Here is a 51,757-nt window from a genome sequence, read left to right on the forward strand (position 1 = left end):
CCCCGTCCCCACACACTAAACCCCCCGCCAACGACGGGAAAATCGGTCATCGGTACAGCGTCTCGGCGCGAACCGGTCGACCGCCTTCGTCATCGGCACTCCGACGGCGACCGGCCTCGTCGCGACGCGACGCACAGGCGCCGGTCGCCGTGGTCATGGTGCACGTGGGGACGGGCAATGGACGAGGCCCAGACCCGCCATTGCCACCCGAACATCCCATACGCATTCGCCCGCTAGATCGCTACGCTCTTGTTTGGGAGCGCTCCCGGGCGTCCTGTGGAGGGCCCCACTCACGAGGAGACAGCATGTCCGTACTGACTCGGCGGCATCTGCTGCACCGCGCCGCGTTGTCCGCCAGCGCCGTCCCGGCCGCCCGCCTGTCGACGAGCGCAGCCGTGACCGCCGCCACCGCTGGCACGGCGGCCACCGGATGCGACGGCGAGTCCGAGGCCGACGACGAGCGCCTTCCGGCACCCGAGTCGCAGCTCGGCCTCCGCTTTCCGGACAACTTCGGATGGGGCGCCGCCACCTCGGCGTACCAGATCGAGGGCGCGGCCAAGGACGACGGTCGGGGCGAGTCGGTCTGGGACACCTTCAGCCACACTCCGGGACGGGTCCGGGGTGGCGACACCGGCGACATCGCCGCCGATCACTACCACCGGTACGTCGAAGACCTGGACCTGATGAAGGATCTCGGACTGGGCAGCTACCGGTTCTCCATCTCCTGGCCCCGGATCCAGGCCGACGGCACCGGCGCCCCGAACCAGCGCGGCCTGGACTTCTACCGGCGCCTGGTGGACGGGCTGAACGAACGCGGCATCGCCCCGATGGCCACCCTCTTCCACTGGGACCTGCCCCAGTCGCTGCAGGACATCGGCGGCTGGGAGTCGCGAGACGTCGCCTACCGCTTCGCCGACTACGCGGAGGCCGTCTTCGAGGCACTCGGCGACCGCGTGCCCGTCTGGCTGACCATCAACGAGCCCAAGACGGTGGTGCAGAACGGCTACCTGCAGGGACACCACGCCCCCGGGCTCCAGGATCCGGGCGCCGCCTACCTGGTCGCGCACCACCTGCAACTGGCGCACGGCCTTGCCGTACGCGCACTGCGCGCCACCGACAGCACCAGCCGGATCGGCCCGGCGCTCAACCTGCACCCCTGCTACCCGGCCGACGACGCCCCGGGGGTCACCGAGGCCACCCGGCTCTACGACGGCTACGAGAACCGGCTCTACCTCGACTCGATCTTCAAGGGCGCCTACCCCGCCGACGTGCTCGACGATCTCGGTCCGGACGACCGGATGGTCCGGGGCATCCGGGACGGCGACCTGAAGATCATCTCCTCCCCGGTGGACCTGCTCGCGGTGCAGTACTACACCCCGCTGTACATCAGCGCGGCCGGCGAGACCGTACGGAAGTGGCCGACCTCCGAGGCGAGCTGGCAGCAGATCTTCCCCGACGGGATGTACGACATCCTCACCCGGGTCACCCGGGACTACGGCACCGTGCCGCTGACCATCACCGAGAACGGTCTGCCCACCCCCGACGTCCTCGACGCCGACGGCACCGTCGCCGACCCGGCGCGGATCGCCTTCCTGCGCGACCACCTCGCGGCCCTGCACCGGTCCATCGCCGACGGGGTGCCGGTGGAGAGCTACCACGTCTGGTCGCTGATGGACAACTTCGAGTGGAACGAGGGTTACGAGCAGCGATGGGGACTGATCTACATTGACTTCCCGACCCAGCGTCGCATCCCCAAGCGCAGCGCCGACTGGTACCGCCGGGTGATCGCCGCCAACACCCTCTGACCCCGTCGGCGTACCGGCCGCCACTCGGGCGCGTACCGCAGCCGTCCGAGGCGCAACCACCGAAGACGGGGGGGTCCATGGAGATCTACAGTTCGACCAGAAGACACGTCACAGAACCGGAACTCCGGTCCCTGGTCCGCCGTGGTTTCGGCGACCGGGCCGAGATCGACCGATGGCAGGAACTGACCGGCGGCACCTACAACGCCGCGTACGCCGTCACCCTGGTCGACGGCACCGACCTCGTACTCAAGGTCGCGCCGCCGCCGGATCTGAAGTTGCTCAGCCACGAGGTCGACCTGATGCGCACGGAGGTGGACTTCTACCGCCGCGCCGGCCGGGCCGGTGCCGCCGTACCGGACGTGGTCTACTTCGACTTCGGCCGGGACCTGATCGGCACCGACTTCGTGTTCCTGAGCCGGGTGCCCGGGACCGACCTGCGCGGAACCCGGGACGACCTGACCCCGGCGCAGCTCGCCGCCGTACGCGGGGAGATCGCCGCGATCGCGGCCCGGCTGCACACGGTCACCGGCCCCGCGTACGGATATCCGCTACGGGGCAGCCGCAGTTGGCAACCCTCCTGGCGGGCGGCGTTCGGCGCCATGGTCGACGACATCCTCGCCGACGCCACCCGGCTCGGCAGCGCGCTGCCCGCACCACCGGAGCGGATCGGCGCGCTGCTACGCCGGCACGCGGACGCGCTCGACGAGGTGCGCCGGCCCGCGCTGGTCCACTTCGACCTGTGGGACGGCAACGTCTTCATCGCCGCCGACGCCGCCGGCACGGTCCGGGTGACCGGCCTGATCGACGGTGAGCGGGCGTTCTTCGGCGATCCGCTGGCCGAACTGGTCTCGATGACCATGTTCCGGAACCTGGACGACGAACCGGAGATCCTCGCCGGCTACGCGTCGGCCGGGCACGGCGGGCTCGAACTGACCGACACCGCCCGATGCCGGCTGACCCTCTACACGATCTACCTCTATCTGATCATGGCGATCGAGGGCGCCACCCGGGGCTGGGACGGCCCGGAACGGTCGAAGCGCGAGCAGTGGCTTCTCGGGCTGCTCGACACGGAACTCGGTCGGCTCGACCAGGTGCGGCGCGGATGAGCCGGACCGGCTCCGCTGTCCCGCTGACCGACCACCGTCGGTCAGCGGGGCAGCGCCTGCTGGAGTTCGGCACGCAGTGCGGGGGTCAGCATCTCGCCGGCCGCCTTGGCCAGCTTCGCCATCTCGTAGCCGACCACGCCGATGTCGGCGTCGATGGCGGCGAGGGTCGCAAGGATCGAACCGTCCCTGATCTGCATCACCAGGAAGTATCCCCGGCCCATCTCGACCACCGTCTGCTTCACGATGTCGCCGTCGAACATCTCGGCGGCTCCGGTGGTGATGCTGCACAGTCCCGACGTGACCGCCGCGAGTTTGTCCGCGTGGTCCCGGGGCAGGTGCTCGGAGACGGCCACCAGCAGTCCGTCGGCGGAGACGACGATCGCGTGGGCCACTCCGGGTACCCGTTCGGTGAAGCCGCTCACCAGCCAGTTCAGATCCCGTGCCTCTTGACTGAGCGTGCTCAATACTGCTCCTCTTCGCTGCGCGCGCCGGCCGGCGCCATGGGTATCACAATCGTGTCCTCGGCCTCGGCCCGCCGGACGCCGCCGTAGTACCGCGACAGCGTCCCGGCCACCTGCTCCGGATCCGGCTCCTCGCGCTGAACCGGGGTCCTCGGCCGGACCGGTTCGGACTTCACCGGCAACTGTGCCATCGGCACCCGGATCGGCAGCCCACTGGGCTTGATCCCGCCGGTCACCGGCACCGCGGGCGGGGCGTTTCCGGTGGGCAGTGGAACATGTGGCCTGGCCGGCGAGGACGCCGATCCGGACCGGCCGTGTCGGGACCACCAGGTGCTGCCGGGCTCCGGACCGCCCTCGGCGGCCCTTCCCAGCACGTCCTCGGCCCGGGTCGGGGTCTCCCGCCGGACCGTACGCCGAGCCTGCGCCGCCTCGCCCGGCGCACCGCCGCCCGGCCGTCCACCGGCCGGCAGGTGCGTCCCGTTCGTACCGGCCACCGCACCGGCGACAACCGTGAGCATCCGGCGCCCGCGCCCGTCCACCGGTTCCGGAGCCGGTGCCGCCGCCAGCAGGTTCGCCGGCAGCCAGACCGTCGCCAGCAGTCCACCGACGTCGGTGGCGCGCAACCGCACCCGTACGCCCTGCCGGGCGGCCAGGTGGCTGACCACGAACAGGCCCATCCGCTCCGACGCCGACACGTCGGCGGCCGGCGGTACGGCCAGCACCTCGTTGGCCTCGACGAGCGCGGTCGGGCTCATTCCGAGACCCTCGTCGAGGATCTCCACCAGCACGCCGCCGTCCGGCTGGCCGGTGGCCACGGTCTGGACCACCGTGTCGGGTCTGGAGAACGAGGAGGCGTTCTCCAGCAACTCGGCGAGCAGGTGCACCAGGTCGGCAACGGCGTGCCCGACGATGTACAACTCGTCGGCGACGTTGTGCCGGATCCGCTGATACTGCTCGATCTCGGCGACAGCGGCGAGCATCACCGTGGAGAGCAGCACCGGGCGGTTCCACCGCCGGGTGGCCTCGGTGCCGGCCAGCACCAGCAGGCTGTCGTCGTTCCGGCGCATGCGGGCGGCGAGATGGTCCAGTTTGAACAGGTTCTCGAGCTGGTCGGGATCGCCCTCGTCCTGCTCGAGCTCGTCCAGCAGCTCAAGCTGACGCTCGACCAGCACCTGACTCCGCCGGGCGAGGTTGACGAACATCGCGTTGACGTGCCGGCGCATGACCGCCTGCTCCAGCGCCACCGTGACGGCGCTGCGGTGCACCGCCACGAAGGCCTCGGCCACCTCGCCGATCTCGTCCATCGACCGTACGTCCGCCGGGGGCACGTCGAACTCGGACGACACCGGATCCACCGTACGCAGCCGCTCCAGTGTCTCCGGCAGCTCGACCTGGGCGACCCGCAGCGCCTGGCTCCGCAACATCCGCAGCGAACTGGCGATGGACCGGCCGATCGCGATCGAGGTGAACAGCGCGGCGACCAGTACGGCCAGCACACCACCGGCGGTGAGCACCGTACGGCGGAGCTGCTCGCCGCTACGGGTCTCCGCCAGCTCGACCGCGTCGCCGACCGCACCCGCCTCGATCTGCCGGAGCAGATCCTGGCGCTGCTGGCTGATCGTCCACCAGGACTTCGGCTCCAGCACGGCGGCGATGCGGCCGCCGGACGCGAACGTGGTCTCCTCCATCCGGACGGCGGCCACGAAGTTCGGATTGCCGGCGGCGCTGGTGTACCGCTCGATCTGCCGGTCGGTCGCCGACAGCCGGAAGTCGGCGAGCCCGCTGAGCTGCTGAGTTCGCAGGTCGGTGAGCGCGACCAGGTCGCTCGGGTCGTACCGTCCGGCCCGTGCGGCGGCGTAGAGATGACCCCGGATCTTCGAGTTGACCTCTTTCACCTGGGCGAACTCGACGTACCGCAGCACCGCGTCGGTCAGGTCGGCACGGTCCGTACCCGGCGACGGCTCGGCCAGCAGCACCAGCAGCACCTCGATGACGCGGTCGTACTCGCTGAGCACCGGATTGGGGGTCAGTCCGGCGGCCGGCACCGCGGACCGGACCTCGGGCAACCGATTGAGCGCGTCGTCGACGCGGTCGTAGGAGATCCGCCAGGACGCCTCGCCGCGCGCCAACGGCTCCGCCGTCGCCCGGAACTGGTTGACCGCCCGGTCGACGACCGGGTACACCGCCTTGAGCGCCGGCAGGACCTGCCCCGGCTCCAGCTGTCCCGCCGGTACCGAGGCGAGCGCCGACAGCTCGCCGGCGGTCTGGTCGCGTTCGCGCTGCAACTCGTGGATCAGTGCCGTGATCTCGCGGCCCACCCCGACCTGGTCGGCGAACTCGCCGAGCTGGCCCGCCTGGCCGACCAGTGCACCGGTCTGCGCCCCGGCCAGCACCAGGAAGGCGATCGACGGAACGACCAGGACGGCGCCCAGCTTGGTACGCATCCGCCAGTCCCGGAGCCGGAACGCGGAACGGCGCCGGTGCGGTACGACCCGGACGTCGAGACGGCGCCGGCGGTGACGCGAGACGGCGCCGTGTGACGGTTCCGGGGCAACAGCCACCACGCCTCCTACCGTCCTCGATGCCGGGCGCGCCAAGGAGCGGAGCTATTTCAAATCAGGCCCGGTCCTGCTGTCAATGATCTAGTGGGCAGAACAGCTCACGAAGGATACTGCGGGCGATCCGATCTTGTCGCTGTCGCCGACTCGTCCTCATCCGTCCGGACGATGCGTTCAAGTCCGGTCGCTCCGTCGAGTCGGCCGATCGCCACCAAAGCCGCACCGACCGCACCGATCTCCGGATTTCGGACGTGGTGTACCTCGCGCGGGGCCAGCTCGACCGCGAAGGTCCGCCGCCACCACCCGGACGCCGCGACCGCACCGCCACCGAGTACCACCTGGACCGAGGCGTCCAGGGTGGACTCGATCGCGGCGACACCCACCGCCACCTGGACGCAGAGCGCGCCCATCAGGCCGGCCAGGATGTCCACCGAGGTCGTGTTGAACCCCAGTCCGGCCAGCATGCCGGAGCCGGCCGGAGCCAGTCCGGGCGGTCGGTCACCACCGAGCCGAGGGTCGGCCGGCACCCCACTGCCGGGCGGTATCCGGGCCAGTGCCTGGTCCAGCTCCGGCCCGTCGGGCAGCCGCATCTCCCGCCGGGCCCACGCGTACAGGCTGCCGCCGCCGGAGAAGGCGGTTCCGGTGACCACGTGGTCGTGGTCCACCCGGTACCGCCAGAGCTCCTCGGGCAGCGGGGGCAGCTCCGCTCCGGCCTCGACGCGCTGCACCAGCCGGACGGCCGCCGAGGTGCCGACCGTTACCGCCGCCCGGCGGGTGTCGAAGCATCCGGAGCCCACGTTGGAGGCGGCACCGTCACCGGAGGGCGGTGCCCACCGGGCGGTACGCAGCGCGGGCCAGCGGCGGGCGAAGTCGGCCCGCAACCGGCCGGACCAGGATGGTGCGGCCAGCGCCGGCAGCTCTCCCGGGCGGACACCGGCCAGTTCGCACGCCTCCGGATCCCAGTCCAGGGTGCGCAGGTCGAGCAGGCCCGTACCGGACGCCTGGGAGATCGACATGACCTCCTCGTCGAGCAGCATGCCGAAGATGTACTCGACCAGGCCGGCGAAACGCATCCGGCCGTCACCCGCGCGCTCCCGCAGCCACGGCAGCCGGACCGACCAGTAGAACCGGTGCCACCAGGTCCCGGTCCGCCGATGGAAGGCGTCGGCATCCTGGGGGCCCCGGACCCCGGCCGGCGCCACGGGTCGGGTGTCCAACCAGGTCAGCACGGGCCCCAGCGGGCCACCGCCGGGATCGAGGGGCACCACCGAGTGCCACTGGGCGGAGGCGACGACCAGTTCGACTCCGTCGAGGTGCCGGGCCCCGGCCAACTCGTCCAGGCACTCGATGAGGGCACCGAGGTAGGCCCGCGCGTCCAGGGTCGCCTCGCCGGTGTCGCCGATGACGACGTCGGCCGGACGCCGGGCCAGCGCACCGGGCAGCGGCCGGGCGGCGGCGTCCAGCACCAGGCCACGCACCGACGACGTACCCAGGTCGAGAGCGAGAATCCTCATCGACGAAAACCGTACCCGTTCGGCGTGCCGCCGAAGCCAAGGTGGCGCGGAGCGGCCGGAAGTGGTGTCGACATACACCGAACCGCCCATCTGATGGACGGTTCGGCGACACGGGTGCCGGGCTGGGCTCCACTGCCCTAGACTTTCCGCCATGCTCGCGCGACTTCAATCCTGGTGGCCCGCCATTCCGGCGGCCGACCTCCGCGCGTAGCTCTTCCACGCGGCCGCCCCACGCGGCGGCCGCCAGCCTTTCCTCCAGTCTTCCGGCCACCGCACCGGACGGCCCCGGCTGTGAGGGACGACTGATGAACCTGCTGCACCACCTGATCGCCACCGTCGTGGCCGGCGCCGATCCGGGCCCGTTCGCCCTGGTCCGCCGGGACGGCGCCGCTGCCCTCGACGTCTTCACCGGCTTACCGCGTACGGTGTCGAGGCTCGCCGACATTCCCCTCCCGCCGGGTCCGGCCGGGCCACGGACGCTCGCCCTGGTGCCGTACCGGCAGATCACCGAGCGCGGCTTCGCGTGCGTCGACGACGCCGCCCCGCTGGAGTGTCTGGTGCTGTCCGGGCACGTCCGGGTCCCGCTCACGGAGGTGCTCGCCGCGCTGCCCCGGACACCGACACCCGTCCGGGACGCCGCCTTCGACCTCTCCGACGAGACGTACGCGGAGATCGTCGAGCGGGTGCTGCGCGACGAGATCGGCCGGGGCGAGGGTGCGAACTTCGTGATCTCCCGCTCGTTCGTGGGCACGCTGGCCGGGCCCGCCCTGCCGGCGGCGCTGGCCGCGCTGCGTCGGCTGCTGCACGGCGAGCGGGGCGCGTACTGGACGTTCCTGGTGTACACCGGCACCCGGATCCTGGTCGGCGCCTCCCCGGAACGCCACGTCAGCGTCGAGGACGGCCTGGTCATGATGAACCCGATCAGCGGCACCCTCCGGCATCCGGACGGCGCGGCGGACCGGGAGTCCCTGCTCCGGTTCCTCGCCGATCCGAAGGAGATCGACGAGCTGTACATGGTGCTCGACGAGGAGCTGAAGATGATGGCGACCGTGGCCGAGCAGGGCGGCCAGGTGATCGGCCCGTACCTGAAGGAGATGGCGCACCTCACCCACACCGAGTACCTGCTCGCCGGACGGGGTTCGCTGGACGTTCGGGAGGTGCTCCGGGAAACCATGTTCGCCCCCACCCTCACCGGCAGCCCGATGGAGAACGCCTGCCGGGTGATCGCCCGGCACGAGCGGCGCGGCCGGGGCTACTACGGAGGCGTACTGGCACTGCTGGGTCGGGACGACGCCGGCCGGCAGACGCTGGACGCGCCGATCCTGATCCGTACCGCCGAGATCTCCCCGGCCGGAGCGCTGCGGGTGCCGGTCGGCGCGACCCTGGTACGCCACTCCACCGCGGCCGGCGAGGTGGCCGAGACGCATGCCAAGGCGGCCGGGGTGCTGGCGGCGCTGGGGTTGCGGTCAGCCTCGGCCCCGCCGGTCACCGGACCGGCGGACACCGGACCGGCGGGCGCCGCGCCGGACACCGGACCGGCGCCGTTCGGGGCCGGACCGGCGGCGGAGCTCCGTCTGGCCGAGGATCCGGCGGTACGCGCGGCACTCGCCGCCCGCAACCACCGGCTCGCGCCGTTCTGGCTGGAGGAACGGACGCCGGGCGCCGGGGTCCTGCCGGAGCTCGTCGGGCGGCGGGTGCTGGTCGTCGACGGCGAGGACACCTTCACCGGGATGCTCACGCACCAGTTGCGGGCGCTCGGACTGACCGTCCGGACCCGGCCCTGGGGCGACGCGCTCGACCACGGGCGGTTCGATCCGACCGACGCCGATCTGACCGTGCTGGGTCCGGGACCTGGCGACCCGGAGAGTCCGACCGACCCGAAGATGACCGCTCTGCGCGGCGTGGCCGAACGCCTGCTGGCGGCCGGGCACCCCACCCTCGGGGTCTGCCTCGGCCATCAACTGCTGGCCGGGCGGCTCGGCCTGTCCCTGCACCGCCGGTCCGCGCCCTACCAGGGGCTGAGCCGGGAGATCGAGATCTTCGGCGCCGTCCGGCGGGTCGGCTACTACTCCAGCTACACCGCGCTGGCCGACGCCGACGAGGTGGTCACGGGGTACGGGTCGGTACGGCTGGCCCGGGACGCGGCGGACGGCGCGGTGCACGCACTACGCGGGCCGACGTACGCCGGGGTGCAGTTCCATCCCGAGTCGGTGCTGAGCCAGGACGGCATGGCGGTGCTGACCGATCTGATGAGGTGGCTGCTGCCGACCCCGACCGTGCCGACCCGCCGTGGCACGCCTGAGCCGCATACTTCTCGGCATCCCGGGTAGCCATTGGAGTAAGCCGGCGGTCCGGGTGGGTCGAGAGCCCCTGCCCGGGCCACCGGTGCAGACTGACCGCCCCATGATCGGCCGTTCCGGTTCGCACTCGACGCCCGTGCGACCATGGGCGGACCGGCCGGGAACGCCATCGTCAACCGCTGACAGGCGCGTACGGCCCCGCACTCTGGAGGTCGGCCGCGGTGTCTGAGCACGTTCCGGTGCCCCGCCCGGAATCCGGAACCGACCATGGCGCCCAGGCTCGCCTCCCGGACGCGGGCGAGGCGGAACCCGGCGACTGGCAGGCCGGCTACCGGTTCTGGGACGCCTACTTCGGGCTGGTCGTCCTGGCCGTCGCCGGGTTCGCGGTGGCCAGCAGCCCGCAGCCGATGCCACAGCGGCTCGCCGTCCTGCTCCCGCTCGCCGGGCTCACCGGCTGGTACCTCGGCTACGGTCGCCGGCTCATGCGTGACGAGGTCGAGGACTGGCGCGGGTACGGCTACCTCGCCGGCGCCCTCGTACTGTATGTACCGGCGGTACTGCTCAACGGATCGGCGTCGTTCGTGCTGTTCGCGCTCTGTCCGCAGGCGTACATGCTGGCCGGGTCGGTACCGGCGACGGTGGCGGTGGTGGTGTTCAACTCCGTACATCTGACGGTCCTGCTGGCCCGCGGCGTCGACCCGGTCGAGGTCGCGACGCATCCGCTCCCGGTCGCGGCACTGACGGTCGTCTTCTCCGCGACGTTCGGTAGCTCGATCCGGCGGGTGGTCGCGCAGAACGCGGAGCGGGCCCGCCTGATCCGCGAGTTGGACCGGTCCCGGGGCGAGGTGGCGCGGCTGTCCCACGAGGCCGGCATCCTCGCCGAACGGCAGCGGCTGGCGGGCGAGATCCACGACACCGTCGCCCAGGGTCTGACCAGCGTGGTGCTGCTGGTCCAGGCCGCCGACGCCGGCCTCGACGACGACCCCGAAGCGGCGCACCGGCATCTGGCGCTGGCCGCGCGTACCGCCCGGGAGAACCTGGCCGAGACCCGCGAACTCATCGCGGCGCTGACCCCGGCGGCGCTGACGGACTCGTCGCTGGCCGACGCCCTCGCCCGGCTGGTCGCCCGGTTCGGCGCCGAGACGGGCATCGCGGCGGAGTTCCGTCGGGACGGCACGCCGGTGCCGCTGTCGACCCGGACCGAGGTGGTGCTGCTCCGCGCCGCGCAGGAGTCGTTGGCCAACGTTCGCAAGCACGCCGAGGCCCGAAGCGCCACGGTGCGGCTGGCCTTCACCCTGGAAACGGTCCTGCTGGAGGTGACCGACGACGGTCGGGGCCTGACCGAGCCGGCCACCACCGACGCACCGGCGCGCGGCTACGGTCTCACCGCGATGCGGACCCGGGTCGACCAGGTGTCCGGCCTGCTCACCCTCGGACCGGCGGTTCCCGGTAGCGCCACCGGACCGGGCACGACGGTACGGGTCGCGGTGCCGATCTGATCAGTTCGGGTCCGCTCCGGCGGTGCGGGTCCGATCACCGGCGCCGTCCGGCGCGGACCTGGTACCGGCCCAGGCGTCGATCTCGGCGAGTGCGCCGCGTAGCCCGGCACCACGGTCGGTCAGTGCGTAGCTGATCCGGATGGGCGGCCCGGTCACGACCTGGCGGCGCAGCAGACCCTCGTCGGCGAGTTGCCGCAGCCGCTCGGTGAGCACCCGCCGGGAGACGCCGGGGACGGCCTCGACGAGATCGGTGAACCGGGCCTCTCCGTGGCTGAGCACGAAGAGCAGTTCGAGGGTCCAGCGCCGGCCGAGCAGCTCCAGCGCCGCGGCGGCGGCCGGTGACGGTGACCGGTCGGCAATGGTGGTTACTTTTTCAAACTTGGTCGCTTCGGCCGTCCCCGAACCGGTTCCGGTGCTGGTCGCTGCGGATCCGTGTCGGTGCCGCTGCTCCGCGAGGAAGACCTCGAGCCCGTCGAGCACCCGCCGGAGGCCGAACTCGAAGTCCTTCACCACCAGCGTCGGCGCGCTCGCGGCCCGGTCGAAGAGCCCGGACAGCAGCGGAAACCGGCCGCTGCACAGCAGCCGGAGCAGCGTCGCCGCCTCGGCCGCCCACCACTGCTCGGCGGTCACGCCGGTCCGCCGTTCGTCCTCGGTCTCGTTCCGGATGTACAGGGCGGCGCCCTGCACGTAGTCGCTGACGGTGAAGTAGATCTGGGTCATCGTCGCCCGGTCCAGCCCGAAGCCGTCGACCGCCCGCAGCACCCACTCGACATTGGCCAGCACGTTCGGCCCGAGCGGCGGCCGGGTGGTGCCCGCGACGATCGACAGCACCCACGGGTGCCGCTGGTACATCGCCCACTCCCGCCGGGCGGAGAACTCGATTCTCGCCCGCCAGCCGGCGGGTCCGGGATCGGGATAGTCGAGCTCGCCGAACACGGTCTCCACCATCAGGTTTACCAGTTGTCTCCGGCCCGGCACATGGCGGTAGAGGGACATCACCCCGGCGTCCAGCGCGGTGGCGACCCGCCGCATCGAGAGTGTCTCCAGACCCTCCGCGTCGGCGAGCCGGACCGCTGTCCGCACGATGCGGTCCGGGCCCAGCCCCGCTCCGGGCCGATTGCTCCGGTCGTCTCCCATCCGCGCCGCCTCCACTTCCGCCGCCGTCGCCGGCGCGCACTTCGCACGCTGGCGCGTACACTGTACCCATCATGTCGAGGTGAGGGGGTGGCGATGACCGGAACCATGACGGTACGACCGGCCGGGCGCGACGACGCCAGGGAGGTCGCCGTGGCACTCGGCCGGGCCGGGCTGGACGAGACGGTCTTCAGCTGGGTGGTGCCGGACGAGCAGGCCCGACGTGCCCGGGTCGAGGCGTGGACCGACCATGCCCTGGGCTGGGTGTCCGGCGTGCTCGACACCGGCGAGATCCTGGTGGCGCAGCAGGACGGCGGGGAGATCCTCGGCCTGTCGGTGTGGGAGTTCTTCCCCGGCGGTCCGGCTCGGCCCGATCCCGCTGCCGCCGCCGAGCAGGCCGCGTTCGTCGCGCGGGCCTACGGCGAGTACGCGCCCCGGATGGCCCTGGTCGCCGAGGTGACCCGGGCCCGCCACCCGGACCGGGAACCGTACTGGTACCTACAGCAGATGGCGGTCGTACCCGCGTCGCGCGGCCAGGGCCTCGGCGCCGCGATGCTGCGCCACCAGGTCGCCAAGGCGGACGCCGCGGGGATCGGGGCGTACCTGGAGGCGAGTTCGCCCCGCAACCGCGCGTTGTACGCACGGCACGGGTTCCGGGCCCGGGGCGAGCCGATCTGGTTGCCGGACGGCGGGCCGGGCATCCAACCGATGTGGCGCGAACCCCGAGGCGACCCGTCGACGGCGCCGTCGACGCCGCCGGTCGGTTAGGCCCACCGGTCAGTAGGCCCACCGGTCAGTTCGTCGGTGCACCCTCGAAGCCCTCCCGGCCGGACGGGCGGGTGCTGGCCAGCCAGATGCCGAAGATCATCGCCAGTACGGCGGGCACCTCGACCAGCAGCCGGAGGCCGCCGAACGACAGCGTCTCGTGGAAGGCGGTGACACCGATGACGACGCTGCTGACCGGGTCCACCAGGGTGATCGCCGTCAACGGCGCGGCGAGCGGGCCGTTCTGGAAGGCGTTCTGGTTCAGCGCCACCGCCGCGATCCCGATCACGGCCAGCGCGTAGAGATGCCAGTCGGTCAGGGCCGAGAGCGGGTCGCTGAACACCCGTTCGGCGAAGGTCTTCAGCACGGAGGCCGTGCCGGCGTAGAGCACGCCGGTGGCAACCCCGAGCAGGGTGCCGCGGAGGGCGCCCCGGGCCCGGTGGGCGAGGACCAGGCAGATCCCGATCAGCGAACCGCCGATCAGCGCGACCCCGAGCCAGCCCATCATTGAGGGCTCGGAGACACCCGCCCTGGGCTGCGCGGCGGCGAGGAAGGCGCCCAGACCGAACACGCAGGAGGCCACCGCCGTGACGTCCCGGGGGTGCGGTCGGCGGTGGTCGAGCGCCGCCTCCAGAGGGATCGCCAGGAACATTCCGCTGATCAGCAGGGGCTGGACGAGGGTGAGCGGCCCGAACCGGAGGGCGAGGGCCTGTAGGGCGGTACCGGTGAAGTCGGGGAGCTTGGCGAGCAGCCAACGCTTGCGCCGGAGCATTCGCAGGAACAGCCGGGGATCGGCCGTACCGTGCGGTGGTTCCCGGCGTACGGCACGCTGTTGCAGTGCGGCCCCGAGCGCGAAGCAGCTCGCGGAGGCGAGCGCGAGCAGCACCGCGGCGATCGTCACGCCCGGGTCCCATCGCCGCCGCTGCGGGACATAACGGGTAACGTGCGCACAAAATAACGCTACGTGATCTCCGCTCCCGCCAACGGCGGTTCGCGGTGGGACCTGATCCCCGGGGGTGACAGATGCCCGGGTCGCGATTGCCGCGGCAGGCGGCCCTCGCGACCCGGGCCCCGGTCATCCGGATCAGGTACGGGCGGAGAAACGGTCAGGACGCCAGCGCCCCGGCCGCCCGCCCCTCGTGCAGGGTGAGGTTCCGGCCGTTCGACGGGTCGAAGAGATGGATCTTCTCCAGGTTGAACCAGATCCGCCGGCTCTCCCCCTCGGCGACCGTGGACTCCGCCGACAGCCTGGTGACCAGGCTGGACCCGGAACCCGTGAGGTCCTCGGTGCCGACATCGGCGGCGAGTTCCTCCAACTCCGCCGCGCTGGCCCGCTCACCCTCGACGGTGAGGTACACGTACTTGTCCGAACCCATCGACTCAACGATCTCGACCGGCGCCTCGAACTCCGTCCCCCGGGCCCGGGTCTCGTCGTCGATCAGCGACGCGTCCTCGAAGTGCTCGGGACGGATACCGAGGATCAACTCACGAGGCGCGTCCTCCGCCGTCAACTCCCGGCGGATCCGGTCACCGAGCGGCACGTCGCCCACCGCCGTGCGCAGCTTCCCGTCCTCGACCGCCGCGTGCAGGAAATTCATCGACGGCGAGCCGATGAACCCCGCGACGAAGAGGTTGGCCGGGTTGTCGTACAACTCCTGGGGCGGGCCGACCTGCTGCACGGCACCGCCCCGCATGATCACCACCCGGTCGCCGAGGGTCATCGCCTCGGTCTGGTCGTGGGTGACGTACACCGTCGTGGTGCCGAGTTTCTTCTGCAACCGGGACACCACGGTACGCATCTGCACCCGCAGCTTGGCGTCGAGGTTGGAGAGCGGCTCGTCCATCAGGAACGCCTTCGGGCTGCGTACGATCGCCCGACCCATCGCCACCCGCTGGCGCTGCCCGCCGGAGAGGTTCGCCGGCTTGCGGTCCAGCAGCGCCGTCAGCTCCAGCACCTTCGCCGCCTCGCTGACCTTCTGCTCGATCGTCTCCTTGTCGAGCTTGGCCAGTCGGAGCGGGAAGGCCATGTTCTCCCGTACGGTCATGTTCGGATAGAGCGCGTACGACTGGAACACCATCGCGATGTCCCGGTCCCGGGGCGCCTTGTCGTTGACCCGCTCCCCCGCGATCCGCAACTCGCCCCCGGTGATGTCCTCCAGCCCGGCGATCATGTTCAGCGTGGTCGACTTCCCGCAGCCCGACGGACCGACCAGGATGACGAACTCGCCATCGGCGATCTCCAGGTCGACGTCGCGCACCGCGACCGTTCCGTCCGGGAAGCTCTTGCTCACCTTGTCCAGCACGATGTCAGCCACTGCGATTCACCCCTTGACGGCGCCGGACGTCAGGCCCGACACGATGCGACGCTGGAAGAACAGCACGAACAGAATGATCGGAATCGTGATCACCACGGCCGCGGCACAGATCGCCCCGGTCGGGTCCTCGAACTGCGACTCCCCGGTGAAGAAGGACAGCGCCACCGGCACCGTGCGGGACCGCTCGGTGGAGGTCAGCGAGATCGCGAACAGGAAGTCGTTCCAGCAGAAGATGAAGACCAGGATCGCCGTGGTGAAGACCCCGGGTGCGGCCAGCGGCGCGATCACCCGACGGAACGCCTGCCCCTGGGTGGCCCCGTCCATCTTGGCGGCCTTCTCCAGGTCCCACGGGATCTGTTTGAAGAACGCCGAGAGGGTGTAGATGGCCAGCGGAAGGGCGAACGTGATGTACGGCAGGATCAGGCCCGGCCAGGTGTCGAAGAGCCCGAGCGACCGCTCGATCTCGAACAGCGGGGAGACCAGCGACACCTGCGGGAACATCGCGATCAACAGGGAGACCCCGACCAGCGCCTTCTTGCCCGGAAAGTCGAGCCGGGCGACCGCGTACGCCGCCATGGTGCCCAGCACCACGGCGATCGTCGTCGCGATCAGCGCGATGCCGATCGAGTTGACCAGGGCCCGGACGAACTGGTCGGTGGAGAAGATCGTCCGGTAGTTGTCGAGGGTCCACTCGCGGGGAATGAAGTTCCCGTCGGTGAGCGTGCCGGTGGTCTTGAACGACAGCGACGCGATCCAGAGCACCGGAACCAGCGCGAAGACCACCACCACGACGTCCAGCAACCCCCACCGCCACTTGGCCGCGGCCGTGGTGTCCATGGCGGCCATCAGATTCTCCTTCCGTTCGCGACTGCGGTGCTCCGCCTCGCCACGCTTTCCGCGCTCATCGGCGGCCTCCCTCGTCGGTGCTGCCGGGAGCAGCCGTGCCGAACAGCTTCACGAAGACGAACGCGATGATCGCCACGGCGATGAAGATCAGCACCGACATGGTCGACCCGATCCCCAGGTTCAGCCCTCGGATCAGGTTGTTGTAGGCGAGCATCGACACCGACGAGGTCTGGTTCGCCCCGGCGGTCAGCACGAAGATGTTGTCGAAGACCCGGAACGCGTCCAGGGTGCGGAAGAGCAGCGCGACCAGGATCGCCGGTTTCATCACCGGCAGCATCACCTTCGTGAACCGCTGCCAGGCGGACGCGCCGTCCATCGAGGCCGCCTTGAGCAGGTCCTCCGGCACCAGGGCCAGACCCGCCATCAGCAGCAGCGCCATGAACGGGGTGGTCTTCCAGATCTCCGCCAGCATGATGATCGCCAGTGCGCTCGCCCGCTCGGTCAGCGGCGCCCCCTCGCCGAACAGGGTGGCCAGGTATCCGGTACCGGGCGTCCAGGCGTACCGCCAGGAGAAGGCGGCCACGACGGTGACGATCCCGTACGGGATCAGCGCCGACGTCCGGACCAGCCCGCGCCCGATGATGGTCCGGTGCATCACGATGGCCAGTCCCATCCCCAGCACCAACTCGACCGCGACCGTCACGACGGTGATCAGCATGGTCACGCCGAACGCCGTCCACCAGTACCCGTTGCTCAGCACCGTGACGTAGTTGGACAGCCCGACGAACTCCCGCTGATCCGGAAACTTCAGGTCGAAGCGCTGCAACGACAGCCAGACGGAGTAGAGGATCGGGTACGCGGTGACGGCCAGCATCACCAGGGCGGCCGGGGCGCAGAGCAGCCAACCCAGTTTCCGTTCGGCCCGCTTGCCCTCGCTCAGCGGCACCCGGCCACGGCCCCGGCGGGGCGCCGGCACGCGCCCCTTCGGCCCGGCCGCCTCGGTGCGGTCAACGGTGGTCGTGGAGTCCGTGCTCATGGGAGTACCCCCTTGGACTCGAGCGCGTCCTGTGCCGCCTCGCGCATCCGGTCCGCGGTCCGCTCGGGCTGGATTTTGGACGGCGGGGAGAGCGTCGCCGACAGCACGGTGGAGATGTTCTGGTACGCCGGACTGAGCGGCCGGGTCGCCGCGTCCTTGAGTTCGGCGAGGATCGTGTCCCGCATCGGGTACGCCTCGGCCATCTCCGGCTCGGCGTAGACGCTCTCGATGGTCGGCGGCACCCCGTCGTTGATCGCCGAGAACTTCTGGTGCTCCGGGTTACGCAGACAGGTGGCGGCCTCGAAGGACTCCTCGGGATGCCGGGAGAACCGGCTGACCGCGAGGTTGACGCCGCCGATGGTGACCTTGCTCGGCGTGTTCGGATCCACTCCCGGGAACCGGGCCCATTTGACCTTCTTGGCCAGTTCCGGATCGGCCTCCTGCATGGCCGGATAGACGAAGGGCCAGTTGAGCTGGAAGGCGCCGGCACCGGACTGGAAGTCGAGCCGGGCCTGGTCCTCGATGGTGTTCGAGAACGACGAGGTGGTGATTCCGGCGTTGGCGAAGTCGCGGAGCACCTCCAGGGCCCGGACCGCACCGTCGTCGAAGACGGCCTTCGTGCCCTCGGAGTTCAGGATCTGCCCGCCGGCACTGGCCACCAGGGTGTTGTAGAGGACCACCAGGCCCTCGTACTGGGCACCCATCGTGATCACCCGGTACGGCTGGCCGCGCCCCTTGAGACCGAGCGCAAAGTTGATCATTTCGTCCCAGGTACGGGGCGGCTGGGACACCAGGTCGGTCCGGTACCAGAGCAGTTGCACGTTGGTGTTCTTCGGCGCGGCGTACAGCTTGTCCTCGTACTGGGCGGTTTCGAGCGGTCCGGCCAACGTGCCGCGCTCGGCCTCGGCCCGGCGCTCGCCCGTCCACTCCAGCAGCCAGCCGGCGCTCGCGAACTCCTGGGTCCAGGTCACGTCGAGGCCCAGCACGTCCATGCCCGAGTCCTCGGCGGCCAGCCGGCGCACCAGTTGCACCCGCTGTTCGTCAGCGGCCCGGGGCAGGACCCGGTACTTGATCTCGTACCGTCCGCCCGCCTGGGCGTTGCAGTCGTCGACGACCTTCTGCAGGTTCTGTTCCGGGGAGTAGTAGAGGTTGATGGTGGGGATTCCGCCGTCCTCGCCGGAACCGCAGGCGGCCATCGGGGCCAGCAGGGCCAGCGCGACCGCACCGGCCGCGAGCCGGATCCGGCCGCTCCGAGCCGGGCCGCCCCGGTGCGGATCAGTCATGTCGGCACCCCGCCGTCGGATCCGGAGCCGGCCCGGCCAGAAGTGTCCCGGCCGGATCCGGGCCGGCCGGGGCCCACCGGCCCACCACCGTCCCCCCCACGTCGACCTCGGAGCATCGGAAGCACTGCTCGGACCGCGCCGACCGTACGTCGCGCACCCGGTGACCGCTCATCACGCCGCCTTCCTCTCCCACGACGACCGGAACGCCATCGTCCCGGCACACGGCGAAAGCACCCCGCCTCCGGCCGTAACCGAACTGCCGACCGGGCGTGGGTGTCCTGCGCCTCCCACTGCCCCGTCGGCCACGAGGCGAAACCTCGGCCCCCGCCCGGGGTGTCCGCCAGGTGCCCGGATGGCCGGTTTGACGGCCGATGCCCCCGCCCGCCGAGGGCTCGTCGGCACGGACGGCCACCATCGGGCTCCACAGTGGTATTCCCCCGGCACCGCCGCCTCCGCTAGCGTGGGTCGCACCTCCGGCGCCAGCAGGTCGCCGTCGACGCCGACACGCTCCCGGACCAGCGCATGCCGCCCGATCGGCACCCGCGTCGATCGCCGAAACGCGCCCCGTCCCGCGATCCTTTCGGCAGGATCGTCTGCAAGAGGAGGTGCCGTCGTGCAGCACACCAGGGCGCTCACGTTGTCCTTCGAGGTTCCCGGACCGCCACCGGTCAGGACCGAAGCACTATCGATCTTCGCGGCCGGGCACCGGCAGGCCGCCCGGGTCCGGACGCTGCTGGAGGCCGCCTGCGATGCGGCACAGCGCACCGGCTGGACCGCCCTGACCGAACCTGTCGATCTCGAGGTCGTGCTGCGCTGCCCGCCGGGCCGCCGGACGGCCGACGCGGCGACGCTGCTCGGCGGAATCGGCGCGGTGCTCCAGGACAAGAAGCGCGCCGCCGACATCGGCCTGGCCCACCTGGGCGTGCTCGCCGACGTCGTGCTCTACGTCGACGACCGGCAGATCCAACGAATCTCGTACCGGGAGGAGCCGGCCGAGGACATGTCCTACCTGGTCCGGGTGAGCACGCTGGCGACGCCGGCCTGAACGCCGGGCGGCGACGGTTTCATCACCACCGACGGCTGGGTAACGCGGAGCCGCGACGGAGGGAGCAGCAATGTCGGAACCACACATCACCCTCGATCCCAGCGGGCTCGGCCAGGCGCAGCAGCACCTGCGGGGGCCGCTGGAGGAACAGCTCAACTCGGCGCTGCGGGTGGCGGCCGAGCGGGTCCGGGCGGAGTACGCCGACGAACCGGTGGAAGAGGTGTGCCAGCGGCTGCTCGACGAGACCCGGTCGGGGCTGCACCCCGACATCGCCGAGGGATTCAACCCGGACATGGAGGAGTTCTGCCGGGTGGCGGTGGCGATCGTCCGGCGGGACAAGGCCGGGGACCGTTGACCACACCCGACGGGCGGCAGCACCGGTGGCCGCCCCGACCGAGGTTGCCCATTGGCTGATGGTGGTCGGCCTCCGTACACTCAGTGCGCCGTTCCGGCCGACCGTGTTCGTCTGGCGTCCTCTGCCGGGATCCGGTCGATCTCTACGGGAGGCCATGTGCCCGCGCTGCCGTCCAGTGTGCCCGCCGCGGTGCTCGACACCACCTCGATCGCGCTGCTGACCGCGACCGAGCAAGGCGAGGTGACCTGGCACAACCGGGCGGCGCAGCGACTCGGCCACCTGATCGGCGCCGACGTCGGTTCCCTGCCGTTCGCGACGGCGACCCCGGACGGCCCGCCGGTCGAGTTGCGTTGCCCGACGGTCGAGGGCACGACCCGATACCTGCGGGTGACCTGCCGTCGGCTGTCCCCGCTGCGCGGCGAGGATCCGGCGACGCCGGTCCGGCTGGTCTACGAGTTGACGGACGTGACCGAGCAGCGGGCCGACCGGCGCCGCGCCGACGACTACGCCTGGCGGCTGACGCACATCGAGCAGCTTGCCCGGGTCGGCACCTGGGAGTGGCACCTGCCGACCGACGAGGTGGTGTGGTCGCCGACCCTGAAGTCCATGATCGGGCTGGGTCCGGACACCGCTCTGGACTACCCGACCTACCGGACGCTGATCCATCCGGACGACGTCCGCATGATCGAGGCGACCCTCGTCCAGGCCATCCGGGGCGGCACGTCGTTCACGTACACCCACCGGATGTTCCTGGCGCACAGCCGGGAGATGCGGATCCTGGAGTGCTACGGCGAGGTTTTCACCGACGAGTCCGGCAAGCCGCTCCGGATGCTCGGCACCGCACACGACATCACCGAGATCCGGCAGGTCCAGGACGAGCTGGCGTACCTCGCCGAGCATGATCCGCTGACCGGCCTGCCGAACCGCCGGGCCCTCACCGCCCGGATGAGCGAACTGACCTCGATCGCGGCCCCGACATCGGCCGCCCTGCTCCTGATCGACATCGACAACTTCAAGGACATCAACGACCTGCGTGGTCACGTCGTCGGCGACGAGGTCCTCCGGCTGCTGGCCCGGCTGCTGACCGAACACCTGCCGCCCGGTGCCGTGCTCGGCCGGCTCGGCGGCGACGAGTTCGCCGTCCTGTTGCCGTCCTGCGACGCAGACCGGGCGCTCGCGATCGGCGCCGGAATCTGCGACCTGGTCGCACACACCCCGTTCGCGGTACGCGGAGAGCCGCTGCGGGTGACCCTGAGCATCGGGGCCGCTCCGCTGGACACCTCCGACGGCGACACGCTGCTGCTCGCCCACGCCGATCTCGCGCTCTACCAGGCCAAGGGCGAGGGCCGGAACCGGGCCCGGCTGTTCGCACCGGAGCAGCAGCGCCTGGCCGCCCAGCGGGTCGACCTGGTGTCCCGGGTCCGGAAGGCGCTCGACACCGGCCAGTTGCAACTCGACGCGCAGCCGATCATCGACCTCGCCGACCACCGGGTACGCAGCTACGAACTCCTGATGCGGGTCCGCGACGACCAGCGCCGGCAGATCGGCCCCGGCGACTTCCTGCCCGCCCTGGAGCAGGGCGACATGATCTACGAGTTGGACCGCTGGGTGGTGGAGACCGCCACCCACGCGCTCGCCGCGGCGCGCAGTGCCGGTGTCGACCTCCGGTTCGACGTGAACATCTCCAGCCGGTCGCTGGAGGACCCCAGCTTCGGCGACTGGGTGGTCGCCACTCTGGCCGCCGCCGCCGTACCCGCCACCCTCCTCGGCCTGGAGATCACCGAGACCACGGCCATCGCCAACCTGGACGCCGCGCGCCGGCTCGCGTCCACGCTCACCTCGGCCGGCTGCGGCTTCAGCCTCGACGACTTCGGCGCCGGCTACGGATCCTTCGTGTACCTCAAGCACCTGCCGTTCAGCACCGTCAAGATCGCGGGCGAGTTCGTCCGGCAGGCCGACCACGGCGGTTCGGATCCCATCCTGATCGACGCCGTGGTCCGCGCCGCGCACGGGCTCGGGATGCGTACCGTCGCCGAACACATCGACCGGCCCGAGCTGGTACCCGTGCTGCGCCGGCTCGGCGTCGACTGTGGGCAGGGGTACCACCTCGGCCGACCGGAGCCGTTGCACCTGCTGATGGAACGGACCACCACCCGGAGTGGCGCCTCCGCGACCATTGCCTGACCCGAACACGGCCACGCCGCCCGGCGCCGCCGCGACGCCGGCTGCGGGCGATTCCTACCGTCCGCAGGATCCGACGTCGAGGTGGAAGTATCTCGCGTTGGCCCAGCGGCAGAGCCGGACGCCGACCACGATGCCCACGATCGTGACAAGCGCCGGCAGATAGCCGCTGGCGACCTGGACGATCGGGATCGCCGGGCATCCGCCGGAGACGGCCCAGCCCGTACCGAACAGCACCGCACCGGGTATCACGCCCGGATGAACACGTCCCGGTGTACGGCGGACCCGGATCAGCGCGAAGACGACCACGATCATCGCCACGCCGCCGCCGAACGCCAGGAGCATGCGCAGGTCCTGGAACGTGAACATCCGGTTCAGCTCGGCGTAGTCACCGAAGCCGATGTTGGCGACGACGAAGCCGAGGGCGAGCCCGGCGATGATATTGGCGACGAGAACCCCACCCCGGGTACGCATCACACCACCTTCCACAGCAGGAACGACACGACGACGGCGGCGCCGAAGAAGACAGCCGTCGCGACCATGCTGTCCGGATGAAGTCGGCCGCAGCCGTTCAGGCCGTGTCCGGAGCTGCATCCCCCGGCGAGACGGGTGCCGAAGCCGACGAGGACACCGCCGACGAACAACACGCCGATCATGTGTGGTGGGCTGTCGGTCACCAGGTCGCGGAAGCCGTCGCCCATGTCCAGCCGGAGGTCGAACCGGCCGGCGGTGACCGCCGCCAGCCATCCACCGAGGAAGATCGACAGGAGCAGGGCCGCCTGGCTGACCAACGGCGCCGGACGCGGGCTCGCGACCGGAGCAGGCTCGCTCGTGGCCGGCCCGCCCTGCGGGCCGGGCGCCGCTGCCGCACCGGACACCGGGTACGGCGGCGTGGGTGCCCCGGTACGGGTTCCGAAGTGCTCGGCGGTGGCCGACGCGAGGGCCTCGGTGAGCAGGCGATCGTCGCCGAACTGGGCCTCCATGCGTTCGACCCGGCGTTCGGCCCGCCACTGCAGGACGCGTTCCCAGGCCGAGGACACCCCGAACGATCGGTCGGTGGTGACGGTGTAGTTGATGGTGACGACGGCGAGCCCCAGCGCGCCCGCCCACCAGGGCCAGTAATTACTCATGCGGGACCTGAGATCCAATCGGCGAAGCGGGTCCACCAGCCACGCCGCCTGCCCGGCGGAGCCGCTGGTGATTCACCCGGGGTCTGTACGACATGCGCGGACCGTGCCGGCTCCACCGGTTGGGCCGTTCCCCGGATCCCCTCGAATCTGGCCTGGGGCGTCGGTGCCCAGGCCTGCCGGGAATCCGGCCCTGGCCAGCGGTTCTGGGTCGGCCGGGCCGGCCCGGCCGGCTCGACATCCGGGGTGGCGCGTTTCAGATGCTGCGCGTGGGCGCCGTTCGGGAGCAGCGTGATCGGCACGACGGCACCCGTGAGCGACAACTCGTATCGGGCACAGCCCCGCCATCCGTCCCCACTGTCACAGTAGTAGTCCCGCCAGCTGCGCAAACTGGCTCTGAGCAGCGGGAACAAGGGGCATCTTTCGGCGTGGGGGCAGCCCATATCGCTCCAGTCTGATCGACATGCGTCACCGAACGGATTGGCGGTCTGGCGTGAGCCCGATCTGGATTATCCAGCGAGCAAGCATAGAACATCGTCAGCATGTTCGCATTCCACCATTGATCATGAAATCACCGGCCTGGGCGTTGTGCACGCGTACGGCGAGCCCGCGGCAGGATCCGTCGTGCGGTGGCGACAGAGACGTACCCGGGTCCGCCGGGAAGCTCGTCAGGCCCGGCGGAAGGGCCGGGCCGAACCGGCGAGCGTGACGACCTCGTCCGCACAGCCCCAGGCCAGGGTGACCCCGGCGCCGCCGTGCCCGTAGTTGTGGACCAGCCGGACCCCGCCGTCGGCCCCCGAGCGGTCCACCGCCAGCCGCGCCCCGCCGTGCCGGGCGGGGCGCAGTCCGGCCAACTGCCCCAGGACCGGCGCCCCGGCCAACTCCGGGACGAGTGCGAGACACCGGGCCAGGATCGCGGCGCCGACCGCCTCGTCCGGGCCGGTATCCGTCTCCCCCGGCTCGAAGGTCCCGCCGAGCACCACGTCCCGACCGCGCGGATGCACGTAGGTGATCCCGGCCGGATTGCCCTCGTCCCGCCACGAGGTGACGAGTCCCGGGTTGGCGACCAGCACGATCCGGCCCCGGACGGGGTGCACGGCGGGATCGTCGGCCAACGTTCCGGCGGCCAGCCCGGTCGCGTTGACCACGACCGGCGCGACGCCGGCCGCCTCGTCGAGGGTCTCCACCCGGTGCCGGCGTACCTCCACCCCGAGTTCGTCGAGCCGGGCGACGAGCCAGTCCAGGTACGGACCCATCTCGACCGTCGGCACGGTGAACCGCCACTGCGCCGCGTACCCGGACGGCGGCTCGGCGGTTCGGAAGTCGGGTACCGCGGCGGACCACCACGGGTCGCCGTCGACCGGGGCGCGGAGCAGCATCCGGGTCGGCCGCATGACCACACCCGGCACTCCGCCGCCGGCCTGGGCGGCCAGTTCGTCGAAGGTCCGGCGGGCCCAGTCCAGCACCCGGGGATCGGGGCTGGTCCGGGTCGGATACCAGACCGCGGCGGCGACCCGGGAGACGGTCCGGGCCGGCTCGTCGGCGGTCAGCACGACCACCCGGGCGCCGGCCTCGGCCAGCCGCACCGCAGAACTGAGGCCGACCACCCCGGCACCCACCACGACCACGTCCGCCATTCGACCAGCGTGCCGCACGACCCGCCGGCTTGGAAAGGAGGAACCGACGCCGGTCAACCGCGCCGGACGTCCACCGCGATCACGAACGTGCCGTCCGTCCGGGTCAGCTCCAGTGCCCGGACCGGCAGCGCCTGGTCACTTCCGGGCGCCACCTGGAGGCCCAGTCCATAGGTGACATACCCCTCGAAGTCGCCACCGAAGTCGTACCCGCGCAGGGTGGGATAGCCGAGCGCCGGTCGGTGCGAGGCGGTGACCGACCCCCGGCCCCGCTCGTCGTGCGCCTGGGCCTGGATGAACCGGACGCGGAGAAAGGCGTTGCCCGGCAACCGAAGCGGCTCCCCGGTCCCCTCGGCGGAGACCTGTGCGACGTATCCGAGTTCGTAGGACGGGAAGCCGCCCCGGAAGGTGAACGAGATCCGGCTGTAGCCGGACCGCTCCTCCGGGTGGTCGGCGGCCCGGATCTCCACGAGGTACGGCAGCGGTGGAGCCGGCGGCGGGGCGACCGGCGGCCGGACCCGGTGGCGGACCAGGGCCGGCTCGGCCGGAACTCCCCACCCGTACGCCGTGCGGAACGAGGTGACGTCGTCGTCCGGTCCGGTCTGGGCGGGTCCGCCCGGGGTCCGTGGTGGCCCGGTGCCGGTGCCGGGCGCCACGGTCGCGGCCGGGTCGGTCGGCTGCGAGGAGGGCGCCGGAGGCTGTCCGGACGGTGTGCCGGAACTGCCGCCCGGGTTCGGTTCGCACCCGGTGAGCCCGAGGAGCAGGGCGAGAGCGAGCAGAGGTACGCGCTGACGTGTCATGCCGCTGTGACGCGTCACCGCGACGATCGGTTTACCCCGGCCATCGCGGGTCGACCGGACGATCCGTCCGATCCGAACGGATCCGTGCCGCCTCCCACCGGGTTCCGCTCGGCACTGAGACCCGCCCGGTACGCATAATCCACGCAGGTAGATCTAATGTGGGTGGGTTCGTCATCGGCGAGCTGTACCGCTTTCCACGGGCGAGGGGGGCAGGCGGCGTGACCACACTCGGGATTCACTCCGACCGCGACGATGTCGGCTGGCTGGCGGAGAGCCAGGCGGCGGTACGACCCGCGATGCTGGCCGCGATCGGCGACCTGCGACCGCAGATGCGAGCGGTCTGCGAGTACCAGTTGGGCTGGCGGGACAGCGAGGGCCGGCCGGTCGAGGCCACTACGGGAAAACTGATCCGGCCCGCGCTGACGCTGACCAGCGCGGCCGCCGTGGGCGGCGAGATCGGGGCGGCGCTGCCTGCGGCGGTCGCCGTGGAGCTGATGCACAACTGCACCCTGTTGCAGGACGACGTGATGGACCAGGACACGGTCCGTCGGCACCGCCCGGCGGCATGGACGGTGTTCGGTGAGTCCGCCGCGGTCCTCGCCGGGGACGCCCTGCTGGCCCTCTCGTTCGCCGTGCTGGCCCGCACGCCACCGCAGCTGGCCGGGCCGGCCGCCGCCCAACTGGCCCGCACCACCGACGAGCTGATCGAGGGACAGGCTCTCGACCTCTCGTTCGAGGAGACGAACCTGGTAAGCGTGGCGGACGGGGAGCGGATGTCCGCCGCCAAGACGGCGGCCCTGCTCGGCTGCGCGTGCGCGCTCGGCGGCCTCTACGCCGGCGCCGGTGAGCCGACCCGGATCCTGCTCGAGCGTTACGGGCGTCATCTGGGCATGGCGTTCCAGCATCGGGACGACCTGTTGGGCATCTGGGGCGACCCGAGGCTTACCGGCAAGCCGGCGATGGCGGATCTGCGACGTCGGAAGAAGAGCCTGCCCGTCGTCGCCGCGCTGGCTGCCGACAATCCGGCCGCAGCGCGGCTGCGCAGCCGCTACGCGGACGCGACGCCGTGCACCGACGCCGAGTTGCGGGATCTCGCCGACCTGGTCGACGAGGCCGGGGGACGCGCCTGGTCGGAGCGGGCGGCCCGGCGCGAGGTGGAACTGGCCAGGGAGACGCTGGTGGAGCTGGCCCGCTTCGATGTGGACACCGTGCGGCTGACCGCGATCGGCCGACTCATCGTCGGCCGGCAGGAGTGAGGAAGGAACTGGACCGCGACCTTCGCCCGCCACGCGGTCATGGTCCGAAGTGGGTGCCTATTCGCGTACGCCGGCCAGCTCGACGGCCCGGGACCGGAACGCGAGCCGGACCGGCAGCACCGCGCCCAGTACGGCCAGCGCGGCGCCGACGGCGGTGATCAGCGCCACCGGGCCCCAGGGCACGGTGACCGGGGTCGCCCCGACGAGCTGCCCGAGGGCGAGCCGCAGTCCCGCCAGGTTCACCGCCGAGGCCCCGACCGCCAGCAGTACGCCGACGCCGACCACCAGCAGCGACTCCCCCGCGAAGACCCGCAGCACCTGTCTCGGGGTGGCCCCGGCCAGGCGCAGGATCGCCAGGTCCCGCAGCCGGTCCGAGGTCGCCATCACCAGGGTGTTGACGATCGCGATGAAGCAGAAGACGATCGCGATGCCGAGCACCAGGAGCATGCCGAGCGCGGTGGTCTCGCTGTTCTCGGAACTTTCCTCGCCGAGCCAGTCGCGCGCCGGGACGACGCGGGCCCCGAGTCCGGCGGTGGCGCCGTTCAGGGCGGCCCGGACGGCGGCCGGATCGGTGCCGGGACGCACCGACACGTACACCCGCCGGGCGAGGCCGGTGAAGGCGTACCGGGCGGTGCCGGCGTACCGGGTGCTCAGGTACGCCACGTCGTTGCTGCCCGAGGTGGTGGAGAGCACCGCCACCACCCGCAGCGGCGCGACCGTGCCGTCGGCGAGGAACACCTCGACCGTCTCGCCGACCCCGACTCCCCAGTCCTCGTTGACGATGATGGTGTCGTCGCGCAGCTCCGTCGCCGAGCCCTCCGCCACCGGCAGGTTCAGGGTGCGGGACAGCGCCGCCGGGTCCACCGTCTGGGCCTCGTGCTCGGCCAGCCGGGCGTCGTCCTTCGCGTACACCATCGTCGGCAGCGCGGCGACCACGTCGACGCCGGGGATCGCCCGGACCCGCTCGGTCACCGCCTCGTTGACCCCGGGGGTGCCGTCCGGGGTGACGACGAAGTCGGCGGCCACCTGGTTGCGCCGGCCGGAGTCCTTGGCCCGGTCGATGGTGGCGGCGGCGCCGAGCAGCGAGATGGAGAGCCCGACGGTGAGCAGCACCGGCGCGGCCGTGGCCGCCGTCCGACGCACGGCGGTCAGGGCGCCCTCGCGCACCAGCATCCCGGCGGCGCCGCCGAACCGGCCGAGCGGCCAGGTGAGAAGCCGGGCGATCGGCTTGACCACCACCGGCGCCAGCAGGGCGAAGGCGAGGATGGGGAACATCAGTACTCCGATGTACCGGGTCGGCACCAGCACCATGCCCGGGTTCACCGCCGCCACCCAGCCGATGGTGACGAGCCCGAAGGCCAGCGCCAGCAGCCCGTGGAGCCAACGGCCCGGGGTCATCGTGCGCGAGTCCACCGCGGCGTCCCGGAGCGCCTCGATCGGTCGTACGTCGCCGGCCCGGCGGGACGCCGCCCAGACCCCGGCCAGCGCCACCCCCAGTCCCGTGCCGAAGGCGACCAGCAGCGGAACCCAGACGGCCGGGTCCGTGCCGACCTGGACGGTGAACCAGGACGGCGCCAGCCCCAGGTCGACCATCCAGCCGGCCAGCAGCGGTGCCGTGCCCAGTCCGAGCGCGCAGCCAGCGACCGCCGAGGCGATGCCGACCACCGTCGCCTCGCTGCCCACCATCCGCCGCACCTGCCGGGGGGTCGCGCCGACCGTCCGCAGCAGAGCGATCTCCCGGCGTCGTTGTGCCACCGCGAAGGCGAAGGTCGAGGCGACCAGGAAGACCGAGACGAAGCCGGCCACCACCGCCGTGATCGGCAGCAGGGTACGGGTGTTGTCGATCGCCTCCCGATCGGCGTTGTAGCTCGGGTCCAGCACGTTGCGCCGGTCCCCGGTGAGCACCTCGGCGTCCCCGCCGACCGCCGACCGGATCGCCTCGGGCGCCCCGTACGCCACCAGCGCCTCCACCCGGGGGGAGAGTCGCGCGGCCTCCGCCTCGGTGAAGAAGACGGCCGACTCGAAACCGACCGGGGCGGTCACCCCGACCACTGTGTAGTCCTTCGGCCCGGCGGTGCGCAGGACGCTGACCCGTTCGCCCGGCGCGGCACCACCGGCCGGTACCACCACCTCGGTGTCCGCCTCCGGCCCGCGACCGGCGACGAGGCCGTACGGGGCGAACTGGGCGCTCGACCAGCCGTGCCCCACCTGGTCGGTCTCGCCACCGGCGAGTTGTGCGTAGAACGAGCGGACCGGGACGGTCCGGCCCAGCGCCCCGACCTGCGCGGCGAGCGCGTCCGAGATGCCCCGGGCCTGGACCAGGGACCGGCTGCCCGGATCGTGCCGGGCCGGGTCCCACGCCGGGTCGAGCGCGGCGACCACCACCGGGGCGGCGGCGAACCGCTGCGGCGCGCGCTCCGGCAGGCCCAGCGTGGCGCCGATCTCCAGTCCCATCGCGGCGATCATCCCGGCACCGAGGGTCAGCGCCACGAACGTGCCGACGAACGCGGCCCAGCGGACCCGGATCGTCTGCAGCGCGATGGTCAGCACGCGCCGACCTCCAGGCGCGTCATCCTGGCCGCGATCGTCTCCGCGGTCGGGTCGAACAGTTCGCCGGCCAGCGATCCGTCGGCCAGGAACACCACCCGGTCCGCCCTGGCCGCGGTCACCGGGTCGTGGGTCACCATCACGATGGTCTGGCCGTGCTGGTCGACGAGCCCACGCAGCAGCGCGAGCACCTCCCGGCTGGTGCTGGTGTCCAGTGCCCCGGTCGGTTCGTCGGCGAAGAGCACCGCCGGCTTCGTCACCAGGGCCCGGGCGATCGCGATCCGCTGCTGCTGGCCGCCGGAGAGTTCCGCCGGCCGGTGCCGGCCCCGGTTGCCCAGACCCACCTCGGCGAGTACGGCCGCGACCTCGTCCCGGCCGGGCCTGCGTCCGGCCAGCCGCAGCGGCAGTGCCACGTTCTGCTCGGCGGTCAGCGACGGCAGCAGGTTGAACGCCTGGAAGACGAAGCCGATCCGGTCCCGCCGGAGCAGGGTCAGCGCCGTCTCGCTCAGCCCGGTCAGATCGGTGCCCGCGATTACCACCCGACCACTCGTCGGCCGGTCCAGGCCTGCGGCGCACTGCAACAGGGTCGACTTACCCGATCCGGACGGGCCCATGATGGCGGTGAAGCTACCGGCCCGGAAGTCGAGGGAGACCTCCGTCAGTGCCGTCACCGCGTTCTGGCCCGAACCGTAGGTCTTGCTCAGCGACTCCAGCCGCACCGCCTGCTCCATAGCGAGCATCGAATCACTGATTGTTAGATCGACACATGAGATACCACCCTGAGAACCCCCGGACCGGGCGACCCTGAGCCGTTCCGGGGTCGCGGGGTCCCGGAAGTCGGTCCCGGTTCACCGGCCGGGGCGACCGCGAGGCGGCCGGCGCCCCGGCCGAGACCCGCTACCACTGGTGCAGCCTGCGGTGACATCCAGTTAGGACCACAAGGCCATGATCAAAAAAGGCGAAGAATCTTGTCTTCGCAAACGATGTTGGTTACGTTAACAACATCCTGGAAACGTAACCGATAACGATTGCAGTCCAGAGAGGGCGACGTGGCCGAAGGCAGGGCGCCGATCACGATGAGCGATGTCGCCCGGGCGGCAGGCGTCTCCACCGCGACCGTGTCGCGAGTCGTGAACGGGCACTACGGCGTCAGCGCCAGCACCACGGCCCAGGTCCGTTCGGCCATCGAGCGGCTCGGCTACGAGTCGAGCCTGGTGGCCACGAGCCTGCGGCGCAGCCGCACCAACGTCCTGGGTCTGGTGACCCACAGCTTCCAGTCGTATACCGCCGAGGTGCTCAAGGGCGTGATGCAGGCCCTGCGCCGTTCGGGCTTCGACCTGATCATCTATGCCAACAGCGACCTCTACGGGACGTACTCGGAGGGTTGGGAGCAGCGGCACCTGACCCGCCTGTCGGGCACCCTCACCGACGGCTGCATCGTGGTCACGCCCTGGGGCGACGTACAGAGCCGAACTCCGGTCGTGGCCATCGACCCGGCCAGGGACTCGACGATGCCGTCGGTGACAGCGGACAATCTCGCGGGTGCCACCACGGCGGTCGAGCACCTGCTCGGCCTGGGCCACCGGCGCATCGGATTCATCGCGGGCCGGTCCAGCCTGGCGGCCGCGTGGTCGCGGGAGGAGGGCTACCGCAGAGCGCTGGCCGGAGCGGGTGTGCCGATCGAACCGGGACTGATCGGCAGAGGGGACTTCAACCCCGAGTCGGCGGCGCCGTTGGCACGCGAGTTGCTGAAACGGCCCGACCCGCCAACGGCGATCTTCGCGGCGAGCGACGGGATGGCACTGGAGGTTCTGGAGGTCGCGAAGGACCTGGGGCTCACCGTGCCCGGTGACCTGTCGGTCATCGGATTCGACAACATCCCGGAGTCGGAACTGACCGAGCCCGGCCTGACCACAGTGGACCAGTCGATGTACCAGCTCGGGTACGAGGCCGCCCGCATGCTGAAGTCACTGGTGACCGGTGACTGGGAGGGACCTCGCCAGATACTGCTCCCGACCAGCCTCGTGGTCCGCGGTTCCACCGCACCGCCCAGGACACACCGAACCCGTCACCCACACCTGGCAGCGCAAATATCCGGCCACACCCGCTGACAAAGGTCAGGGAACACGGGTGGCGAATTCATGAAGGAGGCACAGACGCAGAATCCATGGCGATGAATCCACCAATAGATTGAGCCGGTAAGTCGGGTCGCGTCCCCTGCCGGCATATGAAAGGAGTGGAGCGTGAGGACAACATCGTATCACGGGCGCTTCCGCCGTACCGGCGCGCGCATGCTCTCGGCGGTCGTCACCGCCGGAGTTCTGGCAGCCGCGGTGGCATTGCTCGCACCACAACCGGCCGCGGCGGCGGAGACACCGTGGCTGACCGTTTCCGATGACCGCTACGCGTCGTTCAGTGTGCCGGCCGCCTACGTCCAGGAACACGCGGGCCAGGTGTCACAGGTCGTCATCGAGGGAAACTTCGGTCCCTCGTCCAGCTGGACGGAATTCGGTCTGACCCGTCGGGGTGACGTGTGGTCCGGAGTTCTCGGCCCGCTCAAGCCCGGTTTCTACTACTACCAGGTCACGGGCGACGACACCAAGAGCCTCAAGGACCCGACGAACAGCACAAGCGTGGCCTCCGAGCCGCTCTGGAGCACCTTCCTCGTTCCCGGAGACTCGGCGCGCTGGCTGGCGGACGTACCCGCGGGCACGGGCGGCACGGTGGCGACCCTGACCTACCGGGTCAACAAGGAGCAGCGGTCGGCCCTGGTGTGGACACCGCCTGGATATTCGGCCAAGGGTGCCAAACGTTATCCGGTGCTGTTCCTGGAATCGGGCAGGGACGGCGCGGCCACCGACTGGCTCGACCTCGGCCGGGCCAGGCAGATCCTCGACAACCTGTCGGCCCGGGGCGCCATGGAGCCGATGGTGGTGGTGCTCAGCGACGGCAGCGCATCCGCTGACGACAAGGGCCGCAAGGACCTCCGGAAGGCGGTCGCCGACAACTACCGCGTCCATCGCGACCCGGCGCACCAGGCGATCGCCGGGATCTCCGACGGTGGGACGCAGGCGTTGCGGGCCGCGCTCACCAAGCCGAACGATTTCGCCTACGTCGGTTCGTTCTCGGGACTGACGGAGAGCGTCGGCCGGGCGGGCGACAAGGCGATCAACCACCACCTCAAGCTGCTGCGCCTGTACACCGGGAACCAGACCGATCCCGCGTACAACGCCACCTACCGCCTGAGCAAGGCGCTGAACCGGGCCGGCATCACGTTCGAGTTCGACGGGGTCAACCCGGACGGCGGCGCGAACTGGGCCACCTGGCAGGAGAACCTCGTCGACTTCGTGCCCCGGCTGTTCCGGCACGTGTCGGATCACGGCCCGAGCGCGGGTCACCGGCCGCTGAAGGCGGAGTTCACCCCACCGCCGGCCGGCACCACCCCGACGCCCTTCGTGACCAAGGACGGATTCGTCACCTTCGAGACCACGACGGACTTCAAGGACGCCCAGCACGTCACGGTGTGGGCGAACATCGCGCCCGGCGGAAGCTGGCTGCGCGTTCCGATGTCCCGGGACGGTGACCGGTGGCGGGCGACCGTGGGTCCGCTGGAGCCGTGGTTCTACTACTACCGGTTCATCGTGGATCGCGTGCCGGTCAAGGACGTGTCGAACCCGACGAAGGTGACCACCGAGCCGATGTGGAGCACCTTCCTCATCCCGGGCGAGCGGGCCCGCCTGCTCACCGACGTACCGGCCGGCCGGGGCGGTGAGGTGACCAGCATGACCTACCAGAGCACCGTGGCCAACCAGGAACGGACCGCCCTGGTGTGGACTCCGCCCGGGTACGACCCGAACCGCGCGCAGCCGTACCCCGTCCTCTACCTCCAGCACGGTGGCGGCCAGAACTACACGGACTGGCTGGAGATGGGGCGCGCCAAGCAGATCCTCGACCACCAGTTCCTCGACGGAGACCTCACCCCCATGGTGGTCGTGATGGGCAACGGCAACGTCTCCAACTTCAACCGCGAACTGCTGGAGAACATCGCTCCGACGGCTCGCGCCCGCTACCACATCTCCAGCGACCCGTCACAGCAGGCCATTGCCGGGCTGTCGATGGGTGGTGGTCATGCGTTCGGGGTGCTCAAGGCGTATCCGGGCGAGTTCGCCTACGTCGCGGCGTTCTCGGCCGGATTCGGCAGCGCCACCGGCGTCGATGCGACGGCGATCAACAACGGAACCAAGATGTTGCGCCTCTACGTCGGCGACCAGACCGACTTCGTCTACCCGAGCTTCATGACGTCCCTGACCACGATGAACAACCTCGGTATCCGTTACGAGTTCGACGGGGTCACCCCCGGGCCACACGGCTGGGACGTGTGGCAGAAAAACCTCATCGACCTGGCGCCGCGTCTGTTCAAGCGCTAGGAAGGCCCGCGAACGGCGATGTCACCGGGGGCAGGGAGGTACCTGTCCCCGGTGACGTCCCACCGGACGCGGGAGTGTGTCGCGCACCAAGAGGATCGGCACGACGGGCAGGTGGCGGTAACCCACCCCTGCCCGTCCCCGGTCTGTAGCTGGCCCTTCGTGACGGCGCCCGGATCACCGGGCGCTGCGATCCCTAGGGGAGATCACTCAATGAAGAGAAGACGAATACTGGCCGCGGCGACCGCGCTCGTGGCCGCGAGCGGCCTTGTCGCCTGTTCCTCGGACGGCGACGGCGGCGGAACTGACGCGAGCAACTGCACGAACAAGATCACCAAAACGGATCTGCCGGTCGTGACGATGTGGGCCTGGTACCCCAACATGCAGCTCGTGGTGGACAACTTCAACAAGCAGAACACCGAGGTGCAGGTCTGCTGGACCAACGTCGGGCAGGGCGGTGACGAGTACGACAAGTTCCAGACGGCCATCTCGGCCGGCACCGGCGCACCCGACGTGATCATGATCGAGATGGACCGGATCCCGAACTTCCAGATCCAGAACGCGATCGTGGACATCAAGAAGTACGGCTTCGACGCCGTCAAGGCCAACTACAGCGAGGGCTCCTGGAAGGACGTCTCGGTCGGCGACGCGGTCTACGGTGTCCCGGTCGACGGTGGCCCGATGGGGATGATCTACCGGAAGGACATCTTCGACAAGTACGGCATCACGCCGCCGAAGACCTGGCCCGAGTACGAGCAGGCGGCGCAGAAGGTGAAGGACGCCGGCGGCCCCCAGTTCGGCGACCTCGGCGCGAACGTGCCGGCGGTCATGATGGCGCTCCAGATCCAGAAGGGCGCCTCTCCCTTCGCCTACGACCCGGCCCAGCCGAAGTCGATCGGCGTGAAGATGAACGACCAGGGCTCCAAGGACGTGCTCGACTACTGGGGCGGGCTCGCCAAGAAGGGCCTGGTCGGGACGCAGGACCAGTTCACCCCGGAGTACATCTCCGGCGTGATCAACGGGAAGTACGCGACGTACATCTCGGCGGCCTGGGCACCCGGTTACCTGACCGGCGCGGGCGTCGGCCAGGGCCAGGACACCGGCAAGTTCGCGGTGGCCCCGCTGCCGCAGTGGGATACGGCCAACCCGGTGCAGGTGAACTGGGGCGGATCGTCCTTCGCGGTGACCAAGCAGGCGAAGAAGCCGGAACTCGCGGCGAAGGCCGCGTACGGCCTCTACGCCGACAAGGAGTCGCTCACCGACGGCTGGACCAACCAGGTCATCTTCCCGCTCAACCTCACGGCGCTCAACAGCCCCGAGTTCGTGGACCTGAAGGTGAAGTTCTTCGGCGGCCAGCAGGCGAACAAGGAGGTCTACGTCCCCGCGTCGAACGCCTACAAGGGCATGACCTACAGCCCCTTCGGCCAGTACTACTTCGACGCGATGACGAAACAGATCAGTGAGGTCATCAAGGGCTCGGTCACCGGCTCACAGGCCGCTGACCGGCTTCAGGAGGACGTGGCGAAGTACGCCAAGGAACAAGGATTCACCGTTCAGTGATCAAAAGGGTGGGCCGCGCCGTCCTCGACCGGCCGGCCCACCCTCATCCCCCAGTGCACACGCCCCCGGAGCCCAAGATGACCCTCCTTACCAGCAAGCGCGCACCGCGCGCCCAAGCGAAGACACACAAGATCCGCGGCAAGGTACACCTCCGCGAGCACCTGATGGGATGGCTCTTCGTCGGGCCCTTCGGGATCGTCTTCCTCGCGTTCCTCATCGCGCCGCTGGCGTACGCGCTGTATCTCAGCCTCTTCAAGAAGCAGCTGATCGGCGGCACCAGTTTCGTCTTCCTCGACAACTACACGAAGGCGTTCACCGACCCGAGCTTCCTGTCCGGAGCCTGGTTCGTTCTCCGCTTCTCGCTCGTCGCCATTCCACTCCAGATCGTCATCGCGCTCGCGATGGCCCTCATCCTGGACGCGGTGACGTCGCTGTTCGCCCGCTTCTCCCGGCTAATGATCTTCCTTCCGTACGCGATCCCCACGGTCATCGGGGCAGTGATGTGGGGATTCCTGTACAGCCGGAGCTTCGGGCCACTCTCCGACGTCTTCGGGTTGTTCGGCGCGGAGGCGCCCGACTTCCTCAGCAGTAACCTGATCTTCTACGGCCTGCTCAACATCACCACCTGGCAGTGGGCCGGCTACTACATGATCATCCTGTACGCGGCGCTACAGGGCATCGAGCCGACGCTCTACGAGGCCGCCCGCATGGACGGTGCCGGAAAGTGGCAGATCGCGGTCCGGATCAAGATCCCGCTGATCGCTCCGGCGCTGATCCTGATCCTGGTCTTCTCGCTCATCGGCACCCTGCAGTTCTTCAACGAACCGCAGATCCTGCGATACCTCGCCGCCGGCACGATCGGCACGGACTTCACCCCCAACATGTACGCGTACCAGCAGGCGTTCGCGCTCGCCAACTTCAACTACGGGTCGGCGATCTCCTTCGCCCTCGGCGGAGTCGTCTTCATCTGCGTGTACGCCTTCCTGTTCATCACCCGCAAGCGGAGGAGCTTCCTCTGATGACCGACCGCACCAGCGCCAGGGCACGCCGCCGGCCGCAGCGCTACCTCCCCATGCAGATCCTCCTCGGTTTCCTGGTGATCTACTTCCTCGTGCCGTTCTGGTGGGTCATCGTCAACAGCTCCAAGGACTCGCCGGGCCTGTTCGGCGGCGACAACACCCTGTGGTTCACCGACAAGGTCGACTACTTCGGAAACCTCCAGGAGCTGTTCACCTACGGCGGCGGCATCTACGGCAGGTGGATCCTCAACTCCACGCTGTACGCGCTCGCGGGTGGGATCGGCGCCACGATCCTGGCCGTCATGGCCGGCTACGGGTTCGCCAAGTACCGCTTCGCCGCCCGGCGCTTCAGCTTCGCGATCGTGCTCGGCGCGCTGATGGTGCCCGCCACCGCCCTGGTCATTCCCACCTTCATCATGTTCTCCCGGCTCGGCCTGACGAACACGATCTGGGCGGTGATCCTGCCCTCGCTGCTCAACCCGTTCGGGGTCTACCTGATGCACGTGTACGCGCGCGACGCGGTCCCCGACGAGATCCTGGACGCGGCGCGGGTCGACGGCGCGGGCGAGGTGCGGACGTTCTTCCAGATCGCGCTTCCGCTGATGCGTCCGGCGGTGGTCACCGTGCTCCTGCTGTCCGCCGTCGCGTCGTGGAACAACTACTTCCTGCCGCTCGCCATGCTCTCCGACAACCGGCTCTTCCCGGTCACCGTCGGACTCGGCCTCTGGCAGGGAGTCGCCTCCGCGAACAACGCGGGCGGCACCTCCCTCTGGAGCCTCATCATCATGGGTGCGCTGGTGTCGGTGATCCCGCTCATCATCGCCTTCTTCAGCCTGCAACGGTACTGGCGCGGCGGACTGTCCGTCGGCGGCCTCAGATAGGCCGTACGCCTGTAAGGAAGGGCCCCTTCTTATCGTTTTCTGCATAAGAAGGGGCCCTTCCTAACACGTCAGAGGACGAGCGACCAGGCGTCCAGGTAACCGGTGCCACCGGTCGCCGTGTCCTGCACCCGCAGCCGCCAGGTGCCGTTGCGGACCTCCCGCGACAGATTCACCACGAAGACCTGGTCGATGACGCCTTCGAAGTCACCGACACGGTCGCGCAGCAGATAGGAACTGCCGTCCGGCGCGACCAGGCGCAGCACCAGGTCACCGACGTAACCGTGCGGGATCGTCACGGCGACCTGGCTGGTCACCGACGCGACGCCCGAGCAGCCGGCGAGCGTGATCGTGCTCTGCGCCGTCCCCGGGTCGGGAATGGTCAGGTCGGTGCCGTTGGCACCGGAGCAGATCGTCGGACCGTTGCCGCCGAGGTGGACCGTCCAGGTGTCGATGAACCCGACGTCCCAGCCCGCCGCGTCCTGTACCCGCAGTCGCCACCTACCGTTCCCCACCTCGGTCGACAGGTTCACCGGATAGCTGCGCTCGATGTTGTCCTCGCCGCCACCCGTCTGGTTGTGCAGCACGTACGCGCTGCCGTCCGGCGCCACCAGGCTCACCACCAGGTCGGAGCGGAACGTGTGCACGATCCGCAGCCGGACCAGGCTCGACGCCGACGCCCTGCCCGGACAACCCGAGACCGCCACCGCGCTTTCGACAGTGGACAGATCCGGAATCTCGACGTCGGTACCGTTCGTCCCCACGCAGCCCGGCGGGTTCAGGACGGTCAGGGTGTACCTCACGACGTGGCTGGCGTACCGGCTGGTGCCGTTGACCGTCACCGGGTAGGTACCGGGCGGGGTCGACGCCGCGACCCGGAACGTGAGGACCGACGACCGACCGGCGGGAAGCGCCGCCGGGCTGAACGTGGCGGTGACCCCGGTCGGTAGGCCGGTGGCGGTCAGGGTGACGGTCTGGGCCGAGCCGGCCGTGATCCGGGTGGAGACCGTCGTGCTCACCGCACCGCCGGGCGGGGCCGAACCGGTCGCCGGAGCGACCGAGATGGCGAAGTCGTGCGCCGGCGGCCTGGCGTCGGCGACGTAGAGCAGGACGTTCGGCGAACCGGTGCCCGGGTTGGTGACGAGTCCGGTGGTGCCGTTGCCGACCAGGTGGTTGCGTACCTGGAGCGGGGTGAAGGTCGGGTTCTGCGCCAGTACGAGCGCGGCGGCACCGGCCACGTGCGGGCTCGCCATCGAGGTGCCGTCCCACGACTCGCTGGAGGTGTCGCTGGTAATCGTCGACGAGGTGATCGCCACGCCGGGGGCGAAGATGTCGACGCAGCGGCCGTAGTTGGAGAAGGAGCCCCGGGCATCACTGCGGCCGGGGCCGCCCTGGGCGCCCCCGGTCGCCGCGACGGTGATCGCGGCGGGGGTGCTGGCCGGCGAGCTACCGCAGGCGTCGGAGTCCTCGTTGCCGGCCGCTACGGCGTAGCTGACCCCGTCGGCGATGGAGTTCGCCACCGCCGTGTCCATGGCCGCCGAGGCCGCTCCGCCGAGACTCATGTTCGCCACGGCACGCTCGCCGGGATCGTGGTCGCCGGTGACCCAGTCGATACCGGCGATCACCTGGGCGAACGTGCCGCTGCCGGCGCAGTCGAGCACCCGTACGCCGACCAGCGTCACGGCCTTGGCGACCCCGTGGATGCTTCCGCCCGCAGTGCCGGCGACGTGGGTGCCGTGCCCGTGGCAGTCGTCCGCGGGTCCGCCGTCGATCGCGTCGAACCCGGAGACCGCCCGGCCGCCGAAGGTGCTGTGGCTGAACCGGATGCCGGTGTCGACGATGTACACCCGGACCCCGGCGCCGGTGTTCGGGTACGTGTAGCTGTTGTCCAGCGTCAGCGGGCGCCGGTCGATCCGGTCCAGCCCCCAGGACGGGGTCGGCGTCTGGGTACCGGAGATCCGTACTCGGTGGTTCTGCTCGACGTACGCCACCGATGGGTCGGTCGCGATCCGCCGGGCCGCCTCGACGTCGCCGGACAACTCGAAGCCGCGCAACGCGTACCGGTAGGTTCGCGCGATCCGGGCACCTACCCGGCCGGCGAGGGTGTCCGCCCGGGCGGTCACCGAGGCGGCGCCGACCGACGCGTCCTTGAAGACCACGAGATAGCTGTCCGCGACCGCGGTGGGCCCACCGAGGTGCCGGATCGTCTCCTTGGCCGGTGCCGGTGCTGCGGACGCCGGTGCTTCCGACGCCGGTGCTGCGGACGCCGGTGCCGTGGGTGCCAGGGTCGCGGTCAGCGCGGCCACCAGCCCGATCGCGAGCGGTACCGCCGTCCACCGGTGCTGGAACCTACTGGGAATCCTCATCCCCATCCTTCTCCCCTCCTGCCGATGCCCGGGGGCCCGCGCGGCGGTGCCGCGACGTCACTTCGGAGATCGACTACGGGGACACTACGAGGAGTACCGAGTCACTGGCGGACAGTAACCGACAGCAGGTCAGTCGGCATCCGGTCCCTGTGCGCTGGGTCACTTACCGTGCGATAGGTGTTAAGAAGGGACCCCTTATCGACAAAAAGCGATAAGAAGGGGCCCTTCCTTACCGGCGGAGCGTGAGGATGAGGTCGGCGACCAGGGCGGTCCAGCCCGTCTGGTGCCAGGCGCCGAGGCCGGCGCCGTTGTCACCGTGGAAGTACTCGGGGAAGGCGATCAGGTCCTTCCAGTCCGGATGGGTCTGGAAGAGTTCGCAGATGCCGTAGATCGGCCGCCGGCCCCAGGCGTCGGGAACGAACATCGAGATCAGCCGGGCGGAGAGGTCGTCGGCGATCTCGGTGAGGGTGTGCTTGGTGCCCGAGCGGGTGGGATATTCCACCAGCAGGTCGTCGCCGAAGAACGCGGCGTGGTCGCGCAGCGCGGAGATCAGCATGAAGTTGGTGGGCATCCAGATCGGACCGCGCCAGTTGGAGTTGCCGCCGAACAGACCGGAGGTCGACTCCGCCGGCTCGTAGCCGACCGTGAACTCCTGCCCGCCCAACTCCACAGTGAACGGCTCCTCCAGGTGCCGCCGGGACAACGTACGCAGCCCGTACGGAGACAGGAACTCCTCCTCGTCCAGCATCCGGGCCAGCAGCCGGACCACCTGATCCGGGCCGACCATCGAGAGCAGCCGCTGCTGCCGCCCGTCACTGCCCAGCCGGCGGGCGCCGATCACCCCGGCGTACTCCGGCTTGTTGGACAGGAACCAGCGCAGCCGGGCGGTCAGCTCGGGCAGCCGGTTCAACGTCGCGGTGGTGAGCCGGGTGACCGCGGCCAGGGGCAGCAGGCCGACCACCGAGCGCACCTTCAACGGGGTGCTGGTCCCGTCCGGCAGCCGCAGCACGTCGTAGAAGAACGAGTCCTCCTCCTCCCAGAGCCCCTCGTTGGCCGCTGCCGCGATGTACGCGAAATGCTCGAAGAACTTCGTCGCGATGTCGGAGTACGTCGGGTCGTGCACCGCCAGGATCAGCGCCATGTCGAGCAGGTTGAGCGCGTACATGGCCATCCAGCCGGTGCCGTCGGACTGCTCCAGCACCCCGGCCACCGGCAGCGCGGCGGAGCGGTCGAAGGGGCCGACGTTGTCCAGCCCGAGGAAGCCGCCCTCGAAGACGTTGTTGCCGCCGATGTCCTTGCGGTTGACCCACCAGGTGAAGTTCAGCAGCAGCTTGTGCATCATCCGGGCCAGGAAGTCGAAGTCCCGGCCGCCGTCGATCTCGAACACCTTCAGCGCCGCCCAGGCGTGCACCGGCGGGTTCACGTCGCCGAACGCCCACTCGTACGCCGGGATCTGCCCGTTCGGGTGCAGGTACCACTCCCGGAGCAGCAGCAGCAGTTGCGACTTGGCGAACCCGGGATCGACCCGGGCGATGGTCACGCAGTGGAAGGCCAGGTCCCAGGCGGCGTACCAGGGATACTCCCAGGGATCCGGCATGGAGATGACGTCGAAACTGTTCATGTGCCGCCAGGAGCTGTTCCGGCCGAACCGGTGCCCGTCCGGCGGCGGGGTGGCGGCGGGGTCGCCGTCCAGCCACTGCTGCACGTCGAAGTGGTAGAACTGCTTGCCCCACATCAGTCCGGCGATCGCCTGCCGGGCCACCAGGGCCTCCTCCCGGGACGCCCCGCCCGGGATCAGCCGGGCGAAGAACTCGTCCGCCTCGGTCTGCCGGGCCGCCAGCACGGCCTCGAAGTCCGCGCCGAGATCCAACTCGGGCGCGGGCTGGTTGGCCGGCGGCGGAGAGGTACGGCTGAGCCGGACCCGGATCCGGGCCTCGCCGCGCGCGGGCACGTCCAGGACGTAGTGCAGCGCGCCCTTGGTGCCCTCCCCCGCCGGGTTGACCGTGTCGGCGCCGTTCACCACGTGGTCGTTGATGCCGTCCTTCGGGTACGCGCTCCGGCCCGGCAGTCCCCACAGCCGGTCGGTGTTGGTCTCGTTGTCGCACAGCAGCGTGGTCGGCTCGCCGTCGCCTTCGAGCACGAGTTGACCGAGCACCCAGTGCTCGCCGACCAGCCGGCCTGGCGAGCCGGTCAACCTCGGCACCTGGTCCCGCCCCGGCAACCCCCACGACCAGGTGTTCCGGAACCAGAGCGTCGGCAGCACGTGCAGTCGGGCCTCCTGGTCACCCCGGTTCGCCACGGTGATCAGTACGCACATGTCGGTCGGTGACGCCTTGGCGTAGTCGACCGTCACCGCCCAGTACCGGTCGTCGTCGAAGACCCCGGTGTCGACGAGTTCGTACTCGGTCTCGTCCCGGCCGCGTTCGCCGTTGACGGCGACCAGCTCGTCGTACGGGAAGGCGGCCTGCGGGTAGTGGTAGCGCCAGCGCATGAAGGAGTGGGTGGGCGTGGAGTCCAGGTACCACCAGTAGTCCTTGACGTCCTCGCCGTGGTTGCCGCCGTCACCGCCCAGCCCGAACATCCGTTCCTTCAGGATCGGGTCGGCGCCGTTCCACAGGGCGAGCCCGAAGCAGAAGGTCTGCCACTCGTCGCAGATCCCCGCCATCCCGTCCTCGTTCCACCGGTAGGTCCGGGAACGGGCGTGGTCGTGCGGGAAGTAGTCCCAGGCCGTGCCGTGCTCGCTGTAGTCCTCCCGGACCGTTCCCCAGGCCCGCTCGGACAGGTAGGGGCCCCAGGCGCGCCACGGCTCCTCCCCGGCATCCGCCTGGGCCAGCCGGGTCCGCTCCGCGTCCCGCCGGTTCTCCATCCGATCCCTGCCCGTCATCCGACCGATCCTTCCCGGTCATCCTTGCCGATCATTGTTATCGGTTCGGTCATACCCGGCCAGGAACCTGGGACGTCCGCACCGCCCGTGTGCGCCCCGTCACCTCAAGGGGCATCATGGGCGCCATGCTGCCGATCGAGTTCGGGCCGCGGATCTGCGGTCACCTGGAGTCCGCCGTCGACCGGGAATGGCTGGTCCCGGACGGCCTGGGCGGGTACGCGATGGGCACCGTGAGCGGGCTGCGTACCCGCCGCTACCACGGGCTGCTGGTGGTCGCGGGGGAAACTCCGGCGGCCCGCCGGCTCGGGCTGGTCAGCCTGGACCCCGAACTGATCCTGCCGTCCGGCGCCGTGGTGCGGCTCGGCGCCCACGAGTGGCGGTCCGGCGACGTCGACCCGCGCGGCTACGAGCTGCTGGAACGCTTCGACCTGGTCGACGGACTACCGCGCTGGCGGTGGCGGATCGGCGACCTGGTGCTGGAGCGCGAGCTGGCGCTGGCGTACGGCCGGTCCTGCCTGGCGGTCCGGCACCGGCTCGTCTCCGGCGGCCCGGCCCGGCTCGGACTCGCGGCGGTGGTCACCTGGCGGGACAGCCACGGCGAGCGGCGAGCGGCGGGACCACCGCCCCGGGTCGCGCCGGCGGCCGGCGGTGCGGTGGTCGAGGACGCGTTCCGGCTGACCGGACCCGACTGGACACCGGAGGGCCAGTGGTGGCACGGCGTCCACCACCGGGAGGAGGCGGCCCGGGGGCTGACCCCGGACGAGGACCTCTGGTACGCGGGCCGGTTCACCGGCGCGCTCGACCGGCCCGGCGACACCGTCTCGGTGCTCGCCTGGGCCGGTGACCTGGCGGACGAGCCGCCACCGGCCGACGACCTGATCGAGGCGGCCCGGCGGCGCAACCGCCGGGTGGTGGCGGCGGCGAAGCCGGCGGACGAGGTGGCCGCGACGCTGACCCTGGCCGCCGACGCGTTCGTGGTCCGGACCGCCGCCGGCCCGGACGTGGTGGCCGGCTATCCGTGGTTCGGCGCCTGGTCCCGGGACACGATGATCGCCTACGAGGGGCTGTTCCTGGGCACCGGCCGGGCGGACGAGGGCCGGGACCTGCTCCGGGCGTACGCCGGGGCGCTGGTGGACGGGATGCTGGCCAACACCGCCGACACCGGCCAACCGGAGTACAACACCACGGACGGCACGCTGTGGTTCCTGCACGCGGTGGCCCGGCACGTGACGGTCGCCAAGGACACCGATCTCGCCGCCGAACTGCTACCGGCGCTGCGCGCGGTGCTGCTCGGCCATCTCCGTACCGACCCCCGGGTCGCGACCTCCGCCGAGCCGTCGGCCTTCCGGGGCGCCCGGTACGGCATCGGAGTGGACCCGGCCGACGGGCTGCTCACCCAGGGCACTGCCGGCGAGGCGCTGACCTGGATGGACGCCCGGGTCGACGGCGAGCCGGTGACCCAGCGGGCCGGCAAGCCGGTCGAGGTGAACGCCCTCTGGATCAACGGGCTGGCGGCGGTCACCGAGTTGGCGGAACTACTCGGCCAGGACGCCGGTCCGCTGCCCGCCGCCCGGGACCGGGCCCGCGCGGCGTTCCGGCGCCGGTTCCCGTCCCCGGCCGGCTGGCTGTACGACGTGGTCGACGCCCCGCCGCCGGCCTATCCGCGCGGCGGCGCCGCCCGGCACGACGACGACCTCCTCCGGCCGAACCAGCTCCTCGCCTGGTCGCTGCCGCACGGCCCGCTGGATCCGGATCCGGCGACCGTGCGCCGGCTCGCCGAGGCGCTGCTGACCCCGCTCGGCCCGCGCAGTCTCGCCCCGGGCAGCCCCGGCTACGTCGAACGGCACCGGGGCGGCCCGGCCGAGCGGGACTCCGGCTACCACCAGGGCACCGTCTGGCCCTGGCTGATCGGCCCGTACGCGGACGCCTGCCGCCGCGCCGGGCTGCCCACCGACGAGCTTTTCGCGGGGCTGACGGCGCATCTGCCGGAGTTCGGCCTCGGATCGGTCAGCGAGACGGCGGACGCGGTGGCACCGCACGACGGCACCGGAGCTCCATTCCAGGCCTGGTCGGTCGCGGAACTTCTACGGGTACGACCAAGCTGACCGACCGGCGTTACATCCCCGCAACGGCGACGTCTTCACCGGTTTTTCCACTGACGGCAGTATTGGCCCCAACCCGATGACGCGTAGGCACCCGTACCAGGTGTCTGTTCGCGGCTGCGTGGAACTCAACTCAAAGGGGGCTGGGCCATGTCACCGAACGCCGAGGTCATCAACTTCCCCGCGGCCCACCCGCAACGCGTACTGATCCTCTCCTGGGAGTACCCGCCGGTGCTGGTCGGCGGGCTCGGCCGGCACGTACACGCGCTGGCCACCGCGCTCGCCACCGCCGGACACCAGGTCACGGTGGTGACCCGGCACGCCGAGGGCGTCCCGGTGGAGGCGTACGTCGACGGGGTGCACGTGCTGCGCGCCCCCGAGGACCCGGTCGGGTTCCCGCTGGCCACCCCGAGCCTGCTGGCCTGGACCATGGCCTTCAACCACACCCTCACCCGGACCGCCCTACGCGCCACCCGGACCCAGCGGTACGACGTGATCCACGCCCACGACTGGCTGGTCGCGCACAGCGCGATCAACCTCGCCGACCACCTGGACATCCCCCTGGTGACCACGATCCACGCCACCGAGGCGGGCCGGCACCAGGGCTGGCTGCCGGGCGAGATGAACCGGACCATCCACTCGGTCGAACACTGGCTCAGCTCCGCCTCGCACCGGGTCATCACCTGCTCCGGTTACATGCGCGACCAGGTGGCGGCCCTGTTCGGGCTGCCCGCCGGGCACGTCGACGTGGTACCCAACGGCGTCGACGACCGGGCCTGGTCGGCGCAGCCCCGGGCGGTCGCCGCCGCCCGCAAGCGGTTCGCCGGGTCCGGGCCGCTGGTCGGCTTCGCCGGCCGGCTCGTCTACGAGAAGGGTGTGCAGCACCTCGTGCACGCCGTACCACGGCTGCGGGAGCGGTATCCCGAACTGCGGGTGGTGATCGCCGGGGACGGGCCGTACCGGTCGGAGTTGCAGGACCAGGCCCGGGGGCTCGGGCTGGACCGCAGCGTCAGGTTCGCCGGGTTCATGACCGAACGCCAGTTGCCCGCGCTGCTCGCCGCCACCGACGCCACGGTGGTGCCGAGTCTCTACGAGCCGTTCGGGATGGTCGCCCTGGAGGCGGCCGCCGCCGGGGCACCGCTCGCGGTCGCCGCGACGGGCGGCCTCGCCGAGATCGTCGAGGCCGGGGTCACCGGGGTCACGTTCCCGCACAGCGATCCGGACGCGCTGGCCGGTGCCGTCGACTCACTGCTCGACGACGAGGTCTTCGCGCGCCGGGTCGCCCGCCGGGCCCGCACCATGGTCTCCGAGCGGTACGGCTGGGCGAGCATCGCCGCCCGCACCGCGGCGGTGTACGCCAGCGCGGCTGGCGCCGGCACGGCCGGACGTACCCGGTTCGGGGGTGGTGCGTCGGGCGGCGTTCCGGCGCCGATCGTCGTACCCGAGGGGAACCTGCTCGCCCTCGACGGCGCCGCCTGCTGAAGTCCGGCCGACGCCCCGACACCGCTCGCTCCGATGCCGCCGGCCCCTCGGCCGGTGGCATCGGTGAAATCCTTTCCGATCAGCGCACGGAGCAGTACCTACGCCGCGATGGAGGATGCGAAAGACACTGTCCGCTCGCTATCGTGTACGGCGGGTAACAAAGGGGGAACCGCCGGTGCAGCAGGTACGAATCGCGGATCGTTACCTGTTGCTGGAAACCGTCGGCAGCGGCGGGATGGGGCGGGTCTGGCTGGCCCGGGACGAGATGCTGCACCGCTCCGTCGCGATCAAGCAGGTCGTCCCGCCGACCTGGATGACCCTGGAGGAGCGCCACGAGCTGCGGGCCCGGACCCTGCGGGAGGCCCGGACAGCGGCCCGGCTGAACCACCCCAACGTGGTACGGATCTACGACGTCGTGCACTCCGACGACTGCCCCTGGATCGTGATGGAGTACGTCCCGTCCCGCTCCGTGCAGCAGGTGCTCGACGCGGACGGCCCGCTCAGCCCGCTCTGGACCGCCGAGGTCGGTCTGGCTGTGCTGGCCGCGCTGCGCGACGCGCACCGCAACGGGGTGCTGCACCGGGACGTCAAGCCGCACAACGTACTGATCGCCGAGGACGGCCGGGTGGTGCTCACCGACTTCGGTCTGGCCACGGTGGACGGCGGCGACGGGGCGTTGACCCGGGACGGCATCGTCCTCGGCTCGCCGCAGTACGTCTCCCCGGAGCGGGCCGCGAGCGGATCGTCCACCGCCGAGTCGGACCTGTGGTCGCTGGGTGCCACCCTGTACGCCGCCGTGGAGGGTCGGTCGCCGTACCGCCGGCCGACCACGATGGCCACGCTGACCGCGCTCGCCGTGGCACCACCGGATCCGACCAGGCTGGCTGGTCCGCTCCGGCCGGTCCTGAACGGGCTGCTCCGCCGGGATCCCCGGCAGCGGTTGACCGCCAACGAGGTCGAGCGGCTGCTGCGCCGGATCGTCGAGCCGCCACCGCCCCGGTCCGGGCGACACCCGCTCACCCTGGCCCGCACCCTCGCCCGCCGATCGCCGGTCATCCCGCAGGCCGACCGGACCGGTCCCGGGGATCCGGGCGGTGCGGAGCCGGACCAGCGGCACCAGCCGAAGCAGCGTCGTACGCCCAACCAACGCCCCCAGCCCGAACAGCGCCCCCAGTCGAACCAACGGCTCCGGCCGAACCAGTCACTTCAGTCGCAGCGGTACGACGATCCGGACGGGCACCGGAACGCGGACCAGCGGAACGAGCCGGATCAGCACGGTGGGGCCGACCAGCACGGTGGAGCCGACCAGCACGGTGGAGCCGACCCGCACGGTGGAGCCGACCCGCACGGTGGAGCCGACCCGCACGGTGGAGCCGACCAGCACGATGGGGCCGACCAGCAGGACGAACCGGATCGGCACGGTGGAGTCGACCAGCACGGTGCGGGGGCGGATCGGACCGGCGGGCGTCGGCGCGGCCGGCGTACCCGGTGGGTGTTGGCATTGGCCGGGACGCTCGCCGTGCTGACCGGCGTCGGCACCGGGCTGGTGCTGTGGAACCAACGCGGCGACGGGGCCCCGTCCGACGTCGCCGGGTCCCGCCGGCCGACCGTGCAGGTGCCGGCCGCGTTCCCCTGCGCTCCGCCGCCGGAAGAGAGCAGCAGGGTGACCGCCGCACCGAATCCCCCGGAGGAGCGCTTCGGACTGATCGAGAACTGGACCTGGTACACCGACCCGTCCGGCTTCCGGATCGCCGTTCCGATCGGTTGGCGCCGGTACGTCGACGGTCCGGTCATCTGCTTCCGGGAGCCGGTGGCCGGCACCGCCCGAATGTTGAGCGTCGATCCGACCACCCCGACGACCACGGACGGCGAGGCCTACTGGCACGCGGAGGAGAGGCGGCTGCTCGGGCACGGTGCGCTGACCGGTTACGAACAGGTCGCCATCGGACCGTTCGACATCGGGGCCGGCGGTGCGACCTGGGAGTGCCGCTGGACCAATGCCCTCGGCGACCGGGTGCACACCGTCCGGATGCTGATCAACACGTCTTCCCGGCGGGCGTACACGGTTTCCTGGTTGACCCGGGAGTTCGACTGGGGGGTCAACCAGAGCTATCTGCGGATGTTGCAGACCAGTTTCCGACCGGCTGCCTGAGCCGACTCCCTCCGCGCCGGGGACGTCGCGGGGCCGGACGGGCTGGCGGCGACACGCCGGGGAGCGCCGGGCCAGCGCCGGTTTCCCGGCCGGCGTACGCACCGCTGCCAACGCTTGTACGACCACCTCCGACACCGCTTTGAGCTGCATGTGAAGGCGATTCACCGGTGGGTCTCGGAGGCACTGTGCCGGCCGTGCCGACCGTACCGGAACGACCCGGACAGCACTGTGGATCAAACGGTGATTGCCTGCCGATCCGGCGTTTGGCACAGTGGCGGGGCCATGTGGATGCTCCTGGGGAAGGACGTACGAAAATGATGGGGCCATCCCATGCGTTGTCCGGTGCTGCCGTCTGGTTGGCCGGATCCTGGGCGCTGAACCAGTTCGCCGGCTACGAGCAGTCTCCGCTGGCGATCGCGGTCGGCACGGCGGTCTGCGCCGGTGGGGCCCTCTTCCCCGACCTCGACATGTCCGGCAAGGTCACCCGTAACCAGGGTGGGGCCACCGTCGCCCGCACCTTCGGCGTCGTGTCGCTGTTCTTCGCCGAGGTGATGGAGAAGATCTCGCTCGGCGTCTACCACGCCACGAAGCTGAGCAAGGACCCGCACCGCAACAACGGCCACCGCACCCTGACCCACACCCTGCCGTTCACCGTGCTGGTCGGCTGGGGTACCACCGCCCTCTGCACCGCGTACGGCAAGTGGGCGGTGATCGGCATCCTCTTCTTCATGATCGGACTGGCCCTGCGGGGCCTGTTCGACGAGTGGGCGAAGCGGGCCGGCTGGGTGATCGTCACGATAGTGTCGCTGGCGGCGGCCTACTTCACCTTCCTGCACCTGCCGGGCGACCGGGGCTACCCGATGCTGGGCCTGGCGGTCGGCGTCGGCTGTTTCGTCCACATCATGGGCGACATCATCACCAGCGCCGGAGTGCCGATCCTCTGGCCGATTCCGATCAAGCGTCGGATGTGGATGATGATCGGCATCCCGAACAAGATCGCCGTCAAGGTGGGCGGCAAGGTGGAGACGATCGTACTGCGCGGCGTCTTCACCGTGGTCTCCGTGCTCGCCACGGCCGGCCTGCTGGCGCCGTCGGTGCTCCGCCGGTTCAACATCGAGGTCTGACCGGGTCGCCGCCGGTACGCGCGCGCCGGACCGGTCAGACCGCGGCCCGCCGGGCCGGTCAGACCGCGACCCGCTGGGCCGGCACCGGCACGGTCAGTCCCCAGGCGGCGAGCAGTTCGGGGGTGTTCGCCCGACTGCCGTCCGCCACGGCGTCACAGGCGATGTCGACGATCTCGTCCTTGTGCGCCATCAGGTACGGCCGGGCACCGACGTCGGCATTGGCCAGCGCGGCGATGCCGGCCCAGTGCCGGCGGCCGAACAGCATCGGGTAGCCGCGCAACCCCTCGTAGGTGGCGCAGACCAGTGCCTCGGGATAGGGCAGCGCCGCCACCCGGCAGACCGCCGCCGTGGTCAGACCCGGCATGTCCACCGGGACCACCACCACCGCCTCGATCCGGGGATCGGGCAGGGCGTCCAGGCCGAGTCGGATCGATGATCCGATTCCGGTGCCCCAGGACCGGTTCACCACCACCATCGTCCCGGAGAGGTCGGCGGTCGTCCGGACCTGCTCGGCAGCGGCGCCGAGCACCACGACCAACGGCCCGCACCCCGCCTCGCGCATGGTGTCGAGTACCTGGTTCACCAGGGGTCGCTCCCCCTGGTGCAGCAACGCCTCCGGGCCACCGATCCGGCGTCCCCCGCCCGCGGCGATGATCATTCCTGCGATCCGACTCAGCTGCGTCACCTTCCGCCTGTCGTACGGCCCCGCCGCACGCACACCGGACCCAACGAGCAGATGTCAACCAGGTATCGGCACTAAACGGACTAATTTGGAGTTATGCCGCATCGGCGTAGCACTCCACCACCGAGACGTCGAGCGGAAACCGGACCGGACTGTCGCCGAACAACAACCGTCCCGCCTGCGCCGCCGCCCGGTCCACCAGGACGGTCACCTGGTCGGCCAGCTCCGCCGGACAGTGCACCAGCACCTCGTCGTGCTGGAAGAAGACCAGTTCGGGTCCGCCGGACCCGGCGGGCCCGGCGCCCAGACCGACGAGCCCGTTGCGCAGCCCGGCGAGCAGGGTCAGCGCCCATTCCGCCGCCGTGGCCTGGATGACGAAGTTGCGGGTGAACCGGCCCCGGGCCCGCGCGGCCGCCCGGGCCCGAGGGCCGAACGGATCACCGCCGGCCGAGTCCACGACCGGACCCTCGCCCTCCTCCGAGTCCCGGACCGAGACCGAGGACGGCGGACAGGTACGCCCGAGCCAGGAACGCACCAGGCCACCGCCCTCCCCGGTCCGCGCCGCCGCCTCGACGTACTCGAAGGCGGTCGGATAGCTGCGCCGCAGCACGGCCAGCGCGGGAATCGCCTCGCCACCGGTCTGCCCGTACATCGCGCCGAGCAGGGCCAGCTTGGCCCGACCCCGGTCGCCGCCGAAGCTGTCCCGGGCCAACGCGGCGTAGAGGTCACCGGAGCCACCCGCGGCGGCCAGCCGGGCGTCACCGGAGACCGCCGCCAGCACCCGGGGCTCCAACTGGCCGGCGTCGGCGACCACGAACCGCCAGCCCGGATCGGCCCGAGCTGCCCGGCGCACCACCTTCGGGATCTGCAACGCGCCACCGCCCCGGGTCGCCCACCGGCCGGAGACCACCCCGCCCGGTACGTACTCCGGACGGAACCGGCCGCCCCGGACCCACGCCTCCCGCCAGGCCCAGCCGTGCGCGGTCCAGATCCGGTACAGCTCCTTGTATTCGAGCAGCAGTGGCACCGCCGGATGGTCCACTCCCCGCAACACCCAGGCCCGGGTGTTCGGCAGGTCGAATCCGGCCCGGGCGAAGGCACGGAGCAGCTCGGCCGGCGACTCGGCGTGCAGTTGACGTACGCCGAACGCCGCCGCGATCCGCCCGGACAGCTCGGCGAGCCGGCGGGGCGGCCCACCCATCGGCGACGGCTCACCGAGCAGCTCGACCAGGAGCGCGTCGTGTACGTCGGCCCGCCACGGCAACCCGGTCGCACCCATCTCGGCGGCGATCAGGGCACCGGCCGACTCGGCCGCGACCAGTAGCCGGAACCGGCCCGGATGCTCGGTCGCGGCGATCCGGGCCTGCTGGTCGGCGTACACCCGGACCAGCGCGTCGAGCCCGAGCGGCGGCGACCCGGACGCCACCTCGAAGAGCGCGCCCTGGCCGTCCCCGGGCGGCGCCGCGGCCCGGGGCAGCGGATCGGCCGGCACCGGCGTGCCCGTCAGCCGGGCCCAC

Annotated in this window: 37 protein-coding genes; 18 read left to right on the top strand and 19 right to left on the bottom strand. The window is 70.9% G+C overall.

Annotation, left to right across the window (positions count from 1 at the left end; genetic code table 11):
* Positions 1-305 precede the first annotated feature (305 nt).
* Together I0C86_RS22060 and I0C86_RS22065 are read left to right on the top strand one after the other, a co-directional pair.
* A complete protein-coding gene (locus tag I0C86_RS22060) occupies positions 306-1,805 on the top strand; it encodes a GH1 family beta-glucosidase (protein ID WP_230394564.1) in 1,500 nt (499 codons plus the stop codon).
* 77 nt (positions 1,806-1,882) lie between these two features.
* Entirely contained in the window at positions 1,883-2,911 is a 1,029-nt protein-coding gene (locus tag I0C86_RS22065) for a phosphotransferase family protein (RefSeq protein ID WP_196203167.1), read from the top strand.
* A gap of 41 nt (positions 2,912-2,952) precedes the next feature.
* Here I0C86_RS22065 and I0C86_RS22070 read toward each other — a convergent pair whose 3' ends face one another.
* From I0C86_RS22070 to I0C86_RS22080, 3 genes are all read right to left on the bottom strand, one after another.
* A complete protein-coding gene (locus I0C86_RS22070) occupies positions 2,953-3,375 on the bottom strand; it encodes a roadblock/LC7 domain-containing protein (RefSeq protein ID WP_196203168.1) in 423 nt (140 codons plus the stop codon).
* Positions 3,372-5,933: a sensor histidine kinase gene (locus I0C86_RS22075; RefSeq protein ID WP_323373781.1), complete on the bottom strand. Its 2,562-nt coding sequence runs from the start codon at positions 5,931-5,933 to the stop codon at positions 3,372-3,374. Before I0C86_RS22075 ends, I0C86_RS22070 begins: the two co-directional genes overlap by 4 nt.
* A gap of 98 nt (positions 5,934-6,031) precedes the next feature.
* Entirely contained in the window at positions 6,032-7,444 is a 1,413-nt protein-coding gene (locus I0C86_RS22080) for an FGGY family carbohydrate kinase (protein WP_196203169.1), read from the bottom strand.
* 305 nt (positions 7,445-7,749) lie between these two features.
* Between I0C86_RS22080 and I0C86_RS22085 the strand changes: the two genes are divergently transcribed.
* Together I0C86_RS22085 and I0C86_RS22090 are read left to right on the top strand one after the other, a co-directional pair.
* A complete protein-coding gene (locus I0C86_RS22085; protein WP_196203170.1) occupies positions 7,750-9,774 on the top strand; it encodes an anthranilate synthase family protein in 2,025 nt (674 codons plus the stop codon).
* Between the two features lie 191 nt (positions 9,775-9,965).
* Positions 9,966-11,243 (top strand): sensor histidine kinase, encoded by a 1,278-nt coding sequence (locus I0C86_RS22090; protein WP_323373782.1) that lies wholly within the window; start codon positions 9,966-9,968, stop codon positions 11,241-11,243.
* On the opposite strand, the gene I0C86_RS22095 is transcribed toward I0C86_RS22090, so the two are convergent.
* Positions 11,244-12,380 carry a TetR/AcrR family transcriptional regulator C-terminal domain-containing protein gene (locus I0C86_RS22095; RefSeq protein ID WP_196203171.1) on the bottom strand — a complete coding sequence of 379 codons (1,137 nt, stop codon included), beginning with the start codon at positions 12,378-12,380 and terminating at the stop codon, positions 11,244-11,246.
* Positions 12,381-12,473: 93 nt separating this feature from the next.
* Between I0C86_RS22095 and I0C86_RS22100 the strand changes: the two genes are divergently transcribed.
* The gene (locus I0C86_RS22100) at positions 12,474-13,145 is read left to right on the top strand and encodes a GNAT family N-acetyltransferase (RefSeq protein ID WP_196203172.1); all 672 of its coding nucleotides are present in this window, start codon (positions 12,474-12,476) and stop codon (positions 13,143-13,145) included.
* Positions 13,146-13,170: 25 nt separating this feature from the next.
* Here I0C86_RS22100 and I0C86_RS22105 read toward each other — a convergent pair whose 3' ends face one another.
* The 5 genes from I0C86_RS22105 to I0C86_RS22125 form a co-directional block, all read right to left on the bottom strand.
* Positions 13,171-14,043 carry a DMT family transporter gene (locus I0C86_RS22105; protein ID WP_196203173.1) on the bottom strand — a complete coding sequence of 291 codons (873 nt, stop codon included), beginning with the start codon at positions 14,041-14,043 and terminating at the stop codon, positions 13,171-13,173.
* A 205-nt stretch (positions 14,044-14,248) separates the two neighbouring features.
* Positions 14,249-15,457 carry an ABC transporter ATP-binding protein gene (locus I0C86_RS22110; protein ID WP_196203174.1) on the bottom strand — a complete coding sequence of 403 codons (1,209 nt, stop codon included), beginning with the start codon at positions 15,455-15,457 and terminating at the stop codon, positions 14,249-14,251.
* Positions 15,458-15,463: 6 nt separating this feature from the next.
* A complete protein-coding gene (locus tag I0C86_RS22115) occupies positions 15,464-16,294 on the bottom strand; it encodes a carbohydrate ABC transporter permease (protein WP_196203199.1) in 831 nt (276 codons plus the stop codon).
* A 64-nt stretch (positions 16,295-16,358) separates the two neighbouring features.
* Entirely contained in the window at positions 16,359-17,339 is a 981-nt protein-coding gene (locus I0C86_RS22120) for a carbohydrate ABC transporter permease (RefSeq protein WP_230394565.1), read from the bottom strand.
* Positions 17,336-18,622: an ABC transporter substrate-binding protein gene (locus I0C86_RS22125; protein WP_196203175.1), complete on the bottom strand. Its 1,287-nt coding sequence runs from the start codon at positions 18,620-18,622 to the stop codon at positions 17,336-17,338. Before I0C86_RS22125 ends, I0C86_RS22120 begins: the two co-directional genes overlap by 4 nt.
* A gap of 613 nt (positions 18,623-19,235) precedes the next feature.
* Between I0C86_RS22125 and I0C86_RS22130 the strand changes: the two genes are divergently transcribed.
* The 3 genes from I0C86_RS22130 (at position 19,236) to I0C86_RS22140 (ending at position 22,206) form a co-directional block, all read left to right on the top strand.
* Positions 19,236-19,667, top strand: coding sequence for a hypothetical protein (locus I0C86_RS22130; RefSeq protein WP_196203176.1), 432 nt, complete (start codon positions 19,236-19,238; stop codon positions 19,665-19,667).
* A gap of 70 nt (positions 19,668-19,737) precedes the next feature.
* Complete coding sequence (locus I0C86_RS22135) at positions 19,738-20,022, top strand: hypothetical protein (protein ID WP_196203177.1); 285 nt, start codon at positions 19,738-19,740, stop codon at positions 20,020-20,022.
* 156 nt (positions 20,023-20,178) lie between these two features.
* Positions 20,179-22,206, top strand: a complete 2,028-nt coding sequence (locus I0C86_RS22140; protein WP_196203178.1) for a putative bifunctional diguanylate cyclase/phosphodiesterase — start codon at positions 20,179-20,181, stop codon at positions 22,204-22,206.
* Between the two features lie 54 nt (positions 22,207-22,260).
* On the opposite strand, the gene I0C86_RS22145 is transcribed toward I0C86_RS22140, so the two are convergent.
* From I0C86_RS22145 to I0C86_RS22160, 4 genes are all read right to left on the bottom strand, one after another.
* Positions 22,261-22,677, bottom strand: coding sequence for a YeeE/YedE thiosulfate transporter family protein (locus I0C86_RS22145; protein WP_196203179.1), 417 nt, complete (start codon positions 22,675-22,677; stop codon positions 22,261-22,263).
* The gene (locus I0C86_RS22150; RefSeq protein ID WP_196203180.1) at positions 22,677-23,333 is read right to left on the bottom strand and encodes a YeeE/YedE family protein; all 657 of its coding nucleotides are present in this window, start codon (positions 23,331-23,333) and stop codon (positions 22,677-22,679) included. The genes I0C86_RS22145 and I0C86_RS22150 overlap by 1 nt, the downstream gene beginning before the upstream one ends.
* 665 nt (positions 23,334-23,998) lie before the next feature.
* The gene (locus I0C86_RS22155) at positions 23,999-24,967 is read right to left on the bottom strand and encodes an FAD-dependent oxidoreductase (protein ID WP_196203181.1); all 969 of its coding nucleotides are present in this window, start codon (positions 24,965-24,967) and stop codon (positions 23,999-24,001) included.
* Between the two features lie 53 nt (positions 24,968-25,020).
* Positions 25,021-25,764: an AMIN-like domain-containing (lipo)protein gene (locus tag I0C86_RS22160; RefSeq protein ID WP_196203182.1), complete on the bottom strand. Its 744-nt coding sequence runs from the start codon at positions 25,762-25,764 to the stop codon at positions 25,021-25,023.
* Between the two features lie 218 nt (positions 25,765-25,982).
* On the opposite strand from I0C86_RS22160, the gene I0C86_RS22165 reads away from it, so the two are divergent.
* Positions 25,983-27,020 carry a polyprenyl synthetase family protein gene (locus I0C86_RS22165; protein ID WP_196203183.1) on the top strand — a complete coding sequence of 346 codons (1,038 nt, stop codon included), beginning with the start codon at positions 25,983-25,985 and terminating at the stop codon, positions 27,018-27,020.
* A gap of 57 nt (positions 27,021-27,077) precedes the next feature.
* Here the strand turns inward: I0C86_RS22165 and I0C86_RS22170 are convergent, their stop codons facing one another.
* Together I0C86_RS22170 and I0C86_RS22175 are read right to left on the bottom strand one after the other, a co-directional pair.
* The gene (locus I0C86_RS22170; RefSeq protein ID WP_196203184.1) at positions 27,078-29,570 is read right to left on the bottom strand and encodes an FtsX-like permease family protein; all 2,493 of its coding nucleotides are present in this window, start codon (positions 29,568-29,570) and stop codon (positions 27,078-27,080) included.
* A complete protein-coding gene (locus I0C86_RS22175; RefSeq protein ID WP_196203201.1) occupies positions 29,564-30,298 on the bottom strand; it encodes an ABC transporter ATP-binding protein in 735 nt (244 codons plus the stop codon). The genes I0C86_RS22170 and I0C86_RS22175 overlap by 7 nt, the downstream gene beginning before the upstream one ends.
* 318 nt (positions 30,299-30,616) lie before the next feature.
* On the opposite strand from I0C86_RS22175, the gene I0C86_RS22180 reads away from it, so the two are divergent.
* The 5 genes from I0C86_RS22180 to I0C86_RS22200 all read left to right on the top strand — a co-directional run bounded on the left by I0C86_RS22180 (position 30,617) and on the right by I0C86_RS22200 (position 37,451).
* Entirely contained in the window at positions 30,617-31,678 is a 1,062-nt protein-coding gene (locus tag I0C86_RS22180; RefSeq protein ID WP_323373783.1) for a LacI family DNA-binding transcriptional regulator, read from the top strand.
* A 132-nt stretch (positions 31,679-31,810) separates the two neighbouring features.
* A complete protein-coding gene (locus I0C86_RS22185; protein WP_196203185.1) occupies positions 31,811-33,994 on the top strand; it encodes an alpha/beta hydrolase in 2,184 nt (727 codons plus the stop codon).
* 210 nt (positions 33,995-34,204) lie between these two features.
* Positions 34,205-35,551 (top strand): ABC transporter substrate-binding protein, encoded by a 1,347-nt coding sequence (locus tag I0C86_RS22190; RefSeq protein WP_196203186.1) that lies wholly within the window; start codon positions 34,205-34,207, stop codon positions 35,549-35,551.
* A 77-nt stretch (positions 35,552-35,628) separates the two neighbouring features.
* The gene (locus I0C86_RS22195; protein WP_196203187.1) at positions 35,629-36,570 is read left to right on the top strand and encodes a carbohydrate ABC transporter permease; all 942 of its coding nucleotides are present in this window, start codon (positions 35,629-35,631) and stop codon (positions 36,568-36,570) included.
* Entirely contained in the window at positions 36,570-37,451 is an 882-nt protein-coding gene (locus I0C86_RS22200) for a carbohydrate ABC transporter permease (protein WP_196203188.1), read from the top strand. Before I0C86_RS22195 ends, I0C86_RS22200 begins: the two co-directional genes overlap by 1 nt.
* Positions 37,452-37,519: 68 nt before the next feature.
* Here the strand turns inward: I0C86_RS22200 and I0C86_RS22205 are convergent, their stop codons facing one another.
* Both I0C86_RS22205 and I0C86_RS22210 read right to left on the bottom strand, forming a co-directional pair.
* Positions 37,520-39,814 (bottom strand): S8 family peptidase, encoded by a 2,295-nt coding sequence (locus I0C86_RS22205; RefSeq protein WP_196203189.1) that lies wholly within the window; start codon positions 39,812-39,814, stop codon positions 37,520-37,522.
* A 229-nt stretch (positions 39,815-40,043) separates the two neighbouring features.
* Complete coding sequence (locus I0C86_RS22210; protein WP_230394566.1) at positions 40,044-42,698, bottom strand: MGH1-like glycoside hydrolase domain-containing protein; 2,655 nt, start codon at positions 42,696-42,698, stop codon at positions 40,044-40,046.
* Between the two features lie 125 nt (positions 42,699-42,823).
* Here I0C86_RS22210 and I0C86_RS22215 point away from each other — a divergent pair, with 125 nt between their 5' ends.
* From I0C86_RS22215 to I0C86_RS22235, 4 genes are all read left to right on the top strand, one after another.
* On the top strand, positions 42,824-44,803 hold the full coding sequence (locus I0C86_RS22215) for an amylo-alpha-1,6-glucosidase (RefSeq protein WP_196203190.1): 1,980 nt from the start codon (positions 42,824-42,826) through the stop codon (positions 44,801-44,803).
* 147 nt (positions 44,804-44,950) lie between these two features.
* Entirely contained in the window at positions 44,951-46,282 is a 1,332-nt protein-coding gene (locus tag I0C86_RS22220) for a glycosyltransferase family 4 protein (RefSeq protein ID WP_196203191.1), read from the top strand.
* Between the two features lie 175 nt (positions 46,283-46,457).
* Positions 46,458-48,434, top strand: a complete 1,977-nt coding sequence (locus I0C86_RS43625) for a serine/threonine-protein kinase (RefSeq protein ID WP_323373784.1) — start codon at positions 46,458-46,460, stop codon at positions 48,432-48,434.
* Between the two features lie 314 nt (positions 48,435-48,748).
* Positions 48,749-49,558, top strand: a complete 810-nt coding sequence (locus I0C86_RS22235; protein WP_196203193.1) for a metal-dependent hydrolase — start codon at positions 48,749-48,751, stop codon at positions 49,556-49,558.
* Positions 49,559-49,616: 58 nt separating this feature from the next.
* Here I0C86_RS22235 and I0C86_RS22240 read toward each other — a convergent pair whose 3' ends face one another.
* Positions 49,617-50,216, bottom strand: a complete 600-nt coding sequence (locus I0C86_RS22240; protein ID WP_196203194.1) for a nucleotidyltransferase family protein — start codon at positions 50,214-50,216, stop codon at positions 49,617-49,619.
* A 118-nt stretch (positions 50,217-50,334) separates the two neighbouring features.
* On the bottom strand, positions 50,335-51,757 hold a 1,423-nt coding region (locus tag I0C86_RS22245), incomplete at its 5' end, for a bifunctional 3'-5' exonuclease/DNA polymerase (RefSeq protein WP_196203195.1).

Origin of the sequence: Plantactinospora alkalitolerans (assembly GCF_015690345.1) — a bacterium.
GTDB lineage: Bacteria > Actinomycetota > Actinomycetes > Mycobacteriales > Micromonosporaceae > Plantactinospora > Plantactinospora alkalitolerans.

What these genes read in the sequence shown, in the direction of transcription:
- I0C86_RS22220 (WP_196203191.1), top strand. Translation starts at nt 44,951, where the DNA reads ATGTCACCGAACGCCGAGGTCATCAACTTCCCCGCGGCCCACCCGCAA.
- I0C86_RS22095 (WP_196203171.1), bottom strand. Translation starts at nt 12,380, where the DNA reads ATGGGAGACGACCGGAGCAATCGGCCCGGAGCGGGGCTGGGCCCGGAC.
- I0C86_RS22240 (WP_196203194.1), bottom strand. Translation starts at nt 50,216, where the DNA reads ATGATCATCGCCGCGGGCGGGGGACGCCGGATCGGTGGCCCGGAGGCG.
- I0C86_RS22235 (WP_196203193.1), top strand. Translation starts at nt 48,749, where the DNA reads ATGATGGGGCCATCCCATGCGTTGTCCGGTGCTGCCGTCTGGTTGGCC.
- I0C86_RS22115 (WP_196203199.1), bottom strand. Translation starts at nt 16,294, where the DNA reads ATGGACACCACGGCCGCGGCCAAGTGGCGGTGGGGGTTGCTGGACGTC.
- I0C86_RS22215 (WP_196203190.1), top strand. Translation starts at nt 42,824, where the DNA reads ATGCTGCCGATCGAGTTCGGGCCGCGGATCTGCGGTCACCTGGAGTCC.
- I0C86_RS22065 (WP_196203167.1), top strand. Translation starts at nt 1,883, where the DNA reads ATGGAGATCTACAGTTCGACCAGAAGACACGTCACAGAACCGGAACTC.
- I0C86_RS22120 (WP_230394565.1), bottom strand. Translation starts at nt 17,339, where the DNA reads ATGAGCACGGACTCCACGACCACCGTTGACCGCACCGAGGCGGCCGGG.
- I0C86_RS22080 (WP_196203169.1), bottom strand. Translation starts at nt 7,444, where the DNA reads ATGAGGATTCTCGCTCTCGACCTGGGTACGTCGTCGGTGCGTGGCCTG.
- I0C86_RS22200 (WP_196203188.1), top strand. Translation starts at nt 36,570, where the DNA reads ATGACCGACCGCACCAGCGCCAGGGCACGCCGCCGGCCGCAGCGCTAC.
- I0C86_RS22190 (WP_196203186.1), top strand. Translation starts at nt 34,205, where the DNA reads ATGAAGAGAAGACGAATACTGGCCGCGGCGACCGCGCTCGTGGCCGCG.
- I0C86_RS22145 (WP_196203179.1), bottom strand. Translation starts at nt 22,677, where the DNA reads ATGCGTACCCGGGGTGGGGTTCTCGTCGCCAATATCATCGCCGGGCTC.
- I0C86_RS22210 (WP_230394566.1), bottom strand. Translation starts at nt 42,698, where the DNA reads ATGACGGGCAGGGATCGGATGGAGAACCGGCGGGACGCGGAGCGGACC.
- I0C86_RS22125 (WP_196203175.1), bottom strand. Translation starts at nt 18,622, where the DNA reads ATGACTGATCCGCACCGGGGCGGCCCGGCTCGGAGCGGCCGGATCCGG.
- I0C86_RS22135 (WP_196203177.1), top strand. Translation starts at nt 19,738, where the DNA reads ATGTCGGAACCACACATCACCCTCGATCCCAGCGGGCTCGGCCAGGCG.
- I0C86_RS22160 (WP_196203182.1), bottom strand. Translation starts at nt 25,764, where the DNA reads ATGACACGTCAGCGCGTACCTCTGCTCGCTCTCGCCCTGCTCCTCGGG.
- I0C86_RS22100 (WP_196203172.1), top strand. Translation starts at nt 12,474, where the DNA reads ATGACCGGAACCATGACGGTACGACCGGCCGGGCGCGACGACGCCAGG.
- I0C86_RS22205 (WP_196203189.1), bottom strand. Translation starts at nt 39,814, where the DNA reads ATGAGGATTCCCAGTAGGTTCCAGCACCGGTGGACGGCGGTACCGCTC.
- I0C86_RS22155 (WP_196203181.1), bottom strand. Translation starts at nt 24,967, where the DNA reads ATGGCGGACGTGGTCGTGGTGGGTGCCGGGGTGGTCGGCCTCAGTTCT.
- I0C86_RS22175 (WP_196203201.1), bottom strand. Translation starts at nt 30,298, where the DNA reads ATGGAGCAGGCGGTGCGGCTGGAGTCGCTGAGCAAGACCTACGGTTCG.
- I0C86_RS22150 (WP_196203180.1), bottom strand. Translation starts at nt 23,333, where the DNA reads ATGAGTAATTACTGGCCCTGGTGGGCGGGCGCGCTGGGGCTCGCCGTC.
- I0C86_RS22195 (WP_196203187.1), top strand. Translation starts at nt 35,629, where the DNA reads ATGACCCTCCTTACCAGCAAGCGCGCACCGCGCGCCCAAGCGAAGACA.
- I0C86_RS22085 (WP_196203170.1), top strand. Translation starts at nt 7,750, where the DNA reads ATGAACCTGCTGCACCACCTGATCGCCACCGTCGTGGCCGGCGCCGAT.
- I0C86_RS22060 (WP_230394564.1), top strand. Translation starts at nt 306, where the DNA reads ATGTCCGTACTGACTCGGCGGCATCTGCTGCACCGCGCCGCGTTGTCC.